The sequence below is a fragment of the Herbaspirillum sp. RV1423 genome (genome assembly GCF_000577615.1).
In the GTDB taxonomy this organism is placed as follows: domain Bacteria; phylum Pseudomonadota; class Gammaproteobacteria; order Burkholderiales; family Burkholderiaceae_D; genus Herbaspirillum.
In genome coordinates this window covers 1-56,135 of record NZ_CBXX010000001.1, presented here as the reverse complement: position 1 = coordinate 56,135, position 56,135 = coordinate 1, and the positions used below count along the sequence as shown (strand labels likewise).

Sequence of the window (56,135 nt, the reverse complement as noted above, 5' to 3'; positions counted from 1 at the left end):
ACCGATCACCTGTCGCCGTCCAACGCCATCCTGGCCGATTCGGCCGCCGGCGAATATCTGGCCAAGATGGGTTTGCCGGAGGAAGACTTCAACTCCTATGCGACCCACCGCGGCGATCACCTGACCGCGTTGCGCGCGACCTTTGCCAATCCACAACTGGTCAATGAAATGGCAGTGGTCGATGGCGCAGTCAAGAAGGGTTCGCTGGCGCGCGTCGAGCCGGAAGGCAAGGTCATGCGCATGTGGGAGGCGATCGAAACCTATATGGACCGCAAGCAGCCGCTGATCATCGTCGCCGGCGCCGACTACGGCCAGGGTTCGTCGCGCGACTGGGCGGCCAAGGGCGTGCGTCTGGCGGGTGTGGAAGTGATCGCGGCCGAAGGCTTCGAGCGCATCCACCGCACCAATCTGATCGGAATGGGCGTGCTGCCGCTGGAGTTCAAGCCTGGTACGACTCGCAAGACACTTGGCATCGACGGCACCGAAACTTTCGACGTGATCGGCAAGCGTACCCCGCGCGCCGATCTCACCCTGGTGATCATGCGTAAGAACGGTGAACGCGTCGAAGTGCCGATGACCTGCCGTCTCGACACCGCCGAGGAAGTTTCCATTTACGAAGCCGGCGGCGTGCTGCAGCGCTTCGCGCAGGACTTCCTCGCATCGTCGGCCAAGGCTGCTTAATTGATGATCTACTCGATCTAATCGATCAGGAAAGACGCATATGACCCACGTACCTCAAATCAAGATTCCTGCTGCCTATATCCGCGGCGGCACCAGCAAAGGCGTCTTCTTCCGCTTGCAGGACTTGCCCGCAGCCGCGCAAGTGCCCGGCGCGGCGCGCGATGCGCTGCTCATGCGCGTCATCGGCAGCCCGGATCCATACGGCAAGCAGATCGACGGCATGGGCGGCGCCACTTCGAGCACCAGCAAAACCGTTATCCTCGCCAAATCCAGCCGTCCCGGCCACGACGTGGATTATCTGTTCGGCCAGGTGTCCATCGACACCGCCTTCGTCGACTGGAGCGGCAACTGCGGCAATCTCTCGGCTGCGGTCGGTCCGTTCGCGATCGGCGGGGGACTGATCGATCCCGATCGCGTTCCGCAAAACGGCATTTGCACCATCCGCATCTGGCAGGCCAATATCGGCAAGACTATCATTGCGCACGTGCCGATCACCGACGGCCAGGTGCAGGAAACCGGCGATTTCGAACTTGACGGCGTGACATTCCCGGCAGCCGAAGTGCAGCTTGAATTCATGGATCCGGCCGATGAAGGCGAGGGCAAGGGGGAGGGTAACGGCGGCGGCTCGATGTTCCCGACCGGGAGTCTGGTCGATGACCTCGAAGTGCCGGGCGTAGGTACCTTCAAGGCGACCATGATCAATGTCGGCATTCCGACGATTTTCCTGAACGCGGAAGCCCTGGGCTATACCGGCGCCGAACTGCAGGACGCCATCAACAGCGATCCCAAGGCGCTGGCCATGTTCGAGACGATCCGCGCGCATGGCGCGGTGCGCATGGGGCTGATCAAGCATATCGACGAGGCCGCCCGGCGTCAGCACACGCCGAAGGTCGCCTTCGTCGCCAGACCGCGCGATTATGTCGCCTCCAGCGGCAAGAAGGTCGCCGCCGGCGATATCGACCTGCTGGTGCGCGCCATGTCCATGGGCAAGCTGCACCACGCCATGATGGGCACGGCCGCAGTCGCCATTGGCGCCGCCGCCGCGATTCCCGGCACGCTGGTCAATCTCGCTGCCGGCGGCGGGGAACGTACCGCGGTGCGCTTCGGCCATCCCTCCGGCACGTTGCGCGTCGGCGCGGAGGCGAAGCAGGTCGACGGCGAATGGACCGTCACCAAGGCAATCATGAGCCGCAGCGCGCGCGCGTTGATGGAAGGTTGGGTGCGCGTTCCCGGCGACGTGTTCTGATTTGCCGGGAAACATGCTGCATTGCAGTGACCGGAAACGGGAAGTGGGGAACGAAAGTTGGTAATATGCCGTCCACACTCTCTTTCACCCGGTACTGGAATAAACATGACTTACTTGCAACGCGCTTCCGCATTGACCCTGACCATCCTGCTGGCTGCCTGCGCTTCCGAGAGCGTGCCGCTGACTGAAACCAAACCGCCGGTGCCTGCGCCGCTGCAGCCGGTAGTCGGTAAAGTGCGTCCGGCCTGGGCCGGCCAGGTGAGTACCGGCACTTTTTCCTGCGAAATGGGCAACCGCGTCGAGGTCAAGGTCGATGGCGACAACAACATGAACCTGGTGTGGAAGGGCAGCACCTACAAAATGGCGCCAGTATCGACTTCCACCGGCGCATTGCGTTTTGAAAACAAAGGCGACGGCCTGGTCTGGATTCAGATCCCGTCGAAGGCAATGCTGCTGAACTCGAAGATCGGCCAGCAGCTTGCCAACGATTGCAGGAGTCGTTAGGGCCTGTTTGAAGCGGTCGGAAACGGTCGGCTTGATTTCGGACAGGATGGTATTTTCGTGTTCAGACAACGGGAAAAATCATGTCCGCAGCGATGTCAAACGTCCGCCCCAAGTACGACAAGGTACTGGTCGATATCGTCGACTACGTCACCAAATACAAGGTCACTTCCAGACTGGCCTACGACACCGCGCGCAACTGCCTGATCGACACCTTGGGTTGCGGGCTGGAAGCGCTGGAGTATCCAGCGTGCAAAAAACTGATGGGACCGATCGTGCCCGGCACGCTCGTCCCCAACGGCGCCAGGGTCCCGGGCACGCAGTTCCAGCTCGATCCTGTCCAGGCCGCATTCAACATCGGCGCCATGATCCGCTGGCTCGATTTCAACGACACCTGGCTGGCGGCGGAGTGGGGCCATCCATCGGACAATCTCGGCGGCATCCTGGCGACGGCGGACTGGCTGTCGCGCAACGCCGTCGCCGCCGGCAAGAAGCCGCTGACCATGAAGGACGTGCTGACCGGCATGATCAAGGCGCACGAAATCCAGGGTTGCATTGCACTGGAAAATTCCTTCAACAAGGTCGGCCTCGATCACGTGGTGCTGGTCAAGGTCGCATCGACCGCGGTCGTTGCCGATATGCTCGGCCTGACGCGCGATGAAATCCTCAACGCCGTGTCGCTCGCATGGGTCGACGGCCAGTCGTTGCGCACCTATCGCCATGCGCCGAACACCGGCTCGCGCAAGTCGTGGGCGGCGGGCGACGCGACATCGCGCGCCGTGCGCCTGGCGCTGATCGCCAGGACCGGCGAAATGGGATATCCATCGGTGCTGACCGCTCCGACCTGGGGTTTCTACGACGCGCTGTTCAAAGGCCAGCCGTTCAAGTTCCAACGCAAGTATGCCTCCTACGTGATGGAAAACGTGTTGTTCAAAATTTCCTTCCCGGCCGAATTCCATGCGCAGACGGCGGCGGAAGCCGCGATGACTCTGCATGGCGAACTGGCCATGGCCGGCAGGGAAGTGGAAGACATCAGGAAAATCACGATCCGCACCCACGAAGCCTGCATCCGCATCATCGACAAGAAGGGCCCGTTGAACAATCCGGCCGACCGCGATCACTGCATCCAGTACATGGTCGCCGTGCCGCTGATCTTCGGTCGCCTGACGGCCTCCGATTACGAGGACGACGTCGCTGCCGACAAGCGCATCGATGCATTGCGCGAGAAGATCGTCTGCGTCGAGGACAAGGCTTTCACCAAGGATTACCACGACCCGAAGAAGCGTTCCATCGCCAATGCGCTGACCGTCGAATTCAAGGACGGCAAAAAGCTCAAGGAAGTCATCGTTGAATATCCGATCGGCCATGCGCGTCGCCGCAAGGAAGGCATCCCGCTGCTGGAGGCGAAGTTCAGGACCAACCTGGCGCGCCAGTTTCCGGCCAGGCAGCAGCAAAAAATCCTCGACGTATCGCTCGACCAGAAGACGCTGGAAACCATGCCGGTTAACGAGTACGTCGACCTGTATGTCATTTAGCGCGGCTAAAAACCGTTGATAAAACGCCGCCGGCAGCGCGGGTGAAAAAAGGATGCTTGCGCGCATTTTTTTCGATTTCTCAGACATCGGATGCTGGTTTTTTTCTGAATTTTTTCTGAAAAAAGCAGCAAATTAAGCTGGGCGTAAGCAAGCGCTGCCAAAGTAAACAGCAACACACGACACCAGAAAAAATGCGGCGCAAAGACGCTGCGTTCACATCGCGTTGACCTCTCGTCACGCACCAGATTGCCATGAGGAGACATTATGAATTTTGCCGCGTTCTACCAACAATCCATCGACGACCCGGACACCTTCTGGGCCAATGAAGCCGAGCGCATCGACTGGCACAAGCCGTTCTCGAAGACGCTCGATTATTCGCGTCCGCCGTTTGCACGCTGGTTCGTCGGCGGCGAAACGAATCTCTGCCACAACGCCATCGACCGCCATCTGGCGCAACGCGCCGACCAGGCAGCGCTGATCGCAGTGTCGAGCGAAACGGACACCGAAAAGACCTACACCTTCCGCGAGCTGCACCGCGAAGTCTGCGCAATGGCCGCGATCATGCAATCGCTGGGCGTCGGACGCGGCGATCGCGTTCTGATCTACATGCCGATGATTGCCGAAGCGGTATTCGCCATGTTGGCGTGCGCGCGCATCGGCGCGGTGCATTCGGTGGTGTTCGGCGGCTTTGCATCGAACAGCCTGGCCACGCGCATCGATGACGCACAACCGAAGCTGGTGGTTTCCGCCGACGCCGGTTCGCGCGGCGGCAAGGTGGTGCCGTACAAAGGCTTGCTCGATGACGCGATCCGGCTGGCGCAGCATAAGCCGGCGCACGTCTTGCTGGTCGATCGCGGGCTGGCGCCGATGTCGCTCACGCCGGGGCGCGATGTCGGCTATGCTGCGCTGCGTCCCGACTATCTCGATACGCAGGTGCCGGTAGTCTGGCTGGAGTCGAATGAGCCGTCCTACATCCTCTACACCTCAGGCACCACCGGCAAGCCCAAGGGCGTGCAGCGCGACGTCGGCGGTTATGCCGTGGCGCTGGCGGCGTCGATGGAGTATGTGTTTTGCGGTAAACCGGGCGAGACCTATTTCTGCACTTCCGATATCGGCTGGGTCGTGGGCCATTCCTATATCGTCTACGGTCCGCTGATGGCCGGCATGGCGACCATCCTGTACGAAGGCCTGCCCGTACTGGCGAAGGACACCATCGGCGCCGGCATCTGGTGGAGCCTGGTGGAGAAGTACAAGGTCACGCGCATGTTCTCGTCGCCGACGGCGATCCGCGTGCTCAAGAAGCAGCCGGTCGAATGCATGACGCGCTACGACCTGTCGTCGCTGAAGAGTTTGTATCTGGCCGGCGAACCGCTTGACGAAACCACGTCGAACTGGATTGCCGGCACGCTCGGGGTGTCGGTGATCGACAACTACTGGCAAACCGAAAGCGGCTGGCCTATCTTGTCGATCGCCAAGGGCGTCGACGACAAGCCGACCCGGCTGGGCAGCCCGGGCGTGCCGATGTACGGCTACAAGATGCACATCATGAACGAGGCGACCGGCGAGCTGTGCGGCGTCAACGAAAAGGGCGTGGTGGTGATCGAAGGACCTTTGCCGCCCGGCTGCATGCAGACCGTGTATCGCGACGACGCGCGCTTCCTCAACACGTACTGGTCCAATTTCGGGACGCAGGTGTATTCCACCTTCGACTGGGGCATCCGTGACGAGGACGGCTATTACTTCATCCTCGGCCGCACCGACGATGTGATCAACGTCGCCGGCCATCGCCTGGGTACGCGTGAAATCGAAGAGAGCATTTCCAGCCATGCCAACGTCTCGGAGGTCGCGGTGGTCGGCGTCGAGGACAAGCTGAAGGGGCAGGTGGCGATCGCCTTCGTGATCCCGAAACAGACCGACGCCATCGCCACGGTCGAAGGCCGCCAGGCGCTCGAGGCGGAGATCATGCGCGTGGTGGACAAGCAGATCGGCGCCGTCGGCCGGCCTTCGCGCGTGCTGTTCGTCACCTTGCTGCCGAAGACGCGTTCCGGAAAATTGCTGCGCCGGTCGATACAGGCGATTTGCGAGGGCCGCGATCCGGGCGATCTGACCACCATCGAGGATCCGGGTTCGCTGCAGCAGATCAAGGCGGCCTTGCAAGCTTAGAAGCTTAGTGCCCGGCAAGAGCAAAGCTGAAGAGACGACGTCCGGACAATGTGCCGGACGTCTGCATTTTGGGTACACTACGTGTCACCGACTTTTCTTTCCAGCATTCATGAATACCTCGATTCGCCCGGCCACCGCAGCCGATGCCGCCGCCATCTGCGAGATCTACAACCATTACGTTCTGACCACGACCATCAGCTTTGAAATGGAAGCCGTTTCCACGCCGGAAATGGCGCAGCGCATCGCCGAGGTGTCCGCGCAGTTTCCGTGGCTGGTGTATGAAGAAAACGGCCGCATTCTGGGTTATGCGTATGCCGCCAAATGGAAGGTGCGCAAGGCTTATCAGCATTCGGTCGAAAGTTCGGTCTACCTGGCCAGGGACAGCGGCGGCAAGGGCATCGGTTCGCAGCTTTATGAGGCCCTGTTTGCCGAATTGAAGGCGCGTTCGGTGCACGCCGTCATGGGCGGCATCGCCCAGCCTAATCCCGGCAGCGTGGCCTTGCATGAGAAGATGGGTTTCGTCAAAGTTGCGCATTTCGCGCAGGTCGGCAGAAAGTTCGATCAATGGATTGATGTCGCCTATTGGCAATTGATCCTCTAAGGAGTTGACATGGCCAGATCGACCAGAGCTACGGGCGCCATCGAGCGTCTCAATACCCGTGCCGGAACGCGCCAGTATTCCATGGTGCGGACTTCAGGCGAATTGTTTTATCTGGTCCGGCGCACGTCCGAGAATCCCGCCGAGAAACTGAGCGAGCCGCTGCCGCTCGATGAATTCGTCGCCTTCGTCAATGCCTATGGACCGCAAACGCCGAGGCGCGTCAGCAAGCTCGACATTGCATTCGAGAAGCAGCTCGTCAAGAAGGACAAGGAATAAGGCTTCGTCGGCGAAGCTGTATCCGAAGGAGCAGGACAATAAGGGCAAGTCATGGCAAACCGGAAAACAGACGGCGATCAAGGCAAGGACTGGATACTGCGCTCGCAATCGTCCGGCGTCGAGCGTATCGAAGCCTTTTTCCACGGCAGCGGTTACGCCATGCATCGCCACGATACCTATGCGCTCGGCATCACGCTGGCCGGCGTGCAATCCTTTCAATACAAAAAATCCCTGCGCAGCAGCCTGCCTGGCAACAGCATGGCGCTGTACCCGGACGAGCCGCATGACGGCCAGGCCGGCACCGAAGCGGGTTTTCGCTACCGCATGCTATATGTCGAACCGGCGTTGCTGCAGGATGCCCTGGGAGGGGTTCCGTTGCCTTTCATCGAAGGCGGGATTTCGACCGATCCGCGCATGTTTCACGCGCTCAGGAGTCTGCTTGTCCAAATGGACGGCGACGTCGAACCGCTGCAACAGGATGATGGCATCTTTGAGCTGGCTGCCGCGATGAACGCGGTGTCCGGCAAACGTCCTCGCCGCCATGCGGCCGATTTTCAGGCCGCGCAACGCGCTCGCGAATATATCCACGCCTCGCTGGACCGCACGCTGACGCTCGATGAGCTGGCGCAGTCCTGCGACCGTGATCGCTGGAGCCTGACGCGCGACTTCCGCAGCTTTTTCGGCACCAGCCCTTATCGTTACCTGAGCATGCGCCGTCTGGATCTGGCCCGTCGCCTCATGGCGCAAGGCCGGTCGCTGGCATCCGCTGCGGCGATCTCGGGCTTTGCCGATCAGAGCCATATGACGCGACTATTCACCAGGACTTACGGTATCGCACCGGCACGCTGGTTGCGAATGATGAAGCCCGGCAGGTGACACGCGGCAGCCAAAGTTGCACGATCGTTCAAGACTGCGTTCGACAGAGCGCGTAACCTCGCTCCTTGTCATCAATACAGGAGCCCGAAATGTCTACCATCTCATCCCCCGCAGGCGCAAGCCGGGACTACAAAGCCATCAATTTCGCCGAGAAATTGTCGCTGTTCAGCGAACAATGGTCGCAGCGCGTCATCGCCGAAATGAACGACTACCAGTTCAAGCTCGCCAAGCTGGAAGGCGAGTTCATCTGGCACGATCATGTCGATACCGATGAGGTGTTCATCGTGTTGGAAGGAAAGCTGCGCATCGATTTTCGCGACGGCGCCGTGCATCTCGGCGCAGGCGAAATGTTCGTCATTCCCAAAGGCGTCCAGCACAAGCCCTATGCCGAGAGCGAAACCAAAATCCTGCTGGTCGAGCCGCGCGGGGTGGTCAATACCGGTAATGAAGAGAGCGACAGGACGCGGCAGAACGATATCTGGATCTGAAGCGCAACGTGGAAACCGCTGAACGCAAAACACTGAAGTGGCGGCAGGGAATAAAGCCGGGATTCTGACCGCCCAACTTTATAGTGGGCGGTTCGTTTCGCGTTTTGTCAGACGGATACTGTCGTTCGGCCAATCATATCAACCGATGGTCGCTACCACCGGCGCATGATCCGACGGCTGTTCCCATTTGCGCGGCGCCTTGTCGATCACGCAGGCGGTGCATTGCGCAGCCAGCGGCGCCGACAGCAGGATATGGTCGATGCGCAGGCCCTTGTTCAGGCGAAACCCCATCTGGCGGTAATCCCACCAACTGTAGAGTTTTTCCGGCTGCTCGAACATGCGGAAGGCGTCGGTGAATCCCATCTTCTGCAAATCGAAGAACGCGGCGCGTTCCGGTTCCGACACCAGGTTCTGGCCGATCCATGCGGCCGGATCGTGGACGTCGCGGTCTTCCGGCGCGATATTGTAGTCGCCCAGCAGCGCCAGTTTTGCGTGCTGCTGCTGTTCCCGGCCCAGCCACTCGCGCAGCGCCGCCAGCCACTTCAGCTTGTATTGGTATTTTTCGGATTCCAGCGACTGGCCGTTGGGGATGTAGGCGCAGACGATGCGCATGCCTTCGATGGTGGCGGCGATGATGCGTTGCTGTTCATCTTCGAACAGGGGATTGTTCTTCACCACATCGTCGATCGGAAGGCGCGACAGGATGGCGACGCCGTTGTAGGTCTTCTGGCCGGTGAAGACGACTTCATAACCGGCGGCGTTGATTTCGGCCTGCGGGAATTTGTCGTCGGTCAGCTTGGTTTCCTGCAGGCACAGCACGTCGACCGGGTTGTCGCCCAGCCATTGCAGTACCTGGGGCAGGCGGACTTTGAGGGAGTTGACGTTCCAGGTGGCGATTTTCATGTGGTGTAAAAAATCTCTAATTATCAATTGGTGACTGCTGCACATAAGCCGTTGAATTCGCCAAGCTACCCACCCTGGCTTCCCAGTTTGGAGGCACTGCGACATGGCATCGAGTGTTGCAGGGATGCCACTATATCACTACGGTAACGCCTTGTTCCGATCGATCATGGCGTGGATCTTCTTGATGGCAATGCCGGTGGTTAGCTCGCCGATTTTGACCAGGCCCCGCTTGCCTGTCTTGACCAAGCGGTAGATCGTGGCTCGTGGCATCCCGAGTTTTGCCTGGGCCACATCAAAGTGAAGCTGACACGGCGGGTACCGATGCCGCCTCGCATGGATGCTGGCAGATGGGTAGCCCTATGACACCCAAACCGTCATCGAATCATCAGTTCACCGTCAATTTCTTTCGTCGGGTGGAGCCGCCCGGGATATCATCACATGACAGATGACCGTGCAAACAATCAATTTGCGACGAAAACAAGAAAAGGGCCGCCGTGATGAATGTGCACCGAGAAAAGACGTCTGAAAGTGAGCATCGGTCGAATAGTGGAGAGGTTATCGAATCGCTCTCCGGCATGAGCATGGATCACGTCAAGGTCCACTACAATTCTTCTGAACCGGCCCAGCTCAATGCACATGCCTATGCGCAAGGCAGCGACATTCACGTCGCACCGGGACAGGAGCAACATCTTCCGCATGAAGCCTGGCATGTGGTGCAGCAGGCGCAGGGGCGCGTGCAGCCGACCAGGCAGATGAAGCAGGGCGTGCCGGTCAACGACGATGCAGGGCTGGAGGCGGAGGCCGACACCATGGGGGCGATGGCGTTGCGGTTGAATCCGGGCAATGCAGTCTTGCAGCATTATCGGGCCGCGCCAAACTACGCAACGGGTGCGATCCAACGGCTTTCGATGAAACGAAGAGGCGCATTCCCGGCAGTGGATGCTTCATTTGCTGTCGGCGCCCATGTATTTGTCGCGCCTGCCAAAAACTCCATCGATGCAGAGATCCCTGCGCTTGACGAGGATGAAGCGAACATCAACGTCAATCTCTATTTTGGGCAGGACTACCTGAATAATGAGCTTTCCCAAACTTATCACGGCAATGGCGGCGCAATAAAAAAAGAGAAGGCGAGAATAGGCTGGGATGGGACCAACAACAGCAATGCGGTCATTCTGGATGGGCATCATCGCGTCATTTGGGGCCTCTATCATAATCAGGAAGTCGGTTTTAATACTTATCCCATCACGTCCGGAATCAATCTTGCCGACGTGACATACAAGGGAACGCCGAAACCCATCGTCGTGGCGCCGAAGGCCGAAGAAAAAAAAGAAGACGTCAAAGATGCGACGCCGAAAGACAAGACAGCGACAACCAGTGCTGCCGCTACGCCGGTAGTGGGAGGCGTGGATTGAGGTGCTTGCCATTGCCGGGCCGACGATGGCCGCAAAATGAGGCCCTGGTGTCCAGGTTGCCGGCGAGTCGGGACTTGCCAATGCAAGCCTGAGCAGGGCGACGGATGCCGATCGCCGCTGAACCGAATCCTTATTTGAAACGGTAGTTGATCGCGACCAGTCCCATGTTTTCGGTGCTGTGATTGACGATTGGGCTGTTGGCGATGCCGTTGCCCAGCCATTTGCGGCGGAAGGTGATGTTGCCTACCCAGTTGCCGGTGAGCGGCATTTCCACGGTCAGGCCCAGCATGGGCGTCGTCGTCGCGCCGGCATGGTAGGCGCGGAAACCGCTGGCGGCTGATTCCGCGCCGGTAACGCCGTAGTAGTAGTCATTGTAGGAACTGCTGCGGCGTTCGATGCCGAACTGGGGATAGAAGCTGGCGCGGCCGAGGTCGAACTGGGCGGCATACACTGCTTCAAGCAGGCTGCCGTGCGATTTGTTCACGTCATAAAAGGCGTTCAGGAAAAAATCGCCGAAGCGGGTTTCCTGCAAGGTGCCGATGCCCAGCGGTATCGAGTTGGAGCGGCGATTCAGGCCGCGTTCGGCGTCCATACCGTCGAAGTTGACGCGCGCCGCCAGCTCCAGATAGCCTGCGCCCAGCTTGACTGTCTTGACGCCGAAGGTGTCGAGCCTTGCAAAGAAACGGCCATAGTCGAAGTACGCATACGGCAGCACCTCGGTGACGTCGCTCTTGCCGAGCACGTTGCGCTCCAGTCTGAACACGCCCGGGCCGATGTCGCCGCTCAAATGATCGGGGAAGTCGGCATGGGTGGTTTCCTGTGCGCCGGCATGCGCGGCGAGGGACAGAAGCAGGGCGGACAGCAGGGATTTCTTCATGTTGGCTTTCGATTGGTGTAGTGGGATGTCGCGGCGAGCCGGCAAGCTTGCCGGCGCTGCGCTTCAAATAACATGGGATGGAAAATTCAGGCTCTGGTTTTTTTCTTCACGACGGCATCTTCCGGCTTGAGCGGTTTGCCGTCGCAGGTGTGCAGTTTGATCTTGGGTACCGGTTTGCCGGTTTCGCGTTCAATCATCGGCGCGCACGACTCTCCCTTTTTGAACAGGTGGCCTTCGCCCCATTGGCGCAGGCCCAGCACGACGGTGAACAATTCCTTGCCTTTTGGGGTGAGCACGTATTCCTGATAGGCGCTGCCGTCCGAAGCCGGCGCCACGTCGAGGATGCCTGCTTCGACCAGGTCGCGCAGCCGTGTGGACAGGATGTTCTTGGCTACGCCGAGACTCTTCTGGAATTCGCCGAAGCGCCGCATGCCGTCGAAGGCGTCGCGGATGATCAGCAACGCCCAGCGGTCGCCGACGACGTCGATCGATCGCGCCACCGGGCAGGGATCGCTCTTCAGACTTTTCCGCTTGGCCATCGTATTGCCGCTTCCTCGTGCATGAATGATGGTTGCATTTTAGAACTCGCTCACCTACACTTCAACTAGTTTTAATTTGAAACTAGTTTTGGCGATGATTGGAAGGAGCGAACGATGGCGGAATATGAAGGCGGCGCAGGCGTTTGCCGGTCCGATGACGCTGGTCCCGGCCGGATGGCGGAGATATCGATGTCGCGCGCGACGGTCTTGTTGTTCGCAGTGGCCTGCGGCATCAGCGTCGCCAACGTTTATTACGCCCAGCCGCTGCTGGATGCGTTGGCGGCGGAGTTCGGCTTCACGCAGGCGGCGGTCGGTATCGTGATTACGGCAACGCAGGTGGGGTCCGCGCTGGCCTTGGTGCTGGTGGTGCCGCTGGGCGACTTGCTGGACCGGCGCCGGCTGACGCTGGCGCAATTGCTGTTCCTGTTCCTGGCGTTGGCGGCGGTGGGCCTGGCGTCTTCGCCTGCCTGGCTGCTGGCAGGGATGCTGGCGGTCGGCATGCTCGGTACGGCCATGACGCAGGGACTGATTTCCTATGCTGCGGCGCTGGCGGCGCCCGGTGAGCGCGGGCGCGTGGTAGGTACGGCGCAGGCCGGCGTGGTGATCGGTCTGCTGCTGGCGCGGACCATGGCGGGGATGGTCGCCGATGTTGCGGGCTGGCGCATGGTCTATTTCGTTTCCGCCGTCTTGGCGCTGGCGATGTCGGCGCTTTTGCACGACCGCCTGCCGCGCCGGGGCATGTCGGCGAGCGGCATGTCCTATGCGGAGTTGCTGGGATCGATGGCGACGTTGATGTTGAGCGACCGCGTGTTGCAGATACGCGGCGTGATTGCCATGCTGATGTTTGCGGCGTTCAGCATTTTCTGGAGTGCGCTGGTGTTGCCGTTGAGCGCGCCGCCGTACTCCCTGTCGCATGCGGCCATCGGTGCTTTCGGCCTGATCGGCGTGGCCGGTACGCTGGGAGCGGCCAAAGCGGGGCGGCTGGCGGATCGAGGGCACGGGCAGCGGACCAGCGGCGTTGCGCTGGCCTTGTTGTTGGTCGCATGGTTGCCGCTGTCCTTGCTATCCTGGAGCCTGTGGGCGCTGGCGGCCGGCATCGTGGCGCTGGACCTGGCGGCGCAGGCGATCCATGTCACCAACCAGAGCATGATTTTCCGCGCCGGCACGCAGTCGCATAGTCGGCTGGTGGCCTGCTACATGATTTTCTACGCTGTCGGCAGCGGCGCCGGGGCGGTGTTGTCGACCTTCGTGTTCGCAGCCTGGGGTTGGAGCGGCGTCTGTCTTATGGGCGCCGGCGTCAGCCTGGCGGGTTTGCTGTTCTGGGGCGGGAGTCTGCGCCATATGCCGCCTGAGGGGCGTTAGGAGTCAGACCCGTTCGCTGGTCAGGATGATGATCCGGCCGATCACCACACAGGATTTTTCGTCGAATTCCTGGCGCGGGTAATGCTTGCGGGAGGTATTGTCGGAAGTCATGTACCAGCGGCCGAAATCCAGCGCCATGCGTTTGATGACGGCTTGCCCGAGATAATTGATGAGGCAGACTGCGCCATCGCTTAATTCCACGTCGCCCATATTGACCACTACCACATCGCCGTCGTGCAGACGCGGCGACATGCTGGCACCGTTCACCGTCGTCGCAATCAGCTTGTCGGCCGACAGGTTGCGGGCTTTAAGCCAGCTTCGATGGAGGCATAGCGCGGGCTTGTCGGGGCCGGCGTCTTCCATCTTGAAACGGACCGAGCCGGCAGTCAGCTTCAGATTCACCTGGCGCACGTGAACGGTGTCCTCGTCGCACGCGTCGCCCTTTGCGTGTTGCTGATAATCCTGACGCGAGGCGCTCTCGCTAATGGCGAGGAGATCGAAGTAGAGAACATCGAGGTCCAGCCGGTTTTCGAGCGCACGCGCAGCCTTCTCGCCGAAGCCCTGGCCGTGGCGGTAAGTGGTCGACAGCAACTGCGCCAGACGCGATTCGCTCAGGCCGCTGGCGTCGCAGAAGCTCTTGCGGTCGCCGCGGTACTGATCCGCGATCAAAACCAGCAGGCGCTTGCGTCGATGTTCATGCATATCCATGCCGTCATTTGAACGTATATTTATCATTTGGTAAATTAGCCTGTGCTTGACTTGTTTGTAGCTGGTGCTAAATTAGCGGCATGACACTGATCGAATATCTCAATTCCTTGCCGATGGACAGACGCGCCGAACTGGCCGCGCGTTGTCAGACTTCATTTGATTATCTGCGCCAGATCGGTTACGGCAACCGGCCTTGTTCTCCCTTGATCGCGGTTTGTCTGGAGCGCGCGTCGCAGGGAGCGATCACGCGCAAGACCTTGTTTCCCGACGATTGGGCCAAGCTCTGGCCTGAACTCGAAGAAAAAGGCAACAGCGACTGAAGATTTCGCTGTCCACCCATTCCTGGAAATAGCGCGCGCCAGTTGCGCTGTTATTTTTCTCTTCCTCTTATTTTTTCTTCCTTCCCATGTTCCTGTTGAATCTTTTCTTGTGCCGCGCGCCTGGCGGCTATCTTGCATCGGCAAGATTGCTCTGGTCGGATTTTCCTCAAGGCGTGCAAGCGCATCATCTGGTCTTTTTCATGTTGACTGCTTTGCTGATGATGCTTCCTCCCGCTCTGTTCTATTGGCAGTATCGCCACCGGCGTTGGTGGAGCCTGGTGACCGGCGCGGCCGTGTTCATTCTGGGGCTCGATCATCTCATGCTGAAGGACAAGGGCAACATAGGGCAGACCTTTGTCGGCGCCACGCTTTTGTTCGGTCCGCTCTATTTTGTGTTGACGACATGTGTGGAATGGTCCCGGCATCTTGGGCGCACGATGTGCGGCAACGCAATGGTGTCATTGCCTGCGTCCGAGCGGTTGACTCTCGCGGGCCTGGCGATATCGGCGCATCTGTTTCTCTTCCTGCTCGCCAATGTCTTCGACATATTGAATCCGCCGGCATTGAATATCGTCAGCGATGTCATCAATTGCCTGTTCCATTTGCCACAGCCGGTCAATTTGCTGGCGAGCCGCGATGTGTTGAATATGCTGTTGGCGGCATTGCCGACGTTGATGTTGATCATTGTGTTGCATGCCTGGTTGCGCCGCCGTCGGGCGCGCAGTCTGGATATGCCGTGGCTGCTTTATTTTGCGGCGATGCCGGGCGTGTTGGGTAGCGCGTTGTTGCTGGGAGCGTTGGCCACGTCCCAATAAAAAGCCGTCATCTTGTGGATGACGGCTTGGCAAAACACGGCGCAGGGAAGTTTATGCGCGCGCCTTTTGCGACTTCTTCGCCTGGTTCAGCAGGAATGTCGTCAGCAACGGCACCGGACGGCCGCTGGCGCCCTTGGTGGCGCCGCCGCGCCATGCCGTGCCGGCGATGTCGAGGTGGGCCCAGGTGTATTTCTTGGTGAAGCGCTCCAGGAAACAGGCAGCGGTGACGCTGCCGGCCGGCTGGCCGCCGATGTTGGCGATGTCGGCGAAATTCGACTTCAACTGTTCCTGGTAGACATCCTGGATGGGCATGCGCCACGCCGTATCGCCGCTGGTCTTGCCGGCTGCCAGCAGATCCGCGGCAAGCTGGTCGTGCGCGTCGTCTTCGCGCGTGAACAGGCCGGTGTTGTGATGGCCCAGCGCCACCACGCAGGCGCCGGTCAATGTGGCGATATCGATTACGGCGGCCGGCTTGAAGCGTTCGACATACGTCAGCGCGTCGCACAGGATCAGGCGGCCTTCGGCGTCGGTGTTGAGCACTTCGATGGTCTGGCCCGACATCGAGGTCACGATGTCGCCCGGTTTGGTGGCGCGGCCGGACGGCATGTTTTCGCAGGTCGGGATGACGCCGATGACGTTCAGCTTCAGTTGCAGTTCGGCGATGGTGCGGAAGGTGCCGAGCACCGATGCGGCGCCGCACATGTCGTACTTCATTTCATCCATGGCTGCACCCGGCTTGAGCGAGATGCCGCCGGTGTCGAACGTGATGCCCTTGCCGACCAGCACGGTCGGCGCATCTTTCGCCTTGCCGCCCATGTGCTTCAGGACGATGAATTTCGGCGGCTCGTCGCTGCCGTTGGTGACGGACAGGAAGCTGCCCATTTTCAGGGCTTCCAGTTGCTTGCGGTCCAGTACTTCGACGCCGAGCTTGTATTCCTTGGCCAGCTTCTTGGCGGCGTTGGCGAGGTAAGAGGGGGTGCAGACATTGCCGGGCAGGTTGGCCAGGTTCTTGGTCAGTTCCATGCCGTTGGCCAGCGCTACGGCTTCGGCCAGTGCGGTTTTGGCGGCCGCAGTGGCAGCGGTGGAGACAGCCACGCCGATTTTCTTTACGCCGGTCGGAGCGGGATCTTTTTTGCTCTTCATGGCGTCAGAACGGTAATTGTTGTCGCGCGCTGCCAGCACTAGTGTGCGAATGGCCCAGGCGGCGTCGCGGCCCTTGATCTTGTCCAGCGGCAGCGCCACCAGCGCGTCATTGGCGCCGACCGTGGACAGCGCGCGCACGGTGGCTTGAGTTGCAGAAGAGTAACTCTTGTCGGCGATCTGTTCGTCGTCGCCCAGGCCGACCAGCAGCACACGTTCGGCGGCGGCGCCGGTCAGGCCGCGCAACAGCAGGGTGGTGCCGGGTTTGCCGGAGATGTCGCCGGATTTCAACACGTTGCTGATTGCGCCCATCTTGTCCAGCGCTTGCGCCGCTTGCGTCAGTTTGCGGTTTTCAAAGACGCCGACCACGAGCGTGCCGGTCTTGGCGGCGGTGACGGAGGTTTTTGCGTCCAATGTTTTTATGCTAAAGTCCATCGCTTGTCCTTAGTTTGCTTTGTTTGCTGTATTCAGTTTGCTGTATTTGCTTCATTTACCTCTGTGATTATAAGCCCCGAATGATTTTTGAGCGCGCTCTTCGACGCGAATTGATGAGCACCGCCGGCGCAGTGTTCACGACGCTATTTACGATCACCCTGACTGTGATGCTGATCAAGATCCTCGGCCAGGCTGCGGGGGGGCAGGTCAGCTCGCAGGACGTGCTTGCGCTGATCGGTTTCCAGGCGCTGAACTACATGCCCGTGATCCTGATCCTGACCGGTTTCATTTCCGTGCTGCTGGTGGTCACGCGCAGCTACCAGGATTCCGAAATGGTGGTCTGGTTCGCCTCGGGCTTGAGCCTGACGCGCTGGATCAAGCCGGTGCTGCGCTTCGGCTGGCCCATCATCCTGTTGACCGCGATCCTGAGTTTCATCGCCACGCCCTGGGCCAATCAGCAGAGCGCGCAATTCCGCGAGCGTTTTGAAAAGCGCGAAGACATCGCGCGCGTCTCGCCCGGCAAGTTCCAGGAATCCGCAACCGCCAACCGCATCTTCTTCGTCGAGGGCATTTCCGGCGACGCCAGCAAGGTCAAGAACATTTTCGTGGACACCTTCAGCAACGGCAAGAACAGCCTGGTGGTCGCCAAGGAAGGCGAGATGGAAGTCGACAAGGACGGCGAGAAATTCGTCGTCATGAGCAAGGGGCGCCGCTACGACGGCATGCCCGGCCAGCCCGACTTCCAGATGGTCGAGTTCGAACGCTACGGACTGCTGGTGGCCAACCAGTCGCAGGCGGTGGCGGGCGACAAGTCTGCGCGCGCCATGCAGACCTGGGAACTGCTGACCCAGGATAACGGCTTCAGCCGTGGCGAGTTGTTGTGGCGCATGGCCTTGCCGCTCATGGCATGTACGCTGATGCTGCTGGCGATTCCGCTGTCTTTCGTCAATCCGCGCGTGGGGCGTTCCATGGGGCTGCTGGTGGCGCTGCTGCTGTTTGTTGTTTACAGCAATACGGTCAGCGTGTTCCAGGCGTCGGTGACGCAGAACCGAATGTCGTTCATGTTGGCTTGGTGGCCGGTGCATCTGGTGGTGGCGCTGATGGCGGTGGGCATGTTCTTCCTGCGGCTGAAAGTCAACAGCCGCTACCATCCGGCGGTCATGTGGTCTCGCGTACGGCGCGCGCTTTTATTGAAACGGCAAGCCTGATGAGAGTCCTGCAACGTTATATCACCAGCGAGATCGTCCGCTCGGTCGCTTTTGCACTGGCTGCTTTCCTGGCGCTGTTCGCGTTTTTCGAGCTGATGGGCCAGCTTGAGTCGGTGGGGCGCAACGGCTATCAGTTGCAGAGCGCCGTGCTCTATGTCGTCATGGGATTGCCCGGCAACGTCTACGAACTGATGCCGATCGCGGTGCTGATCGGCACCATCTATGCGTTGGCCCAGTTCGCCGCCAGTTCCGAGTTCACCATCATGCGCGTGTCCAGCATGTCGACGCGCATGACCGCCATGGCGCTGGCCAAGATTGGCGTCGGCTTCGCCATCTTCACCATCCTGTTCGGCGAACTGGTGGCTCCCAAGGCGACCGAGTGGGGCGAGAAATTCAAACTGCAGGCGCAAGGCGCCTCGCTGTCGCAGTTCCGCTCGGGATTGTGGGCCAAGGACGTGATCAAGGACAACGGTCTCGACGGCAAGGTGATCGGCACGCGCTTTCTCAATATCCAGCGCATCCTCAGCGACGGCCGCCTGGAGGGAGTCAAGATTTACGAGCTGGATCAGGACTTTCACTTGTCCGACATGATCGTTGCCGCTTACGGCGATTATCAGGGCAATCACGTCTGGCAGTTGTCCGACGCGCAGCAGACCACTTTCATCGTCGATCGCAAGGCCAGTGCAATCACGTCGCCGATCGCCACCAGCAAGGTGAAAACGCGCAGTTTCGTGTCCGAAGTGACGCCGGAAATCCTGTCGGTGCTGTTTGCTGATCCCGATCGCATGTCGGCCTATGATTTGCGCGCCTATACCAAGCATCTGGAAGCCAACAACCAGCGCACCGATCGTTACGAAATCGCGTTCTGGAAGAAGGTCGTCTACCCCTTGTCGATTTTCGTGATGATGGCGCTGGCCTTGCCGTTCGCCTACCTGCATTTCCGTGCCGGCGGCGTCAGCCTGAAAATTTTCACCGGCATCATGATCGGCGTCTCCTTCCAACTGATCAACAACCTGTTTTCGCACCTGGGTCTGCTCAATACCTGGCCGGCCTTCGTCACCGCCGCCTTGCCGAGCACCTTGTTCATGCTCATGGCGCTGGTTGCTTTGCGCTGGGTCGAACGGCGCTGACGGCCATGAAGCAGTCACTTATCCTGTTCGCCCACGGTGCGCGCGATCCTCACTGGGCGGAACCGTTCAAACGGTTGCGCACGCTGGTCCAGGCGGACTTGCCTGACGTGGAAGTGGAACTGGCATTCCTTGAGTTGATGACGCCCGATTTGCCGCAACTGGTCGCGCAGCAGGTCGCAGGCGGCGCGCAGCGCGTCACCATCGTTCCGGTATTTCTCGGGCAGGGCGGACATGTACGGCGCGATTTGCCGGTATTGATCGAGCAATTGCGCCGGATGCATCCGGGCGTGATCTTCCATATCGCCGAAGCGGCCGGCGAAGACGCCGGCGTCCTGCAGGCGCTGGCTCAGTACTGCATCAGCAGTTCAAAATAGGCGTGCGCCGTTCGGCGTCGCCTGATCCGGCGCGAACAACACTACCTCTCCTTGCGCATCGGGAAATCCCAGCGTCAACACTTCCGACATGAACTTGCCGATCTGGCGCGGCGGAAAGTTGACTACCGCGGCGACTTGCCTGCCGATCAGTTTGTCGGGTTGATAGTGCGCGGTGATCTGCGCGCTGCTTTGCCTGATGCCGATGGCCGGGCCGAAATCGATTTTCAGCTTGTAAGCGGGTTTGCGTGCTTCGGGAAATGCTTCCGCCGAGACAATGGTGCCGATGCGGATATCGACTTTCAGGAAGTCGTCGAAGGTAATCGGCGCCGCAGCCGGCGCGCTCGGGTCGTGTAGCAGGTGCATGGGAATGTGTGGGAAAGGTGGACGATAGGTGCTGCGGTCAATTGCGCGTCGCCAGCGCTTCGCCGATCATGACCAGTACCGGCCCGTTGCACTGGGTCAGGCCCTGTTCCAGCGTGCCGAGTTCCAGATGCTGGATGCGCTCGTTGTCGCGACTGCAATTTTCCACCACGACAACCGGCGTGGTCCGGGCATAGCCGAGCGACAGCAGACGCTGTGCAGTCGCGGTGGCTTCGCGTCCGCCCATGTATTGCACCAGCGTGTCGCCGTTGGGCATGATGAATTCGTTCGGCTCGTCCGGCGCCGTGCTGGAGGTGAACAGCGACACGCTGCGCGCGACGCCGCGCTTGGTCAGCGGACGCTGCGCCGACGAGGCCGCCGCCAATGCGGCGGTGATGCCGGGGACGATCTCATAGGGAATATTGCGACTGTCGAGTGCGCGCAACTCTTCGTCGGCGCGACCGAACAGCATCGGATCGCCGCCCTTGAGGCGCACCACCAGGCGGTACCGATGCGCGCATTCGATCAGGCGTTCGTTGATGACTTGCTGGGCGGTGGAGCGCTGGCCGCTGCGCTTGCCGACAGGAATCTTCACGGCTTGCGGACACAGCGCCAGCATTTCCTCGGTGACCAGCGCGTCATGCAATACCACGTCGGCTTGAGCGAGAATGCGCGCGCCCCGCACCGTGATCAGGTCGGCGGCGCCGGGACCGGCGCCGACCAGATAAACCTTGCCAACAGGCGTGGCGGAAACGGGCGGTGTTGGCGAATTGGCTGGGCTCATGCTGAAAAGGAAAAGAATCGCAGCCCGGCACATGCCGGTTGCTGCACCGTTCCGACCGGACCACCCGGGAGAAACGGCACAGCAGGATTATCAGGCATCCAGGCGGATCATGCCAGCAGCAACCGTCTGATGCGTGACTTCATCGATCAGGATAAAGGCGCCTGTGGCGCGGATAGCATCGTAGGCATCGGCAGCAATGGCTTGCTGGACGTTGACGGAGACGCGGGCGATGTCATTGAGTTTCAAGGATTCGGCCGGATGGCGTTGTTGCGTATTGATGTCGAGCAAGGTGTCGATCTTCGCCACGCGCGCCGCCACCTGCTTGGTGGTGTGCTTGAGCCAGTACTTGCGGCGCGGGTCGAGTGCGTCTTCCGACAGCCAGCACAGGTCGGCGCTGATGGTCTTCAGCAAGGTCGGCGCGTTTTCAATTGACGCCAGCATGTCGCCGCGCGAGATGTCCAGATATTCTTCCAGCAGGATAGTGACCGACTGGCCGGCCGATGCCGATGCCAGCGAACCGTCCAGCGTCAGGATGTCCTTTACCGTGGCGGCCTGGCCGCCCGGCTGCACCAGCAGCCTGTCGCCCTTGCTCACCTTGCCGGCTTCGATGCGGCCCATGTAGCCGCGGAAGTCGTTGGCTTCGTGGCCGTTGTGGCGCGCCACCAGTTGCACCGGGAAACGGAACGGTTCCTGATGTGCATCTTCGTAGACCGAAAGCGACTCGAGCAGCTCGATCAGCGTCGGGCCCTTGTACCAGGCGAGTTTGTCGCTGGCGGTGACGACGTTGTCGCCGGCCAGCGCCGACAGCGGAATCGGACGTACGTCCTTCAGGCCCAGTTGTGCGGCGAATTGTTGATATGCGCCGACGATACGGTCGTACACGGTCTGGTCGTAATTGACCAGGTCCATCTTGTTGACCGCCACCACGACGTGCTGGATTTGCAGCAGGCGGGCGATGGTCGAATGCCGCTTGGTCTGGGTCAGCAATTCAACGCTGCCGTCGTCGTTCAGTTTGACCTTGGAGACGTCGATCAGGATGATCACGGCGTCGGCGGTCGAGGCGCCGGTCACCATGTTGCGGGTGTACTGCTCGTGGCCCGGCGTGTCGGCGATGATGAATTTGCGCTTGGGCGTGGCGAAATAACGATAGGCCACGTCGATCGTGATGCCTTGTTCGCGTTCGGCCTCCAGGCCGTCGGTGAGCAGGGACAGGTCGATGGTGTCGCCCACGGTGCGCTTGTGCTTGGCGCGCGACATGGCGTCGAGCTGGTCAGCGAAGATGCCCTTGCTGTCGAACAGCAGGCGGCCAATCAGCGTGCTCTTGCCGTCGTCCACCGAACCGGCGGTGATGAAGCGCAGCAGGCCGCGTTCGTGCGCATTGGCGTCGGAATTTGTTCTCAGGTCTTTTTCGGCAACAGCGGCATTCATCAGAAATATCCTTCTTTTTTACGTTTTTCCATCGATGCTTCGGAAGTCTGGTCGTCCATGCGCGTTGCGCCGCGCTCGGTGATCTGCGTGACGGCGGTTTCGGCAATGATGGCGTCGACGGAAGCCGCGTCCGAGGCCACCGGGCAGGTGCACGAGATGTCGCCGACGGTGCGGAAGCGCACCACGCGGTTCTCGACAGTTTCACCTTCCCGGGCCGGCGTCAGGTCGGTCAGCGGCACCAGCAGGCCGTTGCGCGGGATTACCTGGCGTTCGTGCGCGAAATAGATCGGCGGCAGCGCCAGCTTTTCGCGCGCGATGTATTGCCAGACGTCGAGTTCGGTCCAGTTCGAGATCGGGAATACGCGCATGTTTTCGCCCGGATGCACGCGCGTGTTGTAGAGGTCCCAGAGTTCGGGGCGCTGCGCCTTGGGATTCCATTGGCCGAATTCGTCGCGGAAGGAAAAGATGCGTTCCTTGGCGCGCGCTTTTTCTTCGTCGCGGCGGGCGCCGCCGATACAGGCGTCGAACTTGAATTCTTCAATCGTTTCCAGCAGCGTCACGGCCTGCGCGGCGTTGCGCGAATCGGTGAGCGGATTGCGCAGGCGCACGGTGCCGCGCTTGATCGAATCCTCGACGGAGCGCACGATCAGCTTTTCGCCGAGTTCGGCGGCGCGCTGGTCGCGGAAGGCAATCACTTCCGGGAAGTTGTGGCCGGTGTCGATGTGCACCAGCGGGAACGGGAATTTGCCCGGGCGGAAGGCCTTTTCGGCGATGCGCAGCAGCACCACGGAATCCTTGCCGCCCGAGAACAGCAGCGCGGGGTTGCTGCATTCGGCGGCGACTTCGCGCATGATGTGGATCGCCTCCGACTCCAGCCAGTCGAGGTGGCGGCTGCTGGCGTTGTCGAGGAAAAGTTGTTCAACTGCAGTGTTCATACGATGACCTTCGGTTCAAATCGCTTGCCAAGATGGGGATGCCGGCAGCGGTGCCGCCAGGCGGATTCTGTTATGCGTGTTTTGTTATGTCTCGTGGGGTGGCGATCAGGCCGGTGCTGTGTGCGGCTTGATGCGGACCAGCTTGCCGTCCACCACGTGCAGGCCGCATTCCTTGGAGTCGGGATTTTCCCACCACCAGCGGCCGGCGCGTACATCCTCTCCCGGCTGGATGGCGCGGGTACAGGGCTCGCAGCCGATCGATGGATAGCCCTGATCGTGCAGCGGGTTGTACGGCACCTGGTTGTCGCGGAGGTATTGCCAGACATCTTCTTCGGACCAGTCGGCCAGCGGATTGAACTTGGCCATGCCGTGCGCCGCATCGTCTTCCTGCACGTCGAGCGCGGCGCGCGTCACCGACTGCGCGCGGCGTTGGCCGGTGACCCAGGACTTGTTGCCGGCCAACGCCCGGTCGAGCGGTTCGATCTTGCGGATGCGGCAGCATTCCTTGCGCATGTCCACGCTGTCATAGAAGGCGTTGAGGCCGTTCCGGCTGACATATTGCTCGACGGCGGCAGGGTCGGGGCGATATGGCGTGACGTCGTAGCCGTAATTTTCCTTGATGCGGTCGAGCATGCCCAGCGTCTCTTTGTGCAGACGGCCGGTTTCCAGTGTGAAGATGGCTATCTTGTCCTGCAGCTTGCCGCGCAGGATCATGTCGGTCAGCACCATGTCCTCCGCCGCCAGGCTGGAGGCGAACACTGCCGGGGCGTGGTCGGCGGCGATCTTTTCCAGCGTGGCGCGGGTAGCGGCAATCAGGTCTTGCAAGGTTTGTTCGGACATGGCGTCGGTCTTTCGGTAATCCCGTGGCTGTCAATCGCGGGTGGCGATCGCCTCGCGTTTGGCGCGGCGGAACAGTGGGTTCTTTTCGTCCCACGAGGTCTGGTACTTTTCAGAAAAATCGGTCAGGCCCTTGAGCGCATCGTGAATATTCTTGTCGGCACGCACGGCGAAGGCATTGAAGCCGACGCGTTGCATATAGAACAACTGATCGCGCAGCACATCGCCGATGGCGCGCAGTTCACCGGTGTAGCCGAGGCGGGCGCGCAGGTTGTAGGCGATCGAATAGCCGCGGCCGTCGGCGAACTTGGGGAAGTCCACGGCGATGATCTGAAACGGTGCGGAATCAACTTTTAACTCGTCCTTCAGCGCTTCCGGACGCTCGTCGCTGGCGAACCAGACGCCGAGGTCCTTGCGGCCTTGCAGATTGCCGCGCTGCGCCTGCCAGACCGTCAGCGGCACGATGACCTTGCCTGCGGGGACGGCAACGGTTTCCGGCGTTTCGCCTTCGGCGAGGCGCAGCACGCTCCAGTCGTCGCTGACAACGACTTTGTCTTTGATGATGAGGGCGGTATTAGGCACAGACGTCTTCTCCGGTAACGTGATCGGTTTTGATCGGGGTTGCATAGACGAAGTCCTTGAAGGGCGTGACGCCGATGCGGCGCACGGTATCGATGAAGCGTTCGTCTTCGATGCGTTGCTTGACATAGACCTGCAGCAGGCGGTCGATCACGGTCGGCATCTGGTGCGCCGAGAACGACGGGCCGATGATCTTGCCGATGCTCGAGGTGTTGCCCTGGGCGCCGCCCAGCGAGACCTGATACCACTCGGCGCCGTCCTTGTCGACGCCCAGGATGCCGATGTTGCCGACATGGTGGTGGCCGCAGGCGTTGATGCAGCCCGAGATGTTCAGTTCGATGTCGCCGATGTCGTGCTGGAAGTCGATGTCGTCGAAACGTTCGGCAATCGCCTGCGCGATCGGGATCGACTTGGCGTTGGCCAGCGAGCAAAAATCGCCGCCCGGGCAGCAGATGATGTCGGTCAGCAGGCCGATGTTCGGCGTCGCCAGACCGTGCGACTTGGCTTCTTTCCACAATGCGTAGAGTTCGCTTTGCTTGACGTCGGCCAGCACCAAATTCTGTTCGTGCGTGACACGCAGTTCCGAGAAGCTGTAGCGGTCGGCCAGGTCGGCGACGAATTCCATCTGGTCGGCGGTGATGTCTCCCGGCGGTACGCCGGTCTTCTTCAGCGACAGGATCGCGGCGGCGTAGCCTGGCACCTTGTGTTGTTTGACGTTGCGCTTGAGCCAGTTGAAGAAGCCCTTGTCTTCGGCCTTCAACCGTTCGAATTCGGCGTCGACGGCCGGCAGCGTTTCGTACGCCGGCGCGGTGAAGTAGTGCGCCACGCGTTGCAGTTCTTCTTCGGTCAGGGTCGACGGGCCGTCCTTGATCGCCAGCCATTCTTCTTCGACCTGGCGCGCGAATTCTTCAGCGCCGATGGCCTTGACCAGGATCTTGATGCGCGCCTTGTAGATATTGTCGCGGCGACCGTACTGGTTGTACACGCGCAGGATCGCTTCGAGGTAGGACATCGCATGCTTCCATGGCAGGAAGTCGCGGATCTGGCTGCCCAGGATAGGGGTGCGGCCCATGCCGCCGCCGACCAGCACGCGGAAGCCCACTTCGCCGGCATCGTTCTTGATCACATGCAGGCCGATGTCATGCACAGCGGTCGCCGCGCGGTCTTGTTCGGAACCGCTGATGGCGATCTTGAACTTGCGCGGCAGGTAGGCGAACTCGGGGTGGAAGGTGCTCCACTCGCGGATCAGTTCGGCGTAGGGGCGCGGATCGACGATCTCGTCGGCGGCGACGCCGGCCAGTTCGTCCGACGTGGTGTTGCGGATGCAGTTGCCGGAAGTCTGGATGGCGTGCATTTCGACCGTGGCGAGTTCGGCCAGGATGTCCGGGGATTCTTCCAGCTTGATCCAGTTGAACTGGATGTTCTGGCGCGTGGTGAAGTGGCCGTAGCCGCGATCGTATTTGCGTGCGATGTGGGCGAACATGCGGACCTGACGCGACGCCAGCAGACCGTAGGGAATCGCGATGCGCAGCATGTAGGCGTGACGCTGCAGGTACAGGCCGTTTTGCAGGCGCAGGATGCGGAACTCATCCTCGATCAGTTCATCGGAGAGGCGGCGGCGCACCTGGTCGCGGTACTGCGCAACGCGCTCTTTGACGATCAGGTGGTCGTATTGGTCGTAACGGTACATCTTGTCATCCCTGTTAACGTCTTGCAGAAGTCTTTCTTGGAGACTCCATGTGATAAAAAAACAGCCTACCAAATCAGCTTCAAGGCAACGCTCGTCAGCGTAATCGCCAGCAGGCCACGCAAAAATTTCTCCGGCACCGCGCGCGCGGCGAGCGAGCCGATGGTAATGCCCGGCACCGAGCCCAGCAGCAAAGCACCCAGCAGGGACCAGTCGATCGAACCCAACCACCAGTGACCGAATGCCGCAATGGCCGTCAGCGGCACCGCATAGGCGATGTCGGTGCCGGCAATCTCCGCGGGCGACAGGCGAGGGTAGAGCAGCACCAGCAGGGTGGCGCCGACGGCGCCCGCGCCGATCGACGAAATGGTCACCAGCATGCCGAGCACGGCGCCGGCCAGAACGGTTGCGCCGGCCAGGTCGCGGCCTTGCAAATGGCGCTCAGGATGGGCATTCAACCATATCTGAAGTTTACTCTTAAACAGCAAAGCGATCACCGTGAGGAAAACGGAGACAGCGATGGAATAACGGATGACGAGGCTGATGCCGTCGCTGACTGCGCCGAAATGTTTCAGCAGCAAGGTCGTCACGACGGCCGCCGGCAGCGCACCGCAAGACAGGCGGCGCACGATGTCCCAGCGCACGGTGCCCTTGAAACGATGCGCGAACGTCCCGGCCGTCTTCGTCGCCGAAGCAAAGGCCAGGTCGGTGCCGACCGCCACGCTGGGGTGGATGCCGAACAACAGCGTCAATAAGGGCGTCATCAGCGAGCCGCCGCCGACGCCGGTCAATCCGACCAGCAATCCCACCGCAAATCCGCTGACTACATAAGAAACAGTCATAACACCTCGTCTATAACAGGTCGAATCGTAATAAACTTAAGCTTCAAACCAAACTACATACTATTTATTTGCTTATATGCACAATCGGCATATGTAAATACAGTTGTTGAGCACATTGAAGGACGGGCCATGAATCTGCATCAATTCCGCTTCGTCAGGGAAGCGGTAAGGCAAAACTACAACCTGACCGAAGCCGCCAAGGCGCTGTACACCTCGCAGCCGGGCGTGTCGAAGGCAATCATCGAACTCGAAGAAGAACTGGGCGTGGACATTTTCACGCGTCACGGCAAGCGCATCCGCGGCCTGACCGAGCCGGGGCGGGCGGTGTTGCGCTCGGTGGAACTGATCATGCAGGAAGTCGATGGCCTCAAGCGCATCGGCAAGGAATTCGCCGCGCACGACAGCGGCAGTTTCACCATCGCCACCACGCACACCCAGGCGCGCTATTCGCTGCCCAAGGTCGTGCAGGCGTTCACGCAAAAGTATCCCAAGGTAAGATTGTCTTTGTTGCAAGGAAATCCCAAGCAGATTACCGAAATGGTGCGCAACGACCAGGCCGACATCGCCATTGCCACCGAGGCGCTGGCCTCGGGCGAGGGGCTTGTCTCTTTGCCATGTTATCAATGGGAACATGTCCTCGTGGCGCCGCCTGAGCATCCCTTGCTCAAATCCAAGAACCTGTCGCTGGAAGAGATCGCCGGTTACCCGCTGATTACCTACGACGCTGCGTTCAGCGGCCGCAGCAAGATCGATCACGCTTTTGCCCTGCGCGACCTGAAGCCGGACATCGTGCTGGAGGCCATCGACGCCGATGTCATCAAGACTTACGTCGAGCTCGGCATGGGTGTGGGCATTATCGCCGGCATGGCTTTCGACGCCGAGCGCGACCGTGGCCTGCGCTCGGTTCCCGCCGGCCACCTGTTCGGCACCAACGTCTCGCGCGTGGCGCTAAAGCAGGGCGCTTACCTGCGCAGCTATGTCTACACCTTCATCGAATTGCTGGCGCCGACGCTGAACCGCAAGTTGATCGCGCAGGTGATGGAAGGCGAAAAGGACATGTACGAACTCTGATGTGCCGATTGGCGATCATCGTTGTTTGAGCCGACCGGGACAGGCTGAAAACTCCTCTGCCCGGGAAAGGGCGCTTTATTGATTTCCCAACTCTTTGATACTCAACCCTAATGCTTGCCAGCGTTCATTCATTCATCCATCTTTTGTTTATCGGCATCATTGCCCTTTTTCCTGTCGTCAATCCCGTCGGCAGCGCATTCATTGTGAATCCGTATTTGGCGCATCTCAGCGTCGATGAGCGAAAGGCGGCGGTAAAGAAGATAACCCTCTATGCATTTTTCATCTGCACGATCGCACTCTTTGCAGGCCACTATATTTTGGAATTGTTTGGTATTTCCATCCCCGTCATACAACTTGGCGGCGGTATCATGATTTGCAAAATGGGATGGGAGTCGTTGAGTTCCGATGACGCTCCGTCCGCATCTTCTGCCAATGTGGAAGAGGCTCCGGCGGCATCGAACCATCTTGACATCGAATCAAAATTGTTTTCCCCAATCACCTTCCCCGTAACGACCGGCGCAGGTACGATCTCGGTGCTGTTTACATTGAGCGCCCACAGTTCGAACGAAAATGTCGGCACCTACCTGATCAACACCGCCGCTATTCTTCTAGCGATCATCGTCATGTGCATCCTCGTTTACGTCTTCTATCTGAACACCAAAAAAATGCTTAGTTATCTGGGGCAGAGCGGTCAGAAAATATCGAACAGAATTACGGCGTTCCTGATATTTTGCGTCGGCCTGCAAATCGCGACTTCAGGTATTCAGACGCTGATGAAAGGGTAAGGCATTGCCGGAACCTCAGGGGCGGCCGTATCGCCGAGCGTTGAATGCAGGAGTGATGGACGGGAAAGTGCAGAACTGCTCATCTGCCGCATTGTTTGCATGCGGCAGATGAGCGGGCAGGAGACGCTCAGACCTGAGCGACAGCCTTGGCCGACGCGCGGCAACCTTCCAGCAGGAAGGACAGGCCCACGACCAGCACCAGTTCGCCTTCAGCGGAGCGCGCAGTACCGGTAATGCCGTTGGTCTGGATCGCGGTGAGCGGTTTGATCACCAGATCGGCCGTGCCTTCCACGGCTTCGACGCCGAGGATGTAGGGATGCGGCACAGCCATGACGATGCCGACGCGCTCGTTCCCGGGCTCGTAGCCGAGCACGCCGGCCAGCGAATGGACCGGTAGCGGACGGCCCTGGTCGCGCAACACCGGCGCGCCGCCGACTTCGTCGAAGTCGTCCGGCAATTCCACCACGCGTTCCACAACCGCCATCGGCAACGCCAGCGCGGCACCGGCGGTGCGCACCAGCATGGTCGGGATGATCGACAATTCGATCGGCAGGCGGATCGAGAAACGCGTGCCGACGCCCAGCGTGGAATCGATGCGGATGGTGCCGCGGTGTTTTTCCACGGCGGTCTTCACCACATCCATGCCGACACCGCGGCCGGACACGCTGGAAGCTACTTCCTTGGTTGAGAAACCCGGCAGGAACACCAGTTGCAGCGCTTCATCGTGGCTTTGCGCGTCATGCTCGCCGATCAGGCCCTTGCCGATTGCTTTCTTGCGCAGGAAATCCGGATCCATGCCCTTGCCGTCGTCGAAAATCTCGATCATGACGCTGCTGGCTTCCTGCCATGCCTTGAGCGAAATGGTCGCCTTGTTCGGCTTGCCTGCGGCGGCGCGGTCGGTTTCGATGCCGTGGTCGAGCGAGTTGCGCAGCATGTGCACCAGCGGGTCGTACAGGCTGTCCACAACGACGCGGTCGACTTCGGTTTCGGCGCCCGAGATGGCCAGGTCGACGTCCTTGCCGAGATCCTTGGCCAGTTCGCGCACCAGGCGAGGAAATTTCTGGAACAGGCGGCCGACCGGCTGCATGCGCGTCGACAAGGTCGCGCGCTGCAGTTCGCTGGAATAGCGCGACGCGCGGCCGAGCGTTTCGGCCAGCGTCGACATCAAGGCAGCGGCGGTGCCTTCAAACTTGAACTGCTGCAGTTTTTCCAACAGCACGGCAGCTTGGTTGGCGGCCTGGACCGATTCACCGGCCACTTCCAGCAAGGCGTCGAGCTTGCCGGCATCGATACGGATGCTTTCCTCCTTGCCGCCGCCGGGTTGATTGTCGGTGGCGCGGCGGTTGGGCGTGACAGCGGGAGCGGCTGCCTTCGGCGTGGCCGAGGGCAAGGCTTTAGGATGGCCGGAACTGCTGTCTTCCACGGCATCGGCAACTTCCGCAGGCGCGGCAACTGCCGCAGCAGGCGGCGCATCGCCGACGCCGCCGGCAACCGCCTGATACAAGGCATTCCAGTCGAGCGAGCCGTCGGCGCCGAGTACGCTGGCGCCGCCATTGATGGAAGGCGTCGTCGATACAGTCGCTGGCGCTGCGGCCACAGCCGGCGCCGAAGGGACGGGTGCCGCGGCGGCTGCCGGAGCAGCCTGGCCCTCGATGGCCTGGGTCAGGATGTCTTCCAGGTCTTGCGGCATGGACGCCAGGCTGGCCGGATCCGCGCCGTTGGACAGTTCATTGAGCTGGTCGGCGACAAAGCCGCTGGCTTGCAGCGCCGCTTCGATTGCGATCGGCGTGACCGCAGCCTTGCCGGTGCGCAGGGCGTCGAACAGGTTTTCCGTCAAGTGGCAGGCCGACACCATGGCCGGCAAATTGACGAAACCGGCGCCGCCTTTGATAGTGTGGAATGCGCGAAAAACCGCATTCAGAATTTCCATATCGTCAGGATGCCGTTCAAGAGTCAGCAGATGCTCTTCAACGTTAGTCGCGAGGTCTAATGCCTCAACGACAAAATCCTTGAGCATTTCGTCATCCATTAGAACCCCAGGTTAGCGAGTAAGTCATCCACATCATTCTGCACCATGGCTGAGCCCGGGGCGGAAGGTCCATTCAGCAACTCAACCGGTTTCTCGGCTTCGATGGCTGCCTTGACTTCCGGCGGCGCGTTGTCGCGGAGCAGTTGGGCCAGTTCGCGTTCCGCCACGGCAGTGATGCTGACGATCTTCTTGATCAGTTGGCCGGTGATGTCCTGGAAGTCCTGCGCCATCATGATTTCCAGCATGCGGGCCTTTTCGACCTCGGTGGCTTCGATGACGGCGGTGGAGAATTTCTTGGAATCGGTCGCCAGGTTCTTGAACTCGTCGATGGTCATCTGGCCTGCAAACAGACGGGCCCAGCGGTCGTCGATGTCCTTGGCCTTGCTGGCGAGGGCATCCTGGGCGGGCATGCCGGCATCGATCGAGTTGAGCACCTTGTTGGCGGCTTGTTCGGTCAGGGTGGCGACGTGTTCCAGACGGCCCTGAGCGTCGCCGATCTGCGAAGCGACGTCCGACAGCGAACGGTCATAGCCGAGTTCGCGCATGGAGTCGTGCAGCAGGCGGACGATGCCGCCCAGGCGTTCGTACATGGGCTTGTCGGACTGGTCTTCCAGCGTTGGAGCAGGGCTCGCGGATGGGGGCGGTTCAGCCGCTGCGGTGGCTGCGGGCAGGGATTGCGCCGAAATCTCGTCGAACAGTGCTTCTAAATCAACATCGTCACTCATGATCTTGGTATCTCCATACAAATTTGCTGCGTTGTTTGCTTCCGCCGCGAAGGCGGACAATCTGTCACTGAATTACGTGGTTCGACGAGACGGTTCGTTGATATGACGCTCCTGTTCTTTATGACAGACGGCTGTATTGTGCGGCATTCATTGTTGCGTTGCCGAAATAATAAATGCATATCGGCAATAAATGGCAATCCTGTAGAGAGCTTGCCTGCATCTTTTGCCTGATTCCCCGGCCGGGCCCAGGTCAAGGCGCACCTCCGCTATTAGTTGAACGGATTATAAGGCCCTGTCAAGCTGCTCCATCAGCTAAAAAGCGATGAAAATTCCCCATTTCACTGACGTTATGGCGATCAGGTTGATCTTTGGGCAATCTTACTGCAAGCCTGCTTCGTTTGTCACGGCGGATTGCCCTTCGTGGCTTTGCCGCATACAATTGCGCCGTTTTGGTGCTCGCCGACATGTTCATGCCGGCAGTTAAACGGGAAGTACGGCGCGGAATCGGATGACGGTTGTCTGTCCGCCAACGTACGCTGCCCCCGCAACGGTAAGCAGGCGCCATCGGTTGTTTCGATGGCGGCCGCCATATTCGCCACTGTGATCGCTTCGCGCATCTTGTCGTTTGCGCAGCGCGGCATGGGAAGGCTTGGTGGTGACGCCTGCAGCCCGGATACCGGCCAGGACAGGGGAAGGCCGCGCCTTCCATTTCAATCCGGCCTGCGGGGAGGCAGGCGGGAAACGCTTATCAGAAATGCATCATGAAACCTGCAGTTCCATCACGCCGTGCAGCAGTCGCACCTGCACTGGCGGTTGTTGTCCATATCGTTTTTTCATGCACCAATGCCGCGGCGCAGACTGTCGCCGATCAGAACCTTGCGCCCGTCGTCGTGACCGCATCACGTTTTCCCAACGACCCGGCGTTCCCTCCGGTGGGGGCAACCGTCGTCACGGCCGAAGACATCCGCAATGCGGGCATCGACAACGTCAACGAAGCAATTCGCAAGCTTGGCGGCGTATATGGACGTCAGAGCCTGGCGGGACCGGGCGACTTTGCACTCGACATGCGCGGCTTCGGCAGCAATGGCGACCAGAACCTGGTCATCCTGATTGACGGCGTGCGTTTGTCCGAAAATGAATTGTCGACCGCTTTGCTGTCTTCGGTGCCGATCGACACCGTCGAACGCATCGAGATCATGCGCGGCGGCAGCAGCGTGCTGTATGGCGACGGCGCCACCGGCGGCACGATACAAATCATCACCAAGCGGCCCGCAGCGGATGCAACGCACGGCACTGTGGTCGGCGAGGCGGGCAGCTACGGTTTGCGCAGCGGCCGCGCCAGCGTGTCCAGAGGCTGGGACGGCTTTGCACTGAACGCCGCCTACAGCAAGCAGCATGCGGACAATTACCGCGGCAACAACGCTGCCAATCAGGAAAATTTCAGCGGCGTGGCGCAATGGTTTTCCAGCGAGGGCCGTTTCGGCTTGCGCGTCGACCTGGCGCGCGCCGACTACGGTCTTCCTGGCTCGCTTAGCATGGCGCAGTTTCTCGCCAATCCGCGCCGGGCAAGTACGCCTCAGGATAACGGTTCCTACGATAGCGATCGCATCACGGCCTTCTTCGAGCGCAAGTTCGGCGCGCTTGAGGCCGCCGCGGAACTGTCCCATCGGGAAAAGATTTCCCGCGCCAGCTATGGCGGCGGCCCGGTCAGCGAAGTGCACAGCCGCACCACGCAGTTCTCGCCGCGCCTGCGCCACATCGCCGAAGGCGGCGGGCTGAAGAACGAGCTGGTAACGGGACTCGATTTTTCCGAATGGCAGACCGGTAATGTCAATGGCGGCAGCGATGCCAGGCAGACTGCTCGCGCCGCCTATGTGCGCGATGAATTACAGATCGATCGCAATGCGCGCATCGCGCTAGGGCTGCGCCATGAAGTATTCGACAAGAACAGTACCATCGGTGGCTACGATAAAGCGCAAGGCGTCAATGCCTGGGACGTGCAGGCGAGCTATGCGGTCGTGCCCTCCGTGCGCGTGTTCAGCAAGACAGGACAAAGCTATCGTTTGCCGACCGCCGACGAGAATGGTTTTGCCGCATTGGCGACGGGGCAGATACTCAAGCCGCAGATGTCGCACGATCTGGAATTCGGCGCGACCTGGGGCGGCGCAGACACCAACGCCACGCTCAAGTGGTTCCGCCATCGCCTCAGGGACGAGCTGTTTTTTGATCCGACCGTCGGCCCTTTCGGCGCCAACGTCAATCTGGACCCGACCAAACGGCAGGGCGTGGAACTGGAAGCCAACGCAAGATTGAGCGCGGACTTCAGCCTGAAAGCCAATTTCCAGCACATCGCCGCAACCTTCACCGACGGCCCCAACGCCGGCAAGGAAATGGTGCTGGTGCCGAGGAACACTGCTTCGGCGCGCCTGAACTGGCAATCCGGCAACCAGAGCGTCAACCTCGGCGTGCTGTGGGCCGATGCGCAGCGCTACGGCAGCGATTTCAGCAACACCTGCAACGCGCGCATGCCGTCGTACACGACCGTCGATGCGCGCTATGCGGTGCGGGTGAGCGCGTGGGAGTTTGCGCTGACCGGCGCCAACCTGGCCGACAAGAATTATTTTTCGCAAGCCTTCGGCTGCGCCGGCAGCATCTATCCCGAGAGCGGCCGTGCAGTAAAATTTACCGCACGTTACGACTTTTAAGGATCGCATGCGACGAGCAATAGGGATACTTTCCTGCCTGGCGGTATTGGCCGGGCTGGCGCTCGTTCTCGCCGGCATGTGCGGCAGCACCGGCTGCCTGCGACCGGGCGGCGACAGCGCCGATGCTGCCATGTTGCTGCAACTGCGCGTGCCGCACGCCCTGACCGCATTCACTGTCGGCGCGCTGCTGGCGATGGCGGGGGCGCTGATGCAAGTTCTGTTGCGCAATCCTTTGGCCGAACCTTATGTGCTGGGCGTATCGGGCGGTTCTGCCGCGGGGGCTTTGGTGGCGACGCTGGCAGCGGGTTACGCCAGTCTGCCGCGACAGAATATCGCTGCGGTCGGCGCCGTGATGGGGGCCGGTCTGGCGGTGATCTTGCTGTTCGGCCTTGTCGGTAAATCCCTGCGTCGCTTGCCCTTGTCGCCGATGGCGGCGGGGCATCGCTTGCTGTTGACCGGCGTAATGCTGGCAGCGGGATTCGGCGCGGTCATTACGCTGGTGCTCACGCTGGCGGCCGATTCGCAATTGCGCGGCATGGTGTTCTGGCTCATGGGCGATCTGGAAGATAGCCGTTTCCTGCCGGTTGCGGCAATGATCGCCGTGCTTGTGCTGCTCTGGTCGACCTGGAATGCACCGCGCCTGAATTTGCTGGCGCGCGGCGAAAGTTTTGCGCAATTGCTCGGCGTGCCGGTGGTGCGCCTGCGCGTCGCAACCTTGTGCGCGGCGTCGCTGGCGACCGCCGCGGCGGTGACCATGGCCGGCACCATCGGCTTCGTCGGCCTGGTGGTGCCGCACGGCCTGCGCCTGCTGATCGGCAACGACCAGCGCGTACTGCTGCCTGCTGCGGCATTGGCCGGCGGCGGCGGGCTCGCGCTGGCCGATCTGGCGGCGCGCACGGTCGTCGCGCCGACGCAATTGCCGGTCGGCGTCATCACTGCGCTGATTGGTGTGCCGCTGTTTCTGTGGCTGCTGTCGAGGAGCCGCACATGAAGCGCGCGACCTTGCTCACGACCGACAAGCTGACGCTTCGCACCGGTGCTGCCAGCCTGCTGACCGATCTCGACTGGCAAGTCCATCAGGGAGAATTCTGGTGCGTGCTCGGCAAGAACGGCATCGGCAAAAGCACCTTGCTGCATACGGTCGCCGGCTTGCTGGCGCCGGCAAGCGGACATCGCCATGCAACGGACGGCGATGTCGCCGGCTTGACGCCCCGACAGCTTGCCTTGTGGCGCGGCCTAGTGGCGCAGCAGCAGTTCGATGCATTTTCTTGCAACGTGCTCGACAGCGTCATGGCCGGCCTGCATCCTTACCGGACCGGCTGGGGCTGGCACGACGCCGCCGACCGGCGCGCCGCCGCCGATGTGCTGGGGCTGCTCGGCATGACTGCCTATGCCGATGCGGACGTAATGCGGCTTTCCGGCGGCGAACGTCAACGCGTCGCCATCGCCACCTTGCTACTGCAGGCACCGCAACTCTATCTGCTCGATGAACCCGCGTCGCATCAGGATGTCGCGGCCCAGCAAGTGGTCATGCGCCTGTTGCGCGAACTGGCGGACGACGAACATGGCGTCGTCGCCAGCATGCACGATATCAATCTTGCAGCGCGTTTTGCTACGCATGTATTGCTGATCGGCGAACGGAGCTGGTGGAGCGGGGAGGTTAATGAGGTATTGCGGCCGGACGTGTTGCAGGCGGCATTCGATTGCCGCTTCGATGTTATCGATTCGGCGCGCGGAAAATGGTTTGCGCCGTCTTCAGCCTGACGGTTCAGGGCCTACTTTTCCGATGGTTTGTCCCGGACAGTATCGAGCATCTTGCAAACCTGTTCGACGGCATCGAGGATGCGCGGGCCGGGTCGATTCATCCAGTCGGCGTGGACGGTAAACAAGTTGTCGTTCGCGACCGCTCGCATTTTTCCAAAGCGGTGCCATTGTTCGAACGGCTGTTCCTTCGCATCGTCGGGCGCGAGGATGGCATCGGGATCGGCGGCGATGACGGTTTCGATACTGACGGTGGGCGCCAGTTGAGGCAGGCTGGCGAAAATGTTGTTGCCGCCGCAGGTGCGCAAGACCGCCGACGCCATGTGTTTGCCGCTGAGCGTCATCAGCGGCTGGCTCCATATCTGGTAGAACACGCTGACCGGCGAACGGTTGCGATAGCGTTGTTCCAGCGCCTGCCGGCGTGCGCGGAAATCGGCTGCGGCCTTGTTGCCTTCGGGCGTGCCGCTCAGTGCGCCGAGACGCTCCAGCGACGATGCAATCATGGCGTAATCGGCCGGCTGGCTTTCGAATACCGGGATGCCGAACGCACGCAGTTTTTGCACTTGCGATGCCGAGTTGCCGCTATGCCAGGCGACAATCAGGTCGGGTTTGAGCGTGAGGATTTTTTCGACGTCGACGGTGCCGATGCGGCCGACGGAAACGATCTGTTTCGCGGCCTGCGGATAGTCGCTGTAATTGCTGACGCCGACGACGTAAGGTCCGGCGCCGGCGGCGTAGAGCAATTCGGTGGTGTGCGGCGACAGGCTGACGATGCGGCGGGCGGGCCGGTCGAGGCGGATGTCGTTGCCGAGGTCGTCCTTGACGGCGACGCTTGCCGCAGCCGCCGCCGACCATGCCAGGGCAAAGGCAAGGACGGCCTGCCTGCATCGCATCAGATTTCCAGGTTGTCGATCAGGCGGGTGTTGCCGAGCTTGGCGGCGGCGACCACCACCAGTTTTTCGCCTTGCGCCAGGTCGCCGGCCGAGGGCGGCTGCAGGTCGATGCGTTTGCGGATCGAGATGTAGTCCGGTTTCCAGCCGCGCTGCGCCAGCGCATCCATGGCTTTGCGTTCGAGCTTGAAAACGTCCAGGTGTCCGCCGCGCACTTCGTCGGCGACCTGATTGAGCGCCTTGTACAGTTCCGGCGCTTCGGCGCGTTCCGCGACCGACAGGTAACCATTGCGCGAAGACAATGCGAGGCCGTCGTCGGCGCGCCAGGTTTCGGCGGCGATGATTTCGGTCGGCAGCGCGAACTGGCGCGCCATGTTGCGCACGATCATGAGCTGTTGGTAATCCTTCTTGCCGAACACCGCGACGCGCGGTTGCACACAGGAGAACAGCTTGAGCACCACCGTCGTGACGCCGGTGAAGAAACCGGGGCGGAATTCGCCTTCGAGAATGTTGCCGAGATCGTCCGGCGGCTGCACGCGGTATTCCTGCGGCTCGGGATAGAGGTCTTTCTCGGTCGGTGCGAACAGGACATAGACGCCTTCCTTTTCCAGCTTTTCGACGTCAGCCTGGAAGGTGCGCGGATATTTGTCGAAATCTTCGTTGGGACCGAATTGCAGGCGATTGACGAAAATCGACGCCACCACCGGATCGCCGTGGGTGCGCGCCAGGCGCATCAGCGACAGATGGCCTTCGTGCAGGTTGCCCATGGTCGGGACGAAGGCGGTGCGCAATTGGCCGCGCAGTTGATCGCGCAGTTCTTCGATGGACGAGATGATTTTCATGGCGTGATGTCGTGGATTGGATACGGAAGCGGGCTGAGATGTACTCGGGCTGGCTGAAAAATCAGCTCGGCGAGTACGACAGCCGCACGTAAATCGGCGCGAAGGCTTCGGCCTGGGTGATTTCGATCAGGGTTTCCTTGGCCAGCTCGAGCAGGGCGATGAAGTTAACCACCACCACCGGTACGCCGCGCGCCGGATCGAACAGGTCGGCGAATTCGACGAAGCGGGCCGATTGCAGGCGGCGCAGGATGCCGGTCATATGCTCGCGCACCGACAATTCTTCGCGGCTGATGTGATGGTGGGCGGTCAGTTTGGCGCGGCGCATGATATCGGCCCATACCGCATGCAGGTCGTCGAGGTTGACTTCGGGCCAGCGCGTGACGACGGTTTGTTCGATGTAGACCTGGGTGCGCACGTAGTCGCGGCCGACTTGCGGCAGCGAGTCGAGTTCCTGCGCGGCCAGTTTCATCTGTTCGTATTCGAGCAGACGGCGCACCAGCTCGGCGCGCGGGTCTTCGGCTTCTTCGCCGGTGTCGGCTTTCCTGACCGGCAGCAGCATGCGCGACTTGATCTCGATCAGCATCGCGGCCATCAGCAGGTATTCGGCGGCCAGTTCAAGGTTGTGCTGGCGGATCTGATCGACATATTCCAGATATTGCAGGGTGACCTGCGCCATCGGGATGTCGAGGATGTTGAAGTTTTGTTTGCGGATCAGGTACAGCAGCAGGTCGAGCGGTCCCTGGAACGCCTCCAGGAACACTTCCAGCGCGTCCGGCGGGATGTACAGGTCGGTCGGCAGCTTGAACAGCGGCTCGCCGTACAGCTTGGCGAAAGCGACGCCGTCAACCACGTCCGGCGTCGAGTCCGGCTGGCCTTCCAGCGTGAGTTCGGCAGCGTCGGAGGATGGATTCCCGGCGTTTTCGATCATGCTGGCGGATTAGTGGTTTTGATAGACGTAGGGTTGTTGCTTGACACGGGATTCCTTGTCGCGCGCGGTCTTGTCCAGATCCAGCGGCGCCTTGTCCCACAGCAGTGCGCGACCGGCGCGTTGCTGCTCTTCCAGATTCGGGTTCTTTTGCTTGAGTTCGTCGATGAACTTGGTGGCTTCCGATTGGTAGGAACTGAAATGTTTGCTGAATAACATGATTTATCCCGGGAATTCTTGTTAACTGGCTAATAGACGCTATTCTACCCTGTCTTGAAGCCCGGATATCAAAGATGGCAATGATGAAAAGCAAGGTAATTGGGTGGCTCCTGGCGGCTAGCGCGGTATTGCTTGCGCCGGGATGCGACCGCAACGGCAATCCGATGGAGGAGTTTGGTTTGGACAAGTTGAACACAGGCGTATCGACCGAAGCCGATGTGCGCGGCGTCATGGGGCAGCCGGACAGCGTACGCGAGGAAAGCGACGGCGGCCGCACGCTGGAGTACCCGAAAGGCCCGGAGGGTGTGCGAACCTGGATGTTCCGCATCGCGTCCGATGGTAGGTTGACGGGTTATCAACAGGTGCTGACGGACGAGAATTTCGACAGGGTACAGAAGGGCATGACGCGCGACGAGGTGCGCAATATGCTGGGACGGCCGCGCAGCGTGGTGCCGTTCAAGCGCAAGAATGAAGAGGTGTGGGACTGGAAATACCTGCACGTCCATGAAGAGCGCCTGTTCAACGTGCACTTCGACATGGAGAGCGGCAAGGTGGTGCGGACGTCGATTTCGGAGATATCCGGTCATTGAAGCTGGATAAAGCGTAACAGAATGAGGTTGATGCCGTCGTAAGGCAATTGCTACGTCGTTTTCTGGATAAAAAACATTCCATAAAAATGCTCGGCTATCCGTACTGACGGCTGCCAACCCACGAAACGAGTGGTATCGACACGACACGCCAGCCACTATTTCACTGCCAATTCTCAAAAAAGAATTCAATCCGTAATGCATTCGCATAATCAAATGTATTTTAGAAATTGTTCTATATGCATGTTCTTGTTCATCTCTTAGCATGAGCCTTCGATAACGTCAGCCCGACGACACCTCGAAGGAATGCAAGAGATGAACACACAATCCAATCAAGCCGCCGCGCTCGCTCATGCAGCGTCAGGTCAACAGCGTTACAATGTCACGGTCCCCGGCACCGCCAGCGCCGCCTTGCTGTCGGTGGTGTCATTTGAAGCCGTCGAGGCCTTGGGCGAGCCCTACCGCATCACCATCCAACTCACCCATCCGCAGGAATTACAGCGCGCCGACTACCTCGGCAAGGATGCCAGCTTCACCATCACGCCGTCCGTCATCGATGCGCTCACCGGCTACGCCAACGATGCCCCCGAGGGCCGCACCTTCGCCGGTTGCATCACCCAATTCAACAAGCGCAAACAGACTCACGACTTCCACAGCTACGAATTCGTCATCGAACCGCTGGTGGCGCGCCTGCGCCTGACCCACGCCAGTCGTGTATTCCAACACAAGACCGCACCGCAAATCATCGAAGCCATCCTGCGCAGACACGACTTCAACGGCAATCAGTTCCTGTTCAAGACCCGTCGCACCTACCCCGAGCATGCTTTCCGCCTGCAATACCAGATGAGCGACTGGGACTACATCCACCTGCTGATGCGACAAGAAGGTCTGTACAGCTACTTCACCCCCGGCAAGTTCGGCGACATCATCGTCTTCGGCGACGATATCGACCATTACATTTACAAGCCAGAACTCAAGGTACCGTATCGGGAAACGGCGGGACTGGAGTCGGGCCAGGAAACGGTGTTTAGTCTGCAAACGCAATCGCAGACGGTTCCCGCTTCGTATCTGGTGGCCGATTATCATCCCAACGCAGCTTGGGAGCGCTTCAAAGAAGAAGCGAATATCGCTCGCGCCGACAAGACCACCTATGGTCAGCCCTACGTCTACGGCAGTCATCATCTGAATCAGAAAGATGCCAAATGGGAAGCGCAACTCAGACATGAAGCCGCCATCGCCCATCAAATCACCTACACCGGCCAGAGCAACATCCTCGAACTGCGCCCGGCGCGCATCCTGCGCATGGATCAGTCCCTGCCCGATGCGCCCAATGGCCAGGTCATCGTCAGCGTCACCCACAGCGGCGCACGCGATCAGGCCTACAAGAACAGCTACACCGCCATCCCCAGCGACCGGCGCTTCCGCATCCCGCTCGACGAAGCCAACTGGCCGAAGATCGCCGGAACACTGTCGGCAAGAGTCACCTCGCCGAACCAATATCCCCATGCCTACATTACGAAGCACGGTCATTACCGGGTGCGCTTCGATCTTGATTTCGACGAATGGCATCCGGGCCAAGAGAGCGTGCCATTGCGCCTTGCCAAACCGTTTGCAGGGGCCAACGAAACCGGCTTCCACTTCCCCATCATCGACGGCACCGAAGCGGCGATTGCCTTCATGGACGGCAATCCCAATAAACCCTACATCGCCCACCTGCACCACAACAGCCGCCAGCCCGACCACATCACCACCGAGAACCGCTGGCTGAGCCGCAACGTCATCCGCACGCAAAGCAACAACAAGCTCAGGATGGAAGACTGGAAGGGGCAGGAGCACATCAAGCTCAGCACCGAGCACTCCGGCAAGAGTCAATTGAACCTGGGGCATCTGGTCGACAGCCAGCGTCAGGAGCGTGGACAAGGCTTTGAACTGAGGACCGATGGTCATGGCGCCATCCGGGGCGGCAAGGGATTGTTTGTCAGCGCCGACATGCAAAGCGAGGCCCGCGGCCAGCAACTGGACATGCAAGCTGCGCAAACCTTGCTGCAACAACTGCAAGCCCAGGCACAAGGACTAGCGCAAGCCGCTTCTATTGCCAAGGCCGAAGTCGCCGCACTGCGCGAGCACAACGACTGGCTCACCGAGAGTGTGGCCGAACTCAAACAAGCCGTGCTGCTGCTGTCCTCGCCGGCAGGCATTGCCGCCGCCACGCCCAGCCATATCAATCTGTCGGCTGGACAAGACATCATGCAGCACAGCGGCGACGACCACAGCATCAGCGTCGGCAAGCGTTTCTTGTTAGCCGCCAGCCAAGGGATGTCCATGTTCGCCCACAAGATGGGCATCAAACTGTTCGCCGCCCAAGGCAAGGTACAGATACAGGCCCAAAGCGACAATCTGGAAATGGTCGGTCAACGGGACGTGCAGATCACCAGCGCCGCCGGCAAGACCGTGGTCAATGCCGCCAATGGCATCGTCCTGCACAGCGGCAGCGCTTACATCAAAATCCTCGGCGACAACGTCGAGATCGGCGGAGACGGCAAGCTCAATCTCAAGATTCGCAGCGTCGTCAAGGAAGAACCGGGCACGCTGTCGCTACCCTTGCCCGTGTTCCAGCAAAAGGCTATCCCGCAGTCGGAACGTTACGTGCTCATGGACGAATTTACCCGGCGTCCAGCCCCCAACCAGGATTACCGCATCAAGCTTGCCGATGGCAACACTGTCACCGGCACTACCGACAGCGATGGTCGCACCAGCCTCACCCAAAACGACATCGCGCGCGGCATCACCCTGCTCACTAACCATCCGAAGGAGGCCTGATATGCCGATCGTAAACTATCCCATCAATATCAAACCCTTGGCGGGCGAACCTGACAAGCCCGTCTACGAACATCCCGACATGATGCACCCGGTCGAGCGGCATATCGATGCCAATGGCATCCTGTCGTGGAAATCCTACGAAACGCCCGAGGACTATCACGTCTATGCGCGCGTCGACCTGCCGATCAACCTGCCCGGCGTGGTGATCTTCGTGCATGGCGTCAACTCCGAGGGAGAGTGGTATGACGTGGCGGAACAAGCGTTATGTGAAGGGTTAAATGAGCGTTTGAATCGAGACGATCTCAAACCAAATAAATATGTAACTCGTAATAAAGACGATCAACCCATTCGTCGTACTTTGAAGCTCGACAACGACGGCCGTTCCCCCGTCATCCGCTTCTATTGGGGCTATCGCGCCCAGGACGGACAGAAAGGCAAGTGGCGCATCCCGCTCAAGAACCCTGACCAGTTGGACTGCGCCAAACACGGCGACGACAAGAATGCCGAAGACCCCTGGTACTGGGGAGGCGGTCCATTCCAGAACGGCACCAACAACCTGCAACAGCTATGGAGTCCGCTGGGCTTCTCGCGCGAAGTGCTGGGTTTCGACATGCAACAGTTCAACACCGAAGTCGAGCGCGAGTTAAACGACGCACCCCCGCGCCAGTACTTCGCCCACGCCGCCGGCCGGCTGGCCAAGCTGATCGACACCATCCGCGAGCAATCCTTGAACAGCCTCACCATCGTCTCGCACAGCCAGGGCACCATGCTCGCGATGGCCGCCACGCTCTTGTGCAAGAAGCGTCCGCCGGACGCCGTCATGCTGATGAACTCCCCCTACGCCCTGACCGACAAGTTCACCGACGCCCTGACCTGCGGCCATGAGCGGCCCACCGACGGCGCGCGCCTGCGCACCTTGCAAGCGGTAGTCGACAAGCTGCGGCCCAACCAGCAATTGTTGAACGACCAGAAGCGGCTCGACAACGTGCGCATCGGCGCCACCAAATGCGGTCAAATGCACTACTGGCGCCCCAACATCGTGCACCCCTGCGGCACCTCCGAGCGCGACAACCACGGCCGTCTCTATAACTACTTCAACCCGCACGACCGCGTCATGGGAGCGGAACCCTTACAGAGCATCGGCTGGCAAGGCATCCCGGGCGGCGTGCTGATCGGCATGCAGGACGTGGTCAAGCAACGCATGCTCGCGCGCGGCACGCCCTGCGGGGATGAGCCGGCCTTGACGCCGTTCGGCAAGCTGCCGCTGATTCCCGATCCGGAACCGGGCGTGCACCCGACCAATTTCTGGAACGGCAACCGCAAGGTGCTGCTCACCAAAAACCTGTGGGCAGTGCCGCCGCTGGAGCAGATGGCTTCTGTCAATGCGGAGAGGGTGCCAAAGCCGTTGACGGCAGAGGAGATGAGTGCACCTCGAATAAAAGAAGTCACCAGAATAGTCAACGGCAAGAGCATCATGGAAGAAATGGAAGTGTATTTTGACGAGTCTGTACGCACAGCGAATGCGTGGGGCGCGATGGGTCTTGACGGTAAATTTAAAGAACCGGATTTTCCTTATCTGTCCTCCTTTTATCAAGACAAAAAAATCGTCAGTCATAAGGATATCTATAGTGCAAGCGGAGAAGTCCGCGAACCAGAAACGCAAGAAGAACTACAGCAACGCATTACTAATTACTATCCCATGCCTGCTAACCACAGCACGTTGTCCATGCACGTTGAGTTCATCAAACGCGTAGTCGCCTACGATCTTCCGGTGGGCTTCTGCGGCAGCTACACGCAAGAGAAATGGGCCAAGCTCATCTACATGGCCGATTGGACCAACTTTACGGATTCCTACTTTGATACCGGCAATCTAACGGTGCCGGCGATGCCGCCGGAGATTGATCGCGAGACCGTGAGCGACCAGATTCGAAAGGCCGACGAAGAACGCATTAAGAATTACAAGACCTATGGCGGCGCGTAATGAAAACAACAGCCAAGGCAAACATGAAAGAAATGACAATGGACATAATCAAGATCATCGGTGTGGCCCTGCTGACTGCCAGTATGGCGGGGTGCGTGAATAACGACATCAATTCGCGCAATCAATATAACGGTTCGGCACCACCACCCGATTACGATGTGCCCGCCCAAGTGGTCTACCGGATTGACGATCATCGCTACATTTCGCTGGAAAATTATGACAAGTGTTATGGAGATAACTACTACGTAGATACGAAGGCGAAGTTGCGCACCAAACTCTGGCGCGGAAATCTGAGTAGATATAAGGGGCGGTTGAGTATCGACGATCCAACCGGAATGAATATTGTCATTCCTGATGCACCTGCTGAAACCTGCGGCGACAAGGGCTGCAATGTTTATCTTGCTTACTCTAGCGATGGTGGTCGCACCTTCAAAAGCAAGAAATACATGCAAAGTCCTTATCCAACGAAAGCCTCCGAAAACTATTCCATCCTTGTCGCCCAGGATGGGTTTTATGTGGTGAAGACTTCCGAGTATGCGAAGGGGAAGTTTGATAACGATGTCACTAAATATCCGCTAGCACCAGGAATTGAATACGATACTGTCGCGGGACTTCCAAAGGGATATCACATTGAATATCTCTCAAACAAACCGCTCCCCCCGTTACGTACCCCCTCCGGGCAAGACCGCTTCACCTGCGACGCCAGCATCCGTCCGAGCAACCTGCCCATAGCAAAATGATTGCCTCGCATTCGCCTGCTGAACCGGCACACCCTCTCCGGTACTGGGGAGGCGGTCCATTACAGAACGGCGCCAACAACCTGCAACAGCTATGGAGCCCGCTGGGCTTCTGCGGCAGCTATACGCAAGAGAAATGGGCCAAGCTCATCTACATGGCCGATTGGACCAATTTTACGGATTCCTACTTTGATACCGGCAATCTAACGGTGCCGGCGATGCCGCCGGAGATTGATCGCGAGACCGTGAGCGACCAGATTCGAAAGGCCGACGAAGAACGCATTAAGAATTACAAGACCTATGGGGGTGCGTAATGAAAATAACGATAAAGAAAAAACTGAAGGAAACCAAAATGAACATCACCACTATCCTCGGCTGCGTGTTGCTGACTATCGGTGTGGTCGGCTGCTCTAATGAAGGCATGCTACGCGAGCGGTACAACAAGCTGGTACCACCTGTCCACTATGACGTGCCGCCACAAGTCATTTACCGGATTGACGATCATCGGTTTATTTCACTGGAAAATTATGATCACTGCTTTGGTGATACGTATTTCAACAACACAAAGGAAAATATCCATACCAAATTAGGAAGCGGAGGTATTGAACTCTATCGTGGTCGCCTTGTGATTGATGATCCGACAGAAAAGAACGTAGTCATTGCTTCCGCTCCACAAGGTGGTTGCGGTAGCCGTGGCTGTAATGCCTCCTTAATTTATTCCACCGATGGTGGTCATACCTTCAAGGGCATGGTCTATATGAATCATCCTAATCCAGAAAAAGCCTCTGAAAACTATTTCATCCTTGTCGCCCAGGATGGGTTTTATGTTGCCGAGAAAAGAAGTCAGATCAATGGGGCAACGTATGTAACAAAATATCCGCTCGTCCCCGATATCGATCTTGATAAACCTTACCCAGAAGGAGTGAAGGGTGATGGTTTCCCGACTTCCAAAAAACCGTTGCCTTCTCTACACACCCCTTCCGGGCAAGACCGCTTCACCTGCGACGCCAGCATCCGTCCGAGCAACCTGCCCAAAGAAAAATGATTGCTTCGCATTCGCCTGCTGAAGCGGCACATCCTCTCCGGTACTGGGGAGGCGGTCCATTACAGAACGGCGCCAACCACCGCTGCGCGACTACTTTTTATCACCTCACTTGGAGTCAAAATTCATGTCTAAAAAAATCGTCTGCCTCGGCGACCCCACCAATCGCGGCGGTAAAGTCATTTCGGCGTCGTCGAGTTTCATCTTGCATGGCCGTCGCGCTGCGTTGGTGAATGATGATGTGTCTTGCCCGGAGCATGGCAACAACAAAATCGTCGAAGGCATCGAGGGCTTTTCCGAAAACGGCCGTCTGCTGGTCGTGCATGGGTGCCGGTGCGCTTGCGGCTGTGTGGTTCACGCCAGCGGAGAAAGCGGGATGGCAGCATGAGCTATTCGTGGCATACGCCGGAGATCCCTCTGGAGGAAGAGCCGAAGGGGCTGTCTGTCTGGTTATTTTTATTTGTGTTTTTTCTGTGCGGCATTTGTGGCGCGGTGTTGCGCCTGGCGACCTGGCCGCAGGGCAAGCCGGTCGATGGCGCTTTCTGGGTAGGTTTTGGCGTCATACCGATGTTGATCGCGATCTCCATCAGCGCCTTTATGTTGTTTAATTTGTTTGTCCAGGAGGGCCTGGTTCTTCACTGGAACTTCTTGTGTGCGGTATCGCGCGAGACTTGGCAGGACTGGGCGCGTGTGCATGTCGTGGTGTTGGATAGCGTCGTAGTGACGCCCGAGCCGGATTTGGCGGAACGGTTGCTGGGACTGGAAGGGAGTCCGCCATCCAATCCAGGCAAGGTTTTATCGCTCCCGTCCCCCGAGGACGGGATGGCGGGCGACCGATTGGCGGCCCTATTGGCGCAGCTACTATCGCCACTGGCGCCGGCGATCCGTCGCGTACAGCAAGTCACGTCGCTGACGATTTGTATCGAGGGCGGCCATCAAGACGATGTACAGGTTGTTCAACGTGTCTGGAAGACGTTGAATTTGCCTCAGGCAGCCAAGATAGTGCGGTATGAGGCTGATGGTCCGTCTTTGTTATGCTCGGACGCTGGCACCTCCACGGACAGTCGTCTGGTGCTCGCGTATCAGTTGTTGGACCCGGAACAGGACGTCGCGGCGTATTCAGAGCTGGGAACCGGGCTGATCCTGATTTCACCGGAAACGGCAAGTCGTCTCAAGCTGACGCAACGCACGCGGCTGTTACGCACGATCGATACAACCTCGGAAGACATGAGCGAGGCGTTGGGGATTTTGTTGCGCGCCAAACAGGCGACCGCGCAAAAATTGCGCCACGTTTGGTTCAGTCGTCTCGACAAGACGGCGCGCCATGCCGTCAAGGCAACCGCGCAAGAGAGTTTGCCGGCGGCGACGCTGCATGATATCGATGAGGCCATTGGCAAGCCCGGTCCTGCCAATGGCTGGTTGTCGCTGGCATTGGCGGCGCAGATGGTCAGGCATGGGCAGGGGGCGCAATTGGTCGCCTCCGTGCGTGACAATAATCGAATGGCATGGAACATAGTGACTTCCACGCTGGAATCAGGGCAGCAGGTGCAGTATCCAGATGTGCACAGCGAATTTGTCTATGCGATGTATGGAATCTCCTTCATGTTGGCGGCCTTCGCTTGCGGATTGTCGCTCGATGGCAAGATGGACCAGGAGATCCTCTCCTGGATGGCAGTCGGCACGGTGGTATTTACACTGCTTGTCGTCGGTGCGGGGTTCTGGATGAGACGGAATATTGAAAACCAGTTTTTGGACAAGCTGACTACATATTGATGAGATGATTTGGAAACGGATCAAGGCGGGTGCGAATAGTCGCCGAACTCTTGGCGCTCCTGTTGTACGACCGGATCTTCACCGGTGTCCATGCGACTCCGGCGCAGCATGCCGGCGTCGTCAAGCACCGAATAGGCGGTCGAGCAGAATAGCGAATGCATGCGGCGCATGTCGCTGATCAGATCCAGATGCAGCGAGCTGGTCTCGATGCTTTGCCGGGTTTCGCCGGCCAGGCGCGTCAGGTGGGTCTTGGAATAGGCGCGCTCGAGATCGCGGAAGGCTTCCTTCTCCGCCAGCAGTTTCTGCGCGCTCTTGAGGTCGCCGTCGAGGAATACCGACAGGCCGAGTTGCAGGCTGGCCACCAGGCGCGCATGCATTTCGCAGACCTCGGTCATGCCAGCGTCGGAGAAGCTGCGCTGCGGCGCGATCTTCTTGCTTTCGACGCCTTTGACGATACGCTCGATGATGTCGCCGGCCTGTTCCAGGTTGATGGTCAGCGTGACGATATCGGTCCAGCGGCGCACTTCCTTTTCGTTGAGTTCTTCGCGCGAGACGCGCGCCAGGTACATCTTCAGCGCGGTGTACAGCTTGTCGACGTCGTCGTCGAGCTTGCGGATCTGCTGGGCGCGCAACTGGTCGTTGTCGCGGATCACCGGCAACAGGCCGAGCAGCATTTTTTCGATCAGGTCGCCGATGCGCAGCACTTCGCGCGACGCGTTGGCCAGCGCCAGCGACGGCGTGTCGATGGCGGCCGGATCGAGGTGGCGGGCGGCGATGGCGGCATCGTCGTCTTTGTCCGATTCCGGCAGCAGGCGCGTGCACAGGCGCGACATCGGCTCCACCAGCGGCAGCAGCAAACCGCAGCGCACGGTGTTGTACAGCACATGGAAGGCCACCACGCCGAAGCGCAGGTCCCTGGTCAGCAGGGCGATCCACAGCTCCAGGTAATTGATGAAAGGCAGCACCACGATCGCGCCGGACAGGCGGAACAGCATGCTGCCGAGCGCCACGCGACGGCCCGCGACGTTCTGGCTGGCCGCCGTCAGCAACGCCAGGATGCCGCTGCCGAGATTGGCGCCGATCACCAGGCACAGCGCCACCTTCAGCGAAATGATGCCGGACGTCGCCAGCGTCGCGGCCAGCAGCACGGCAGCCAGGCTGGAATAGGTCAGCATCGCGAACACCGCGCCGATCAGCGCATCGAGGATGACGTCGCCGGTCAGCGTGGAAAACAGCACCTTGATGCCCGCGCCCTGCATCATCGGCTGGGTGGCGGCGGTAATCATTTGCAGCGCCAGCAGGATCAGGCCGAGGCCGATCGCGGCGCGCGCAAGCCGACCGACCGAGGTGTGGCGGCGCGACAGGTAGACCACCACGCCGCCAAAGATCAGCAGCGGCGAAATCCACGACAAGTCGAAGCTCAGTACGCCCGTCATCAGCGCCGTGCCGACATCGGCGCCGAGCATGATGGTCAGCGCCGGCGTCAGCCCGACCAGGCCTTGCGCGACGAACGAGCAGACGATCACGGCGGTGGCGTTGCTGCTCTGGACCAGGCTGGTCACGCCGACGCCGGCCAGGAAGGCCAGGCCGCGGCGCTTGATGCTGGTGCTCAGGATACGGCGCAATTGCGCGCCATACACGCGCAGCACGTCGGTGCGCACGATATGCGTACCCCATACCAGCAGGGCCAGCGCGGAGAGCAGGTTGAGTAAAGTGGTCATGGCGCCAGCAGATGTCGGGTCAGCTCGGCGAAGCCGGCGCCGCACGACTGCTGCGTGATGAAACGCGGCGGATGCGGCAGACGGCCGGTGAAGTCGAGCACGTTGGCTACACCTACCGACAACGGAAAGTAAGCGAACATCGGCGCGTCGTTGGGCGAGTCGCCGACAAATACACAACGGCCGCGCGCGTCGGCATCGTCGATGTCGACGCCGTAACGCTCCTGCATCATCAGGCGCGCCATGCTGAGTTTGTCGTAGTCGCCGAACCAGCCGTTGACGTGAATCGAGCTGATTTTAGCGGACATGCCTGCATTTTCCATGATCCTCACAATGTAATCGATTACATCAAGTTCCAGAAGAGGCACATCTTCGCAGAAATCGATGGCCAAGTCATATTGGCGGCAGAATTGATCCGAGGCGAGAGCGCAGCCGGGCACCTCGCGCAGGATTTTTTCCCGGACGGCGGCAAGGCGCGCGACGTTATTGCGCCGCATCTCTTCATTGAACAGGTGGCGCGTGCGCAGTTTGCCAGTGGCTGCGTCATGCCACATGTAGAGCGCGCCGTTTTCGCCGATGATGCCGTCAACCGGCCACATGCGGGCGATATGGTCGCACCAGCCGGCCGGACGTCCGGTGACCGGGATGACGCGCAGGCCGCTGCGTTGCAAGGATTCCAGCGCTTCGTAAGCTTGTGCGCTGAGCTTGCCGGCGGTGGTGAGCGTATCGTCGATATCGGTAAAGACGGTCTCTGCTTGCCCGCGCGGCAGCTCTTTCAGCGGTTTCATTCCAGTTCTGCCTTGAACTCTGTCTTCAGTTTTGCAGCGTTGCGGGCATGGAACCATGCGGTGAATTCGGCGCGCTGCTGTTCGCTCATGTGCAAGCCGCACTTGGTGCGGCGCCACAGGATGTCTTCCGGTTGGGAAGCCCATTCGTGCATGATCAGGTATTCAACTTCGCGCTGCACCAGTCCGCCGCCGAAGTCGCGGCCCAGTTCGGCCGGCGTTTGCGCTTCCTTCAGGATCACGTGGGCGAGGCGGCCGTGGCGGCCGAACAGGCGCGTGAGGAAATGCGCGTCGAGCCGGGCGTATTTCTTTTTCAGATAGTCCAGTTCCTGAGCACGGTCGGCGCGCTTGAACTTGCCGCCGGGCAGGGATTCTTCCTTGCTCCAGGGACCGCGGCGCGTCTTGGTCCACGGCGCCAGTTTTTCCAGCACCGATTCGGCCAGGCGGCGATAGGTGGTGATCTTGCCGCCGTAGATCGATACGCACGGAATGTTGTCCGCATCTTGCAGGACCAGCGTGTAGTCGCGCGTGACGGCCGAAGGATTGTCGGCTTCATCGTCGAACAGCGGACGCACGCCGGCGTAGCGCCAGACGATATCGGCATGGTCGATCGGCCGGGCGAGGTAGTTGTTCACGGCGCGCAACAGGTAGGCTTCTTCCTCCACGCTGATGCTGGCGCCGTTGTCCATGCTTTCCTGCGGCACGTCGGTGGTGCCGATCAATGTGAACTTGTCCTCGTAAGGAATCATGAAGACGATGCGCTTGTCGTCGTTTTGCAGGATGTAGGCATGCTCGCCGGCGAACAGGCGCGGCACGATGATGTGGCTGCCGCGCACCAGCTTGACGGCGGCGTGCTTGCCGCCCTGGTCGGCCGGGTTGAGCATCTGGTCCATCTTCGCCACCCACGGGCCGGCGGCGTTGACGAGCGCGCGCGCCGAGACGTTGCGGCGCGCGCCGGTGACGGTGTTTTCCAGTTCGCATTGCCATGTGCCGTCGCTGCGTCTGGCGTTGAGCAGGCGGGTGCGGGCGTGGATGTCGGCGCCGTGTTCCTGTGCGCTCAGCAGGTTCAGGATCACCAGCCGGGCATCGTCGACCCAGGCGTCGGAATAGGCGAAGCCGCGCGTAATGTCGGCGCGCAAGCCGCTGGGCGCGCCCATGCGGTCGAGCGCGATGCCTTGCGAATGCGGCAGGGTGATGCGGCCGCCGATATGGTCGTACAGCCACAAGCCGAGGCGGATCATCCAGCGCGGGCGCAGACCTTTGACGTGCGGCATGACAAAGCGCAGCGGCCAGGCGATATGCGGCGCGATGTTGAGCAGGTGTTCGCGTTCGGCCAGCGCTTCGGCGACCAGGCGGAATTCGTAGTATTCAAGATAACGCAGGCCGCCGTGGATCAGTTTGGTGCTGGCCGACGAGGTGGCGCCGGCGAAGTCGTTCTGTTCGCACAAGGCCACTTTGAGGCCGCGTCCGGCCGCGTCGCGCGCCACGCCGGCGCCGTTGATGCCGCCGCCGATGATCAGCAGATCGTAAATTTCAGGATGGGTCGCGGTGCTCATTGCTTTACTCGTTGTCGATTGAATCGGTTGTCGCTTCCGCGCGCGCAGGCGCATCGTTCTTTTCCAGTTCCTGCACCAGCAGTCTGGCGCTCGGTTCGTCGATCACCAGTTCGTTGATGAAGCCACCCAGCAGCGCCGCGCGCAGGCCGGGAATCTTGCCTTTGCCCGACACCACGCAGATCGAATGCGCGGCATGCCGGAACCGGTCCAGATCGGGGCCGCTGCTGCGCGCATTCAACGCCACGTTGCGCCAACTGCCATCGGCACGGAAGAAGACGGTGGCGATGTCGCCGATCACACCGTCGTCGCGGATGTCTTGCCGGTCTTGCTGGTCGAGGTAGCCGCCGGTGTGGATATGACTGCCGGTTTCGGCCGCACCGATACTGAACAGCAGGATCGAGGCGTCGGCCTGCAAGCTGCGGATGGCCTTGATGCTGCGTTCGCGCCAGAGCGCGGTGCGGGTGTCGGCATAATCGAAGAACGCCGGCACGGGGAAGCTGTGCGCCTTGCCGCCATAATTTTGCGCGAAGCGCGACACCAGCGATTCGCCGAAGGTGTTGACGATATCGGCGCCGGCGCCCGAGCCGTTGAGCTGGACCACGTCGACGTCATGCACGGTCTTTGTACTCAGGTTGTCGGCGATGGCGGCAACGGTGTTGCCCCAGGCCAGTCCGATGATGGTGGCGGGTTGCACCAGCGTATTCAGATAGGCGGCGGTGTGTGCGGCCACGCGTTGCAGGCTTTCGCGTTCGCCGGCGGCGGCCGGCACCGGCACCACCTGAATCGAACGCAGCGGGTAGTGCCTGGTGATCGCGGCTTCGAGATTGCCGGACAGCTCCTGCGGATCATGGACGCGGATTTCCACCAGTCCGTTTTCCATCGCATACGACAGCAGGCGCGAGACGGTGGCGCGCGATGTGCCCATTTCTTCCGCGATGGCGGCCGTCGTCATGTTCTGAAAATAGTACAGACGCGCGACGCGCACGGCGGAATAGGCAACTTCCTGACGATCTCCGGTAGCCATTTTCAGGGTTTGAACAAATGATCAGTTGTTTTGAACGTTTGTACAATAATCGAATTTATTCGACAAATCAAGCAATGACGCGATGTCGCAAAGCAACAGCTTATTAGGGTTGTGATGAGCTGGTGATAACAGGAGAGCATGAAAAAGCCGCTGTACGCCGGTATTGCAGGGCGTACAGCGGCTTTGGCGGAGGCGAAATCAGGTGCGCAGCCAGCGGCGCATGACGATGGGGGCGGGTTCCAGCGGATTGGCGCGGGCATATTCGAGTTCCGGCGCGATCTCGAAACCGAATGCGGCATAGACGTCGACCAATTGCGCCTGGTCGGTGCGCACCGCCAGCCGTAGTTCCCCGATGTCAGCCGCCAGCGCACGGTGGATCAGGGCTTCCATGAGGTGCTGCGACAGGCGTTCGCCGCGATAGATCGGCAAGATGCCCATGCGCAGGATTTCCCAGACGTCGAGTTCGGTGTCGAGCGGTAGCCAGCGCACCGATCCGGCCGGCACGTCGCCGCGCAGCAGCACAAAGCCGCCGCCGCGCTGCAAATCTTCCGCCACGCGCTTGGGTTCTTCGCGATGGCCGCTTGAACTGGGCGCAACTTTGTTGGCCCAACTGCTGCGTGTCAGTTCGGCGATCAGTTCCGCGTCGTCGACGGTGGCTTCGCGGATCAGCAATTCGATGTCTGCCATGGCAAGTCGGGACTGGAAGATATCAACGAACGCGCATGCCCGGCTCGGCGCCCGGCGACGGATTGAGCACATAGATGCCCGGCTTGGCCTTTTCATCCTTGGCCGAAGCCGCCAGCACCATGCCTTCGGAAATACCGAATTTCATCTTGCGCGGCGCCAGGTTGGCGACCATCACAGTCAGCTTGCCGATCAGGTCTTCCGGCTTGTAGGCCGAAGCGATGCCGGAGAACACGTTGCGGGTCTTGCCTTCGCCCGCGTCCAGCGTCAGGCGCAGCAGTTTGGTCGAGCCTTCGACGGCTTCGCAATTGACGATCTTGGCGATGCGCAGGTCGATCTTGGCGAAATCGTCGATGCTGATTTCGGGCGCCAGTTCTTCGATGCCGGCGTCGGCGGTTTCCGCGGGGGCGGCAGCCGGCTCGGGCGCGTCGAACAGTGCGTCGAGCATCTTCGGATCCACGCGCTGCATCAGATGGGCGTAGGCATTGATCGTGTGGCCGTCGGGCAGCGCGGTCTGCACATCTGCCCAGGTGAACGGCGCGATGTTGAGAAAGCCTTCGACTTGTGCCGCCAGTTGCGGCAGCACCGGTTTCAGGTACACGGTCAGGATGCGGAAGGCTTCCAGCAGGCGGCTGCAGACTTCATGCAACTGCGCGTCCTTGCCGGTGTCCTTGGCCAGTTCCCACGGCTTGTTGGCGTCGACGTAGGCGTTGACAACGTCGGCTTGCTCCATTACGGCGCGCAGGGCTTTGCCGTATTCGCGCTGTTCATAGAGCGCCTGGATTTCCGGCGCGATACCGCGCAGCTTCGCCAGGAAGGCGTCGTCGGCGGTGGCCCACGCGGTCGACAGTTTGCCATCGAAACGCTTGGCGATGAAGCCTGCTGCGCGGCTGGCGATGTTGACGTATTTGCCGATCAGGTCGGCATTGACGCGCGCGACGAAATCGTCCGGGTTGAAGTCGACGTCTTCGACCTTGGCGTTGAGCTTGGCGGCGATGTAATAGCGCAGCCATTCCGGGTTCATGCCGATGTCGAGGTAGCGCAGCGGCGAGATGCCGGTGCCGCGCGACTTGGACATCTTTTCGCCGCTGACGGTGATGAAGCCGTGCGCGAACACGTTAGTCGGCACCTTGCGGCCGGCGAACTTGAGCATGGCGGGCCAGAACAGCGTGTGGAAATAGGTGATGTCCTTGCCGATGAAGTGGTACTGCTCGGTCTTGTCGTCGGCCATGAAGGCGTCGAAGTCGCGGCCGGTTTTTTGAAAATAATTCTTCAGCGACGCCAGGTAGCCGATCGGCGCGTCCAGCCAGACGTAGAAGTACTTGCCCGGTGCGTCCGGGATTTCGATGCCGAAATAGGGCGCGTCGCGGCTGATGTCCCAGTCGCCCAGGCCGCTTTCTCCATCCAGCCATTCACGGCACTTGTTGGCCACTTCCGGCTGCAGGCGATTGTTGTCGAGCGCCCATTCGCGCAGGAAGGCCACGCACTTCGGGTCGGACAGCTTGAAGAAGAAGTGTTCCGAGGACTTCATGACCGGTGTCGCTCCCGACAGCGTCGAGTACGGATTTTTCAGGTCGGTCGGCGCATACACGGCGCTGCAGTTCTCGCAGGAGTCGCCGTACTGGTCCTTGGTGCCGCACTTGGGACATTCGCCCTTGATGTAGCGGTCCGGCAGGAACATGTTCTTGACCGGATCGAAGAACTGGTCGATGGTCTTGGTCGTGATCAGCTTGGCGTCGTCGCGCAGCGCGCGATAGATGTCCTGCGACAGTTGATGGTTCTCAGGACTGTCGGTCGAACTCCAGTTGTCGAAGGCGATGTGGAAGCCGTCCAGGTATTGCTTGCGCCCGGCCGCGATGTTGGCGACGAACTGCTGCGGCGTCACGCCGGCTTTTTCGGCCGCGATCATGATCGGCGCGCCGTGGGCGTCGTCGGCGCCGACGAAATGGACTTCATGGCCCTGCATTCGTTGGAACCGGACCCAGATGTCGGCCTGGATGTATTCCATGATGTGGCCGATGTGGAACGCGCCGTTGGCGTAGGGCAGGGCGGTGGTAACGAAAAGTTGGCGTGGCGATGAAGTGCTCATTGGCAGTGCTTGTGGGTGGGTAAGGAAGAAAAGAGGGTCATTTTAGCAGTCGCGAGGGTTTTGGCGGAGAGGAGGCAAACAAACAAGTCCCGTTTGGCGGTAATGTCGTCCAGTTAAGCTTCCTCTTCTATGACTGTCGTCCTGACGAAAGTCAGGACCCTGCGTCGTATCGACCGTCTTCACGACGCTGGGCCCCAGCGTTCGCTGGGGCGACTGCTATAGGAAAACAGGCTTGACTGAACGGCATTACCGTTTGGCGGCGATTGTGATGTCTGTGGGGAAACTTTTTCTCATTCCGCCCGCCGATGTGCCAACCGGCGAACGGCGATTGGTTTAGACTGGCGG

At 60.2% G+C, this 56,135-nt stretch carries 55 protein-coding genes and 1 riboswitch (1 of these 56 running past the window's edge); of the genes, 29 read left to right on the top strand and 26 right to left on the bottom strand.

From position 1 onward, the window contains the following. The 9 genes from acnD to RV1423_RS00240 all read left to right on the top strand — a co-directional run. Window positions 1–681: the final stretch of a Fe/S-dependent 2-methylisocitrate dehydratase AcnD gene (gene acnD / locus RV1423_RS00280; RefSeq protein WP_034291906.1), read on the top strand. It extends 1,929 nt beyond the left edge of the window; 681 of the gene's 2,610 nt are visible here — the last part of the coding sequence; its start codon lies off the left edge, out of view; its stop codon occupies window positions 679–681. Between the two features lie 40 nt (window positions 682–721). Continuing rightward, a complete protein-coding gene (gene prpF / locus RV1423_RS00275; RefSeq protein WP_034291905.1) occupies window positions 722–1,927 on the top strand; it encodes a 2-methylaconitate cis-trans isomerase PrpF in 1,206 nt (401 codons plus the stop codon). Between the two features lie 105 nt (window positions 1,928–2,032). Further along, window positions 2,033–2,431, top strand: coding sequence for a hypothetical protein (locus tag RV1423_RS00270; RefSeq protein ID WP_034291903.1), 399 nt, complete (start codon window positions 2,033–2,035; stop codon window positions 2,429–2,431). Between the two features lie 80 nt (window positions 2,432–2,511). Then, a complete protein-coding gene (locus tag RV1423_RS00265; protein WP_034291901.1) occupies window positions 2,512–3,963 on the top strand; it encodes a bifunctional 2-methylcitrate dehydratase/aconitate hydratase in 1,452 nt (483 codons plus the stop codon). A 264-nt stretch (window positions 3,964–4,227) separates the two neighbouring features. Further along, window positions 4,228–6,126: a propionate--CoA ligase gene (locus RV1423_RS00260; protein ID WP_034291899.1), complete on the top strand. Its 1,899-nt coding sequence runs from the start codon at window positions 4,228–4,230 to the stop codon at window positions 6,124–6,126. 109 nt (window positions 6,127–6,235) lie between these two features. Next, a complete protein-coding gene (locus RV1423_RS00255; RefSeq protein WP_034291897.1) occupies window positions 6,236–6,727 on the top strand; it encodes an arsinothricin resistance N-acetyltransferase ArsN1 family B in 492 nt (163 codons plus the stop codon). Between the two features lie 9 nt (window positions 6,728–6,736). After that, entirely contained in the window at window positions 6,737–7,003 is a 267-nt protein-coding gene (locus RV1423_RS00250) for a hypothetical protein (protein ID WP_034291896.1), read from the top strand. Between the two features lie 51 nt (window positions 7,004–7,054). After that, window positions 7,055–7,879 carry an AraC family transcriptional regulator gene (locus RV1423_RS00245; RefSeq protein ID WP_034291895.1) on the top strand — a complete coding sequence of 275 codons (825 nt, stop codon included), beginning with the start codon at window positions 7,055–7,057 and terminating at the stop codon, window positions 7,877–7,879. 89 nt (window positions 7,880–7,968) lie between these two features. Further along, window positions 7,969–8,367, top strand: coding sequence for a cupin domain-containing protein (locus RV1423_RS00240; protein ID WP_051516379.1), 399 nt, complete (start codon window positions 7,969–7,971; stop codon window positions 8,365–8,367). Between the two features lie 138 nt (window positions 8,368–8,505). Here RV1423_RS00240 and xth read toward each other — a convergent pair whose 3' ends face one another. Then, window positions 8,506–9,270 carry an exodeoxyribonuclease III gene (gene xth / locus RV1423_RS00235; RefSeq protein ID WP_034291894.1) on the bottom strand — a complete coding sequence of 255 codons (765 nt, stop codon included), beginning with the start codon at window positions 9,268–9,270 and terminating at the stop codon, window positions 8,506–8,508. A 138-nt stretch (window positions 9,271–9,408) separates the two neighbouring features. Next, entirely contained in the window at window positions 9,409–9,540 is a 132-nt protein-coding gene (locus RV1423_RS30795; protein WP_255344153.1) for a hypothetical protein, read from the bottom strand. Between the two features lie 311 nt (window positions 9,541–9,851). Here RV1423_RS30795 and RV1423_RS30510 point away from each other — a divergent pair, with 311 nt between their 5' ends. After that, window positions 9,852–10,682 (top strand): DUF4157 domain-containing protein, encoded by an 831-nt coding sequence (locus RV1423_RS30510; protein WP_231501993.1) that lies wholly within the window; start codon window positions 9,852–9,854, stop codon window positions 10,680–10,682. 130 nt (window positions 10,683–10,812) lie between these two features. Here RV1423_RS30510 and RV1423_RS00220 read toward each other — a convergent pair whose 3' ends face one another. Beyond that, window positions 10,813–11,559, bottom strand: coding sequence for a MipA/OmpV family protein (locus tag RV1423_RS00220; protein ID WP_034291890.1), 747 nt, complete (start codon window positions 11,557–11,559; stop codon window positions 10,813–10,815). 86 nt (window positions 11,560–11,645) lie between these two features. Further along, window positions 11,646–12,098 (bottom strand): helix-turn-helix domain-containing protein, encoded by a 453-nt coding sequence (locus RV1423_RS00215; RefSeq protein WP_034291888.1) that lies wholly within the window; start codon window positions 12,096–12,098, stop codon window positions 11,646–11,648. 174 nt (window positions 12,099–12,272) lie between these two features. On the opposite strand from RV1423_RS00215, the gene RV1423_RS00210 reads away from it, so the two are divergent. After that, window positions 12,273–13,460, top strand: coding sequence for an MFS transporter (locus tag RV1423_RS00210; protein WP_034292453.1), 1,188 nt, complete (start codon window positions 12,273–12,275; stop codon window positions 13,458–13,460). A 3-nt stretch (window positions 13,461–13,463) separates the two neighbouring features. Here RV1423_RS00210 and RV1423_RS00205 read toward each other — a convergent pair whose 3' ends face one another. Then, on the bottom strand, window positions 13,464–14,162 hold the full coding sequence (locus RV1423_RS00205) for a S24 family peptidase (protein ID WP_231501992.1): 699 nt from the start codon (window positions 14,160–14,162) through the stop codon (window positions 13,464–13,466). 86 nt (window positions 14,163–14,248) lie between these two features. Between RV1423_RS00205 and RV1423_RS00200 the strand changes: the two genes are divergently transcribed. Together RV1423_RS00200 and RV1423_RS00195 are read left to right on the top strand one after the other, a co-directional pair. Further along, the gene (locus RV1423_RS00200) at window positions 14,249–14,488 is read left to right on the top strand and encodes a hypothetical protein (protein ID WP_034291884.1); all 240 of its coding nucleotides are present in this window, start codon (window positions 14,249–14,251) and stop codon (window positions 14,486–14,488) included. Window positions 14,489–14,688: 200 nt separating this feature from the next. Next, the gene (locus RV1423_RS00195) at window positions 14,689–15,303 is read left to right on the top strand and encodes a hypothetical protein (protein ID WP_155834990.1); all 615 of its coding nucleotides are present in this window, start codon (window positions 14,689–14,691) and stop codon (window positions 15,301–15,303) included. Window positions 15,304–15,354: 51 nt separating this feature from the next. On the opposite strand, the gene RV1423_RS00190 is transcribed toward RV1423_RS00195, so the two are convergent. After that, a complete protein-coding gene (locus RV1423_RS00190; RefSeq protein WP_034291880.1) occupies window positions 15,355–16,878 on the bottom strand; it encodes a leucyl aminopeptidase in 1,524 nt (507 codons plus the stop codon). An 80-nt stretch (window positions 16,879–16,958) separates the two neighbouring features. Between RV1423_RS00190 and lptF the strand changes: the two genes are divergently transcribed. The 3 genes from lptF to RV1423_RS00175 are packed head-to-tail and all read left to right on the top strand — an operon-like array spanning window position 16,959 to window position 19,590. Continuing rightward, a complete protein-coding gene (gene lptF / locus RV1423_RS00185; protein ID WP_034291878.1) occupies window positions 16,959–18,086 on the top strand; it encodes an LPS export ABC transporter permease LptF in 1,128 nt (375 codons plus the stop codon). Next, complete coding sequence (gene lptG / locus RV1423_RS00180) at window positions 18,086–19,216, top strand: LPS export ABC transporter permease LptG (RefSeq protein WP_034291876.1); 1,131 nt, start codon at window positions 18,086–18,088, stop codon at window positions 19,214–19,216. The genes lptF and lptG overlap by 1 nt, the downstream gene beginning before the upstream one ends. 5 nt (window positions 19,217–19,221) lie before the next feature. Next, window positions 19,222–19,590 (top strand): sirohydrochlorin chelatase, encoded by a 369-nt coding sequence (locus RV1423_RS00175; RefSeq protein ID WP_034291874.1) that lies wholly within the window; start codon window positions 19,222–19,224, stop codon window positions 19,588–19,590. Here RV1423_RS00175 and RV1423_RS00170 read toward each other — a convergent pair. From RV1423_RS00170 to RV1423_RS00135, 8 genes are all read right to left on the bottom strand, one after another. Then, window positions 19,582–19,953, bottom strand: coding sequence for a tRNA-binding protein (locus RV1423_RS00170; RefSeq protein ID WP_034291872.1), 372 nt, complete (start codon window positions 19,951–19,953; stop codon window positions 19,582–19,584). The two genes, RV1423_RS00175 and RV1423_RS00170, sit on opposite strands and share 9 nt — an antisense overlap. A gap of 37 nt (window positions 19,954–19,990) precedes the next feature. After that, on the bottom strand, window positions 19,991–20,734 hold the full coding sequence (cobA, locus tag RV1423_RS00165; RefSeq protein WP_155834989.1) for a uroporphyrinogen-III C-methyltransferase: 744 nt from the start codon (window positions 20,732–20,734) through the stop codon (window positions 19,991–19,993). Window positions 20,735–20,824: 90 nt separating this feature from the next. Then, on the bottom strand, window positions 20,825–22,162 hold the full coding sequence (locus tag RV1423_RS00160) for a sulfate adenylyltransferase subunit 1 (RefSeq protein WP_034291868.1): 1,338 nt from the start codon (window positions 22,160–22,162) through the stop codon (window positions 20,825–20,827). Next, a complete protein-coding gene (gene cysD, locus RV1423_RS00155) occupies window positions 22,162–23,097 on the bottom strand; it encodes a sulfate adenylyltransferase subunit CysD (RefSeq protein WP_034291866.1) in 936 nt (311 codons plus the stop codon). The genes RV1423_RS00160 and cysD overlap by 1 nt, the downstream gene beginning before the upstream one ends. 105 nt (window positions 23,098–23,202) lie before the next feature. Then, window positions 23,203–23,937, bottom strand: a complete 735-nt coding sequence (locus tag RV1423_RS00150; RefSeq protein ID WP_034291863.1) for a phosphoadenylyl-sulfate reductase — start codon at window positions 23,935–23,937, stop codon at window positions 23,203–23,205. Window positions 23,938–23,967: 30 nt separating this feature from the next. Next, complete coding sequence (locus tag RV1423_RS00145; RefSeq protein ID WP_034291860.1) at window positions 23,968–24,516, bottom strand: DUF934 domain-containing protein; 549 nt, start codon at window positions 24,514–24,516, stop codon at window positions 23,968–23,970. Then, the gene (locus tag RV1423_RS00140; RefSeq protein ID WP_034291858.1) at window positions 24,509–26,203 is read right to left on the bottom strand and encodes a nitrite/sulfite reductase; all 1,695 of its coding nucleotides are present in this window, start codon (window positions 26,201–26,203) and stop codon (window positions 24,509–24,511) included. Before RV1423_RS00140 ends, RV1423_RS00145 begins: the two co-directional genes overlap by 8 nt. 65 nt (window positions 26,204–26,268) lie before the next feature. Next, window positions 26,269–27,042, bottom strand: a complete 774-nt coding sequence (locus RV1423_RS00135; RefSeq protein ID WP_034291856.1) for a sulfite exporter TauE/SafE family protein — start codon at window positions 27,040–27,042, stop codon at window positions 26,269–26,271. A 129-nt stretch (window positions 27,043–27,171) separates the two neighbouring features. Between RV1423_RS00135 and RV1423_RS00130 the strand changes: the two genes are divergently transcribed. Both RV1423_RS00130 and RV1423_RS00125 read left to right on the top strand, forming a co-directional pair. Then, complete coding sequence (locus RV1423_RS00130; protein ID WP_034291853.1) at window positions 27,172–28,113, top strand: CysB family HTH-type transcriptional regulator; 942 nt, start codon at window positions 27,172–27,174, stop codon at window positions 28,111–28,113. Between the two features lie 110 nt (window positions 28,114–28,223). Continuing rightward, a complete protein-coding gene (locus RV1423_RS00125) occupies window positions 28,224–28,898 on the top strand; it encodes a MarC family protein (protein WP_051516377.1) in 675 nt (224 codons plus the stop codon). Window positions 28,899–29,025: 127 nt separating this feature from the next. Here the strand turns inward: RV1423_RS00125 and RV1423_RS00120 are convergent, their stop codons facing one another. Together RV1423_RS00120 and RV1423_RS00115 are read right to left on the bottom strand one after the other, a co-directional pair. Further along, window positions 29,026–30,927 carry a chemotaxis protein CheA gene (locus tag RV1423_RS00120; RefSeq protein ID WP_034291851.1) on the bottom strand — a complete coding sequence of 634 codons (1,902 nt, stop codon included), beginning with the start codon at window positions 30,925–30,927 and terminating at the stop codon, window positions 29,026–29,028. Beyond that, entirely contained in the window at window positions 30,927–31,652 is a 726-nt protein-coding gene (locus RV1423_RS00115) for a protein phosphatase CheZ (protein WP_034292449.1), read from the bottom strand. The genes RV1423_RS00120 and RV1423_RS00115 overlap by 1 nt, the downstream gene beginning before the upstream one ends. Before the next feature lie 433 nt (window positions 31,653–32,085). Continuing rightward, window positions 32,086–32,352, top strand: a riboswitch (cobalamin riboswitch). A gap of 61 nt (window positions 32,353–32,413) precedes the next feature. On the opposite strand from RV1423_RS00115, the gene RV1423_RS00105 reads away from it, so the two are divergent. The 3 genes from RV1423_RS00105 to RV1423_RS00095 are packed head-to-tail and all read left to right on the top strand — an operon-like array spanning window position 32,414 to window position 36,121. Then, window positions 32,414–34,357 carry a TonB-dependent receptor gene (locus tag RV1423_RS00105; RefSeq protein WP_034291847.1) on the top strand — a complete coding sequence of 648 codons (1,944 nt, stop codon included), beginning with the start codon at window positions 32,414–32,416 and terminating at the stop codon, window positions 34,355–34,357. Window positions 34,358–34,364: 7 nt separating this feature from the next. Next, window positions 34,365–35,348 (top strand): iron ABC transporter permease, encoded by a 984-nt coding sequence (locus RV1423_RS00100; protein WP_197034843.1) that lies wholly within the window; start codon window positions 34,365–34,367, stop codon window positions 35,346–35,348. Further along, window positions 35,345–36,121 carry an ABC transporter ATP-binding protein gene (locus tag RV1423_RS00095; RefSeq protein WP_034291845.1) on the top strand — a complete coding sequence of 259 codons (777 nt, stop codon included), beginning with the start codon at window positions 35,345–35,347 and terminating at the stop codon, window positions 36,119–36,121. The genes RV1423_RS00100 and RV1423_RS00095 overlap by 4 nt, the downstream gene beginning before the upstream one ends. A gap of 11 nt (window positions 36,122–36,132) precedes the next feature. On the opposite strand, the gene RV1423_RS00090 is transcribed toward RV1423_RS00095, so the two are convergent. The 4 genes from RV1423_RS00090 to RV1423_RS00075 form a co-directional block, all read right to left on the bottom strand. Next, entirely contained in the window at window positions 36,133–37,011 is an 879-nt protein-coding gene (locus RV1423_RS00090) for a cobalamin-binding protein (RefSeq protein ID WP_034291843.1), read from the bottom strand. Further along, the gene (gene panC, locus RV1423_RS00085) at window positions 37,011–37,850 is read right to left on the bottom strand and encodes a pantoate--beta-alanine ligase (RefSeq protein WP_034291841.1); all 840 of its coding nucleotides are present in this window, start codon (window positions 37,848–37,850) and stop codon (window positions 37,011–37,013) included. The genes RV1423_RS00090 and panC overlap by 1 nt, the downstream gene beginning before the upstream one ends. Before the next feature lie 61 nt (window positions 37,851–37,911). Then, a complete protein-coding gene (locus RV1423_RS00080) occupies window positions 37,912–38,778 on the bottom strand; it encodes a ScpA family protein (protein WP_034291840.1) in 867 nt (288 codons plus the stop codon). 9 nt (window positions 38,779–38,787) lie between these two features. Next, a complete protein-coding gene (locus tag RV1423_RS00075; RefSeq protein WP_034291838.1) occupies window positions 38,788–38,994 on the bottom strand; it encodes a DUF3460 family protein in 207 nt (68 codons plus the stop codon). 80 nt (window positions 38,995–39,074) lie between these two features. Here RV1423_RS00075 and bamE point away from each other — a divergent pair, with 80 nt between their 5' ends. From bamE to RV1423_RS00035, 8 genes are all read left to right on the top strand, one after another. Then, on the top strand, window positions 39,075–39,584 hold the full coding sequence (gene bamE, locus RV1423_RS00070) for an outer membrane protein assembly factor BamE (protein ID WP_051516375.1): 510 nt from the start codon (window positions 39,075–39,077) through the stop codon (window positions 39,582–39,584). Window positions 39,585–39,896: 312 nt separating this feature from the next. Next, a complete protein-coding gene (locus RV1423_RS00065) occupies window positions 39,897–42,401 on the top strand; it encodes a type VI secretion system Vgr family protein (RefSeq protein ID WP_231501991.1) in 2,505 nt (834 codons plus the stop codon). A gap of 1 nt (window position 42,402) precedes the next feature. Continuing rightward, window positions 42,403–44,382: a hypothetical protein gene (locus RV1423_RS00060; RefSeq protein WP_051516370.1), complete on the top strand. Its 1,980-nt coding sequence runs from the start codon at window positions 42,403–42,405 to the stop codon at window positions 44,380–44,382. Beyond that, window positions 44,382–45,122, top strand: a complete 741-nt coding sequence (locus RV1423_RS00055) for a hypothetical protein (RefSeq protein WP_034291834.1) — start codon at window positions 44,382–44,384, stop codon at window positions 45,120–45,122. The genes RV1423_RS00060 and RV1423_RS00055 overlap by 1 nt, the downstream gene beginning before the upstream one ends. After that, complete coding sequence (locus RV1423_RS00050) at window positions 45,119–45,433, top strand: hypothetical protein (RefSeq protein WP_034291832.1); 315 nt, start codon at window positions 45,119–45,121, stop codon at window positions 45,431–45,433. The genes RV1423_RS00055 and RV1423_RS00050 overlap by 4 nt, the downstream gene beginning before the upstream one ends. Window positions 45,434–45,471: 38 nt before the next feature. Further along, on the top strand, window positions 45,472–46,164 hold the full coding sequence (locus RV1423_RS28415) for a hypothetical protein (protein ID WP_155834988.1): 693 nt from the start codon (window positions 45,472–45,474) through the stop codon (window positions 46,162–46,164). 124 nt (window positions 46,165–46,288) lie between these two features. After that, window positions 46,289–46,549, top strand: a complete 261-nt coding sequence (locus tag RV1423_RS28835; RefSeq protein WP_081768621.1) for a PAAR domain-containing protein — start codon at window positions 46,289–46,291, stop codon at window positions 46,547–46,549. Further along, complete coding sequence (locus RV1423_RS00035) at window positions 46,546–47,934, top strand: hypothetical protein (protein WP_034291828.1); 1,389 nt, start codon at window positions 46,546–46,548, stop codon at window positions 47,932–47,934. The genes RV1423_RS28835 and RV1423_RS00035 overlap by 4 nt, the downstream gene beginning before the upstream one ends. Window positions 47,935–47,954: 20 nt before the next feature. Here the strand turns inward: RV1423_RS00035 and RV1423_RS00030 are convergent, their stop codons facing one another. From RV1423_RS00030 to metG, 6 genes are all read right to left on the bottom strand, one after another. Beyond that, the gene (locus RV1423_RS00030) at window positions 47,955–49,655 is read right to left on the bottom strand and encodes a Na/Pi cotransporter family protein (RefSeq protein WP_034291826.1); all 1,701 of its coding nucleotides are present in this window, start codon (window positions 49,653–49,655) and stop codon (window positions 47,955–47,957) included. Further along, window positions 49,652–50,440 carry an HAD-IIB family hydrolase gene (locus RV1423_RS00025; RefSeq protein WP_034291824.1) on the bottom strand — a complete coding sequence of 263 codons (789 nt, stop codon included), beginning with the start codon at window positions 50,438–50,440 and terminating at the stop codon, window positions 49,652–49,654. Before RV1423_RS00025 ends, RV1423_RS00030 begins: the two co-directional genes overlap by 4 nt. Then, window positions 50,437–51,993, bottom strand: coding sequence for a glycerol-3-phosphate dehydrogenase (gene glpD / locus RV1423_RS00020; RefSeq protein ID WP_034291822.1), 1,557 nt, complete (start codon window positions 51,991–51,993; stop codon window positions 50,437–50,439). Before glpD ends, RV1423_RS00025 begins: the two co-directional genes overlap by 4 nt. Window positions 51,994–51,997: 4 nt before the next feature. Next, complete coding sequence (locus tag RV1423_RS00015) at window positions 51,998–53,017, bottom strand: sugar-binding transcriptional regulator (RefSeq protein WP_034291820.1); 1,020 nt, start codon at window positions 53,015–53,017, stop codon at window positions 51,998–52,000. A gap of 198 nt (window positions 53,018–53,215) precedes the next feature. Beyond that, complete coding sequence (locus RV1423_RS00010; RefSeq protein WP_034292438.1) at window positions 53,216–53,695, bottom strand: GNAT family N-acetyltransferase; 480 nt, start codon at window positions 53,693–53,695, stop codon at window positions 53,216–53,218. Window positions 53,696–53,726: 31 nt separating this feature from the next. Continuing rightward, window positions 53,727–55,790 (bottom strand): methionine--tRNA ligase, encoded by a 2,064-nt coding sequence (gene metG, locus RV1423_RS00005; protein WP_034291818.1) that lies wholly within the window; start codon window positions 55,788–55,790, stop codon window positions 53,727–53,729. Window positions 55,791–56,135 lie beyond the last annotated feature (345 nt).

Coding starts and splice junctions, on each gene's coding strand:
- prpF (WP_034291905.1), top strand. CDS start 722: ATGACCCACGTACCTCAAATCAAGATTCCTGCTGCCTATATCCGCGGC.
- RV1423_RS00270 (WP_034291903.1), top strand. CDS start 2,033: ATGACTTACTTGCAACGCGCTTCCGCATTGACCCTGACCATCCTGCTG.
- RV1423_RS00265 (WP_034291901.1), top strand. CDS start 2,512: ATGTCCGCAGCGATGTCAAACGTCCGCCCCAAGTACGACAAGGTACTG.
- RV1423_RS00260 (WP_034291899.1), top strand. CDS start 4,228: ATGAATTTTGCCGCGTTCTACCAACAATCCATCGACGACCCGGACACC.
- RV1423_RS00255 (WP_034291897.1), top strand. CDS start 6,236: ATGAATACCTCGATTCGCCCGGCCACCGCAGCCGATGCCGCCGCCATC.
- RV1423_RS00250 (WP_034291896.1), top strand. CDS start 6,737: ATGGCCAGATCGACCAGAGCTACGGGCGCCATCGAGCGTCTCAATACC.
- RV1423_RS00245 (WP_034291895.1), top strand. CDS start 7,055: ATGGCAAACCGGAAAACAGACGGCGATCAAGGCAAGGACTGGATACTG.
- RV1423_RS00240 (WP_051516379.1), top strand. CDS start 7,969: ATGTCTACCATCTCATCCCCCGCAGGCGCAAGCCGGGACTACAAAGCC.
- xth (WP_034291894.1), bottom strand. CDS start 9,270: ATGAAAATCGCCACCTGGAACGTCAACTCCCTCAAAGTCCGCCTGCCC.
- RV1423_RS30795 (WP_255344153.1), bottom strand. CDS start 9,540: ATGCCACGAGCCACGATCTACCGCTTGGTCAAGACAGGCAAGCGGGGC.
- RV1423_RS30510 (WP_231501993.1), top strand. CDS start 9,852: ATGGATCACGTCAAGGTCCACTACAATTCTTCTGAACCGGCCCAGCTC.
- RV1423_RS00220 (WP_034291890.1), bottom strand. CDS start 11,559: ATGAAGAAATCCCTGCTGTCCGCCCTGCTTCTGTCCCTCGCCGCGCAT.
- RV1423_RS00215 (WP_034291888.1), bottom strand. CDS start 12,098: ATGGCCAAGCGGAAAAGTCTGAAGAGCGATCCCTGCCCGGTGGCGCGA.
- RV1423_RS00210 (WP_034292453.1), top strand. CDS start 12,273: ATGGCGGAGATATCGATGTCGCGCGCGACGGTCTTGTTGTTCGCAGTG.
- RV1423_RS00205 (WP_231501992.1), bottom strand. CDS start 14,162: ATGCATGAACATCGACGCAAGCGCCTGCTGGTTTTGATCGCGGATCAG.
- RV1423_RS00200 (WP_034291884.1), top strand. CDS start 14,249: ATGACACTGATCGAATATCTCAATTCCTTGCCGATGGACAGACGCGCC.
- RV1423_RS00195 (WP_155834990.1), top strand. CDS start 14,689: ATGTTGACTGCTTTGCTGATGATGCTTCCTCCCGCTCTGTTCTATTGG.
- RV1423_RS00190 (WP_034291880.1), bottom strand. CDS start 16,878: ATGGACTTTAGCATAAAAACATTGGACGCAAAAACCTCCGTCACCGCC.
- lptF (WP_034291878.1), top strand. CDS start 16,959: ATGATTTTTGAGCGCGCTCTTCGACGCGAATTGATGAGCACCGCCGGC.
- lptG (WP_034291876.1), top strand. CDS start 18,086: ATGAGAGTCCTGCAACGTTATATCACCAGCGAGATCGTCCGCTCGGTC.
- RV1423_RS00175 (WP_034291874.1), top strand. CDS start 19,222: ATGAAGCAGTCACTTATCCTGTTCGCCCACGGTGCGCGCGATCCTCAC.
- RV1423_RS00170 (WP_034291872.1), bottom strand. CDS start 19,953: ATGCACCTGCTACACGACCCGAGCGCGCCGGCTGCGGCGCCGATTACC.
- cobA (WP_155834989.1), bottom strand. CDS start 20,734: ATGAGCCCAGCCAATTCGCCAACACCGCCCGTTTCCGCCACGCCTGTT.
- RV1423_RS00160 (WP_034291868.1), bottom strand. CDS start 22,162: ATGAATGCCGCTGTTGCCGAAAAAGACCTGAGAACAAATTCCGACGCC.
- cysD (WP_034291866.1), bottom strand. CDS start 23,097: ATGAACACTGCAGTTGAACAACTTTTCCTCGACAACGCCAGCAGCCGC.
- RV1423_RS00150 (WP_034291863.1), bottom strand. CDS start 23,937: ATGTCCGAACAAACCTTGCAAGACCTGATTGCCGCTACCCGCGCCACG.
- RV1423_RS00140 (WP_034291858.1), bottom strand. CDS start 26,203: ATGTACCGTTACGACCAATACGACCACCTGATCGTCAAAGAGCGCGTT.
- RV1423_RS00135 (WP_034291856.1), bottom strand. CDS start 27,042: ATGACTGTTTCTTATGTAGTCAGCGGATTTGCGGTGGGATTGCTGGTC.
- RV1423_RS00130 (WP_034291853.1), top strand. CDS start 27,172: ATGAATCTGCATCAATTCCGCTTCGTCAGGGAAGCGGTAAGGCAAAAC.
- RV1423_RS00125 (WP_051516377.1), top strand. CDS start 28,224: ATGCTTGCCAGCGTTCATTCATTCATCCATCTTTTGTTTATCGGCATC.
- RV1423_RS00120 (WP_034291851.1), bottom strand. CDS start 30,927: ATGGATGACGAAATGCTCAAGGATTTTGTCGTTGAGGCATTAGACCTC.
- RV1423_RS00115 (WP_034292449.1), bottom strand. CDS start 31,652: ATGAGTGACGATGTTGATTTAGAAGCACTGTTCGACGAGATTTCGGCG.
- RV1423_RS00105 (WP_034291847.1), top strand. CDS start 32,414: ATGAAACCTGCAGTTCCATCACGCCGTGCAGCAGTCGCACCTGCACTG.
- RV1423_RS00100 (WP_197034843.1), top strand. CDS start 34,365: ATGCGACGAGCAATAGGGATACTTTCCTGCCTGGCGGTATTGGCCGGG.
- RV1423_RS00095 (WP_034291845.1), top strand. CDS start 35,345: ATGAAGCGCGCGACCTTGCTCACGACCGACAAGCTGACGCTTCGCACC.
- RV1423_RS00090 (WP_034291843.1), bottom strand. CDS start 37,011: ATGCGATGCAGGCAGGCCGTCCTTGCCTTTGCCCTGGCATGGTCGGCG.
- panC (WP_034291841.1), bottom strand. CDS start 37,850: ATGAAAATCATCTCGTCCATCGAAGAACTGCGCGATCAACTGCGCGGC.
- RV1423_RS00080 (WP_034291840.1), bottom strand. CDS start 38,778: ATGATCGAAAACGCCGGGAATCCATCCTCCGACGCTGCCGAACTCACG.
- RV1423_RS00075 (WP_034291838.1), bottom strand. CDS start 38,994: ATGTTATTCAGCAAACATTTCAGTTCCTACCAATCGGAAGCCACCAAG.
- bamE (WP_051516375.1), top strand. CDS start 39,075: ATGATGAAAAGCAAGGTAATTGGGTGGCTCCTGGCGGCTAGCGCGGTA.
- RV1423_RS00065 (WP_231501991.1), top strand. CDS start 39,897: ATGAACACACAATCCAATCAAGCCGCCGCGCTCGCTCATGCAGCGTCA.
- RV1423_RS00060 (WP_051516370.1), top strand. CDS start 42,403: ATGCCGATCGTAAACTATCCCATCAATATCAAACCCTTGGCGGGCGAA.
- RV1423_RS00055 (WP_034291834.1), top strand. CDS start 44,382: ATGAAAACAACAGCCAAGGCAAACATGAAAGAAATGACAATGGACATA.
- RV1423_RS00050 (WP_034291832.1), top strand. CDS start 45,119: ATGATTGCCTCGCATTCGCCTGCTGAACCGGCACACCCTCTCCGGTAC.
- RV1423_RS28415 (WP_155834988.1), top strand. CDS start 45,472: ATGAACATCACCACTATCCTCGGCTGCGTGTTGCTGACTATCGGTGTG.
- RV1423_RS28835 (WP_081768621.1), top strand. CDS start 46,289: ATGTCTAAAAAAATCGTCTGCCTCGGCGACCCCACCAATCGCGGCGGT.
- RV1423_RS00035 (WP_034291828.1), top strand. CDS start 46,546: ATGAGCTATTCGTGGCATACGCCGGAGATCCCTCTGGAGGAAGAGCCG.
- RV1423_RS00030 (WP_034291826.1), bottom strand. CDS start 49,655: ATGACCACTTTACTCAACCTGCTCTCCGCGCTGGCCCTGCTGGTATGG.
- RV1423_RS00025 (WP_034291824.1), bottom strand. CDS start 50,440: ATGAAACCGCTGAAAGAGCTGCCGCGCGGGCAAGCAGAGACCGTCTTT.
- glpD (WP_034291822.1), bottom strand. CDS start 51,993: ATGAGCACCGCGACCCATCCTGAAATTTACGATCTGCTGATCATCGGC.
- RV1423_RS00015 (WP_034291820.1), bottom strand. CDS start 53,017: ATGGCTACCGGAGATCGTCAGGAAGTTGCCTATTCCGCCGTGCGCGTC.
- metG (WP_034291818.1), bottom strand. CDS start 55,790: ATGAGCACTTCATCGCCACGCCAACTTTTCGTTACCACCGCCCTGCCC.